59 protein-coding genes (2 of these 59 cut by a window edge) are annotated in these 57,671 nt (G+C 31.4%); 35 read left to right on the top strand and 24 right to left on the bottom strand.

Going from position 1 to position 57,671, the window contains the following annotated elements:
* Positions 1-173, bottom strand: partial view of a hypothetical protein gene (locus BMX42_RS08325; protein WP_245748277.1) — the 5' portion only. Its footprint begins 106 nt before the window's first position; only the first 173 of its 279 coding nucleotides appear in the window; the start codon lies at positions 171-173; its stop codon lies off the left edge, out of view.
* Between the two features lie 126 nt (positions 174-299).
* Between BMX42_RS08325 and smpB the strand changes: the two genes are divergently transcribed.
* Positions 300-758: an SsrA-binding protein SmpB gene (gene smpB / locus BMX42_RS08320; RefSeq protein ID WP_091312166.1), complete on the top strand. Its 459-nt coding sequence runs from the start codon at positions 300-302 to the stop codon at positions 756-758.
* Positions 759-918: 160 nt separating this feature from the next.
* Here the strand turns inward: smpB and BMX42_RS08315 are convergent, their stop codons facing one another.
* From BMX42_RS08315 to BMX42_RS08295, 5 genes are all read right to left on the bottom strand, one after another.
* On the bottom strand, positions 919-1,836 hold the full coding sequence (locus BMX42_RS08315) for a hypothetical protein (RefSeq protein ID WP_091312160.1): 918 nt from the start codon (positions 1,834-1,836) through the stop codon (positions 919-921).
* 130 nt (positions 1,837-1,966) lie between these two features.
* Positions 1,967-3,712 (bottom strand): M56 family metallopeptidase, encoded by a 1,746-nt coding sequence (locus tag BMX42_RS08310; protein ID WP_091312156.1) that lies wholly within the window; start codon positions 3,710-3,712, stop codon positions 1,967-1,969.
* A gap of 12 nt (positions 3,713-3,724) precedes the next feature.
* Positions 3,725-5,497 carry a M56 family metallopeptidase gene (locus BMX42_RS08305; RefSeq protein ID WP_091312153.1) on the bottom strand — a complete coding sequence of 591 codons (1,773 nt, stop codon included), beginning with the start codon at positions 5,495-5,497 and terminating at the stop codon, positions 3,725-3,727.
* A 2-nt stretch (positions 5,498-5,499) separates the two neighbouring features.
* Positions 5,500-5,859 (bottom strand): BlaI/MecI/CopY family transcriptional regulator, encoded by a 360-nt coding sequence (locus BMX42_RS08300; RefSeq protein ID WP_091312149.1) that lies wholly within the window; start codon positions 5,857-5,859, stop codon positions 5,500-5,502.
* Positions 5,860-5,924: 65 nt separating this feature from the next.
* Complete coding sequence (locus BMX42_RS08295; RefSeq protein ID WP_091312146.1) at positions 5,925-7,163, bottom strand: MDR family MFS transporter; 1,239 nt, start codon at positions 7,161-7,163, stop codon at positions 5,925-5,927.
* A gap of 69 nt (positions 7,164-7,232) precedes the next feature.
* Between BMX42_RS08295 and BMX42_RS08290 the strand changes: the two genes are divergently transcribed.
* Positions 7,233-7,886 carry a TatD family hydrolase gene (locus BMX42_RS08290; protein WP_091312142.1) on the top strand — a complete coding sequence of 218 codons (654 nt, stop codon included), beginning with the start codon at positions 7,233-7,235 and terminating at the stop codon, positions 7,884-7,886.
* A 3-nt stretch (positions 7,887-7,889) separates the two neighbouring features.
* Positions 7,890-8,606 (top strand): tRNA threonylcarbamoyladenosine dehydratase, encoded by a 717-nt coding sequence (locus tag BMX42_RS08285; protein WP_091312139.1) that lies wholly within the window; start codon positions 7,890-7,892, stop codon positions 8,604-8,606.
* Between the two features lie 51 nt (positions 8,607-8,657).
* On the opposite strand, the gene BMX42_RS08280 is transcribed toward BMX42_RS08285, so the two are convergent.
* The 3 genes from BMX42_RS08280 to BMX42_RS08270 form a co-directional block, all read right to left on the bottom strand.
* Positions 8,658-9,605 (bottom strand): phosphoribosylaminoimidazolesuccinocarboxamide synthase, encoded by a 948-nt coding sequence (locus tag BMX42_RS08280; protein ID WP_091312134.1) that lies wholly within the window; start codon positions 9,603-9,605, stop codon positions 8,658-8,660.
* Between the two features lie 110 nt (positions 9,606-9,715).
* Positions 9,716-10,225, bottom strand: coding sequence for a hypothetical protein (locus BMX42_RS08275; protein ID WP_091312130.1), 510 nt, complete (start codon positions 10,223-10,225; stop codon positions 9,716-9,718).
* Positions 10,226-10,276: 51 nt separating this feature from the next.
* Positions 10,277-11,227 carry a PhoH family protein gene (locus tag BMX42_RS08270; RefSeq protein WP_091312126.1) on the bottom strand — a complete coding sequence of 317 codons (951 nt, stop codon included), beginning with the start codon at positions 11,225-11,227 and terminating at the stop codon, positions 10,277-10,279.
* 108 nt (positions 11,228-11,335) lie between these two features.
* Here BMX42_RS08270 and BMX42_RS08265 point away from each other — a divergent pair, with 108 nt between their 5' ends.
* The 6 genes from BMX42_RS08265 to mnmE all read left to right on the top strand — a co-directional run bounded on the left by BMX42_RS08265 (position 11,336) and on the right by mnmE (position 18,232).
* A complete protein-coding gene (locus tag BMX42_RS08265; RefSeq protein WP_091312122.1) occupies positions 11,336-12,166 on the top strand; it encodes an SAM hydrolase/SAM-dependent halogenase family protein in 831 nt (276 codons plus the stop codon).
* 38 nt (positions 12,167-12,204) lie between these two features.
* Positions 12,205-12,501, top strand: coding sequence for a putative quinol monooxygenase (locus BMX42_RS08260; RefSeq protein WP_091312118.1), 297 nt, complete (start codon positions 12,205-12,207; stop codon positions 12,499-12,501).
* Between the two features lie 212 nt (positions 12,502-12,713).
* Positions 12,714-13,439 carry a gliding motility-associated ABC transporter permease subunit GldF gene (gldF, locus tag BMX42_RS08255; protein WP_091312115.1) on the top strand — a complete coding sequence of 242 codons (726 nt, stop codon included), beginning with the start codon at positions 12,714-12,716 and terminating at the stop codon, positions 13,437-13,439.
* A gap of 2 nt (positions 13,440-13,441) precedes the next feature.
* The gene (gene gldG / locus BMX42_RS08250; RefSeq protein ID WP_091312662.1) at positions 13,442-15,127 is read left to right on the top strand and encodes a gliding motility-associated ABC transporter substrate-binding protein GldG; all 1,686 of its coding nucleotides are present in this window, start codon (positions 13,442-13,444) and stop codon (positions 15,125-15,127) included.
* Positions 15,128-15,197: 70 nt separating this feature from the next.
* Positions 15,198-16,316 (top strand): DNA polymerase III subunit beta, encoded by a 1,119-nt coding sequence (dnaN, locus tag BMX42_RS08245; protein ID WP_091312659.1) that lies wholly within the window; start codon positions 15,198-15,200, stop codon positions 16,314-16,316.
* A 515-nt stretch (positions 16,317-16,831) separates the two neighbouring features.
* Positions 16,832-18,232 (top strand): tRNA uridine-5-carboxymethylaminomethyl(34) synthesis GTPase MnmE, encoded by a 1,401-nt coding sequence (gene mnmE / locus BMX42_RS08240; protein WP_091312110.1) that lies wholly within the window; start codon positions 16,832-16,834, stop codon positions 18,230-18,232.
* A 285-nt stretch (positions 18,233-18,517) separates the two neighbouring features.
* Here the strand turns inward: mnmE and BMX42_RS08235 are convergent, their stop codons facing one another.
* The gene (locus BMX42_RS08235; protein WP_091312106.1) at positions 18,518-19,021 is read right to left on the bottom strand and encodes a helix-turn-helix domain-containing protein; all 504 of its coding nucleotides are present in this window, start codon (positions 19,019-19,021) and stop codon (positions 18,518-18,520) included.
* Positions 19,022-19,213: 192 nt separating this feature from the next.
* Between BMX42_RS08235 and BMX42_RS08230 the strand changes: the two genes are divergently transcribed.
* The 4 genes from BMX42_RS08230 (at position 19,214) to BMX42_RS08215 (ending at position 23,251) form a co-directional block, all read left to right on the top strand.
* Entirely contained in the window at positions 19,214-19,429 is a 216-nt protein-coding gene (locus tag BMX42_RS08230) for a hypothetical protein (RefSeq protein WP_091312103.1), read from the top strand.
* A gap of 147 nt (positions 19,430-19,576) precedes the next feature.
* Positions 19,577-20,710 carry an AAA family ATPase gene (locus BMX42_RS08225; RefSeq protein WP_091312099.1) on the top strand — a complete coding sequence of 378 codons (1,134 nt, stop codon included), beginning with the start codon at positions 19,577-19,579 and terminating at the stop codon, positions 20,708-20,710.
* Position 20,711: 1 nt separating this feature from the next.
* Positions 20,712-21,614, top strand: a complete 903-nt coding sequence (locus BMX42_RS08220) for a hypothetical protein (RefSeq protein ID WP_091312095.1) — start codon at positions 20,712-20,714, stop codon at positions 21,612-21,614.
* 8 nt (positions 21,615-21,622) lie between these two features.
* On the top strand, positions 21,623-23,251 hold the full coding sequence (locus BMX42_RS08215; RefSeq protein ID WP_177169148.1) for a DUF262 domain-containing protein: 1,629 nt from the start codon (positions 21,623-21,625) through the stop codon (positions 23,249-23,251).
* 134 nt (positions 23,252-23,385) lie between these two features.
* On the opposite strand, the gene BMX42_RS08210 is transcribed toward BMX42_RS08215, so the two are convergent.
* Both BMX42_RS08210 and BMX42_RS08205 read right to left on the bottom strand, forming a co-directional pair.
* Complete coding sequence (locus BMX42_RS08210) at positions 23,386-23,844, bottom strand: RNA methyltransferase (RefSeq protein ID WP_091312088.1); 459 nt, start codon at positions 23,842-23,844, stop codon at positions 23,386-23,388.
* Between the two features lie 32 nt (positions 23,845-23,876).
* A complete protein-coding gene (locus tag BMX42_RS08205; protein WP_091312085.1) occupies positions 23,877-24,554 on the bottom strand; it encodes a Crp/Fnr family transcriptional regulator in 678 nt (225 codons plus the stop codon).
* A 108-nt stretch (positions 24,555-24,662) separates the two neighbouring features.
* On the opposite strand from BMX42_RS08205, the gene BMX42_RS08200 reads away from it, so the two are divergent.
* The 8 genes from BMX42_RS08200 to BMX42_RS08165 all read left to right on the top strand — a co-directional run bounded on the left by BMX42_RS08200 (position 24,663) and on the right by BMX42_RS08165 (position 33,657).
* Entirely contained in the window at positions 24,663-27,047 is a 2,385-nt protein-coding gene (locus BMX42_RS08200) for a heavy metal translocating P-type ATPase (RefSeq protein ID WP_091312079.1), read from the top strand.
* A 169-nt stretch (positions 27,048-27,216) separates the two neighbouring features.
* Positions 27,217-27,384, top strand: a complete 168-nt coding sequence (gene ccoS / locus BMX42_RS08195; protein WP_091312076.1) for a cbb3-type cytochrome oxidase assembly protein CcoS — start codon at positions 27,217-27,219, stop codon at positions 27,382-27,384.
* Positions 27,385-27,397: 13 nt separating this feature from the next.
* Complete coding sequence (gene ccoN, locus BMX42_RS08190; protein ID WP_091312073.1) at positions 27,398-29,575, top strand: cytochrome-c oxidase, cbb3-type subunit I; 2,178 nt, start codon at positions 27,398-27,400, stop codon at positions 29,573-29,575.
* Between the two features lie 4 nt (positions 29,576-29,579).
* On the top strand, positions 29,580-29,750 hold the full coding sequence (locus BMX42_RS08185; protein ID WP_091312069.1) for a CcoQ/FixQ family Cbb3-type cytochrome c oxidase assembly chaperone: 171 nt from the start codon (positions 29,580-29,582) through the stop codon (positions 29,748-29,750).
* A gap of 11 nt (positions 29,751-29,761) precedes the next feature.
* The gene (locus BMX42_RS08180) at positions 29,762-30,697 is read left to right on the top strand and encodes a cbb3-type cytochrome c oxidase N-terminal domain-containing protein (RefSeq protein WP_091312063.1); all 936 of its coding nucleotides are present in this window, start codon (positions 29,762-29,764) and stop codon (positions 30,695-30,697) included.
* A 73-nt stretch (positions 30,698-30,770) separates the two neighbouring features.
* A complete protein-coding gene (gene ccoG / locus BMX42_RS08175; RefSeq protein ID WP_091312059.1) occupies positions 30,771-32,192 on the top strand; it encodes a cytochrome c oxidase accessory protein CcoG in 1,422 nt (473 codons plus the stop codon).
* 11 nt (positions 32,193-32,203) lie between these two features.
* Entirely contained in the window at positions 32,204-32,650 is a 447-nt protein-coding gene (locus BMX42_RS08170; protein ID WP_091312056.1) for a FixH family protein, read from the top strand.
* A gap of 305 nt (positions 32,651-32,955) precedes the next feature.
* A complete protein-coding gene (locus tag BMX42_RS08165; RefSeq protein WP_091312053.1) occupies positions 32,956-33,657 on the top strand; it encodes a sulfite exporter TauE/SafE family protein in 702 nt (233 codons plus the stop codon).
* 142 nt (positions 33,658-33,799) lie between these two features.
* Here the strand turns inward: BMX42_RS08165 and hemN are convergent, their stop codons facing one another.
* Positions 33,800-35,164 carry an oxygen-independent coproporphyrinogen III oxidase gene (hemN, locus tag BMX42_RS08160; protein WP_091312049.1) on the bottom strand — a complete coding sequence of 455 codons (1,365 nt, stop codon included), beginning with the start codon at positions 35,162-35,164 and terminating at the stop codon, positions 33,800-33,802.
* 213 nt (positions 35,165-35,377) lie between these two features.
* Between hemN and BMX42_RS08155 the strand changes: the two genes are divergently transcribed.
* On the top strand, positions 35,378-36,295 hold the full coding sequence (locus BMX42_RS08155; protein ID WP_091312046.1) for a DUF4349 domain-containing protein: 918 nt from the start codon (positions 35,378-35,380) through the stop codon (positions 36,293-36,295).
* A 61-nt stretch (positions 36,296-36,356) separates the two neighbouring features.
* Here the strand turns inward: BMX42_RS08155 and BMX42_RS08150 are convergent, their stop codons facing one another.
* Positions 36,357-38,033 (bottom strand): amino acid permease, encoded by a 1,677-nt coding sequence (locus BMX42_RS08150; RefSeq protein ID WP_091312043.1) that lies wholly within the window; start codon positions 38,031-38,033, stop codon positions 36,357-36,359.
* Between the two features lie 181 nt (positions 38,034-38,214).
* Here BMX42_RS08150 and katG point away from each other — a divergent pair, with 181 nt between their 5' ends.
* The 6 genes from katG (at position 38,215) to BMX42_RS08120 (ending at position 44,251) form a co-directional block, all read left to right on the top strand.
* Positions 38,215-40,410: a catalase/peroxidase HPI gene (katG, locus tag BMX42_RS08145; protein WP_091312040.1), complete on the top strand. Its 2,196-nt coding sequence runs from the start codon at positions 38,215-38,217 to the stop codon at positions 40,408-40,410.
* Positions 40,411-40,598: 188 nt separating this feature from the next.
* The gene (locus BMX42_RS08140; RefSeq protein ID WP_091312036.1) at positions 40,599-41,234 is read left to right on the top strand and encodes a peroxiredoxin; all 636 of its coding nucleotides are present in this window, start codon (positions 40,599-40,601) and stop codon (positions 41,232-41,234) included.
* Between the two features lie 96 nt (positions 41,235-41,330).
* A complete protein-coding gene (locus BMX42_RS08135; RefSeq protein ID WP_091312033.1) occupies positions 41,331-41,639 on the top strand; it encodes a thioredoxin family protein in 309 nt (102 codons plus the stop codon).
* Between the two features lie 100 nt (positions 41,640-41,739).
* Complete coding sequence (locus BMX42_RS08130; RefSeq protein WP_091312030.1) at positions 41,740-41,997, top strand: DUF6952 family protein; 258 nt, start codon at positions 41,740-41,742, stop codon at positions 41,995-41,997.
* On the top strand, positions 41,987-42,388 hold the full coding sequence (locus BMX42_RS08125) for a hypothetical protein (protein ID WP_091312026.1): 402 nt from the start codon (positions 41,987-41,989) through the stop codon (positions 42,386-42,388). The genes BMX42_RS08130 and BMX42_RS08125 overlap by 11 nt, the downstream gene beginning before the upstream one ends.
* 141 nt (positions 42,389-42,529) lie before the next feature.
* Positions 42,530-44,251: an alpha/beta fold hydrolase gene (locus BMX42_RS08120; protein ID WP_091312023.1), complete on the top strand. Its 1,722-nt coding sequence runs from the start codon at positions 42,530-42,532 to the stop codon at positions 44,249-44,251.
* 77 nt (positions 44,252-44,328) lie between these two features.
* Here the strand turns inward: BMX42_RS08120 and arsB are convergent, their stop codons facing one another.
* From arsB to corA, 8 genes are read right to left on the bottom strand one after another with little or no spacing between them, the layout of a single operon-like run.
* A complete protein-coding gene (gene arsB, locus BMX42_RS08115; protein WP_091312020.1) occupies positions 44,329-45,357 on the bottom strand; it encodes an ACR3 family arsenite efflux transporter in 1,029 nt (342 codons plus the stop codon).
* A complete protein-coding gene (locus BMX42_RS08110; RefSeq protein WP_091312017.1) occupies positions 45,354-45,971 on the bottom strand; it encodes an arsenate-mycothiol transferase ArsC in 618 nt (205 codons plus the stop codon). The genes arsB and BMX42_RS08110 overlap by 4 nt, the downstream gene beginning before the upstream one ends.
* A 1-nt stretch (position 45,972) precedes the next feature.
* Entirely contained in the window at positions 45,973-46,590 is a 618-nt protein-coding gene (locus tag BMX42_RS08105) for a class I SAM-dependent methyltransferase (protein WP_091312014.1), read from the bottom strand.
* A gap of 10 nt (positions 46,591-46,600) precedes the next feature.
* Complete coding sequence (locus BMX42_RS08100) at positions 46,601-47,080, bottom strand: hypothetical protein (protein ID WP_091312011.1); 480 nt, start codon at positions 47,078-47,080, stop codon at positions 46,601-46,603.
* A gap of 19 nt (positions 47,081-47,099) precedes the next feature.
* Positions 47,100-47,576, bottom strand: coding sequence for a DUF6428 family protein (locus tag BMX42_RS08095; protein WP_091312008.1), 477 nt, complete (start codon positions 47,574-47,576; stop codon positions 47,100-47,102).
* A 15-nt stretch (positions 47,577-47,591) separates the two neighbouring features.
* The gene (locus BMX42_RS08090; protein WP_091312005.1) at positions 47,592-47,915 is read right to left on the bottom strand and encodes an ArsR/SmtB family transcription factor; all 324 of its coding nucleotides are present in this window, start codon (positions 47,913-47,915) and stop codon (positions 47,592-47,594) included.
* A gap of 54 nt (positions 47,916-47,969) precedes the next feature.
* Positions 47,970-48,503 carry a DUF1003 domain-containing protein gene (locus tag BMX42_RS08085; RefSeq protein WP_091312002.1) on the bottom strand — a complete coding sequence of 178 codons (534 nt, stop codon included), beginning with the start codon at positions 48,501-48,503 and terminating at the stop codon, positions 47,970-47,972.
* Between the two features lie 18 nt (positions 48,504-48,521).
* On the bottom strand, positions 48,522-49,586 hold the full coding sequence (gene corA / locus BMX42_RS08080; protein WP_091311999.1) for a magnesium/cobalt transporter CorA: 1,065 nt from the start codon (positions 49,584-49,586) through the stop codon (positions 48,522-48,524).
* A gap of 48 nt (positions 49,587-49,634) precedes the next feature.
* Here corA and hutI point away from each other — a divergent pair, with 48 nt between their 5' ends.
* Positions 49,635-50,876 carry an imidazolonepropionase gene (gene hutI, locus BMX42_RS08075; protein ID WP_091311994.1) on the top strand — a complete coding sequence of 414 codons (1,242 nt, stop codon included), beginning with the start codon at positions 49,635-49,637 and terminating at the stop codon, positions 50,874-50,876.
* A gap of 86 nt (positions 50,877-50,962) precedes the next feature.
* The gene (locus BMX42_RS08070) at positions 50,963-51,571 is read left to right on the top strand and encodes a hypothetical protein (protein ID WP_091311990.1); all 609 of its coding nucleotides are present in this window, start codon (positions 50,963-50,965) and stop codon (positions 51,569-51,571) included.
* 38 nt (positions 51,572-51,609) lie between these two features.
* On the opposite strand, the gene BMX42_RS08065 is transcribed toward BMX42_RS08070, so the two are convergent.
* Positions 51,610-53,280: an RluA family pseudouridine synthase gene (locus BMX42_RS08065; protein WP_091311986.1), complete on the bottom strand. Its 1,671-nt coding sequence runs from the start codon at positions 53,278-53,280 to the stop codon at positions 51,610-51,612.
* A gap of 143 nt (positions 53,281-53,423) precedes the next feature.
* Here BMX42_RS08065 and BMX42_RS08060 point away from each other — a divergent pair, with 143 nt between their 5' ends.
* Complete coding sequence (locus BMX42_RS08060) at positions 53,424-54,140, top strand: YebC/PmpR family DNA-binding transcriptional regulator (RefSeq protein WP_091311983.1); 717 nt, start codon at positions 53,424-53,426, stop codon at positions 54,138-54,140.
* 110 nt (positions 54,141-54,250) lie between these two features.
* The gene (gene rlmH / locus BMX42_RS08055) at positions 54,251-54,724 is read left to right on the top strand and encodes a 23S rRNA (pseudouridine(1915)-N(3))-methyltransferase RlmH (protein WP_091311979.1); all 474 of its coding nucleotides are present in this window, start codon (positions 54,251-54,253) and stop codon (positions 54,722-54,724) included.
* Positions 54,725-54,766: 42 nt separating this feature from the next.
* On the opposite strand, the gene folP is transcribed toward rlmH, so the two are convergent.
* A complete protein-coding gene (gene folP / locus BMX42_RS08050) occupies positions 54,767-55,588 on the bottom strand; it encodes a dihydropteroate synthase (protein WP_091311976.1) in 822 nt (273 codons plus the stop codon).
* A gap of 47 nt (positions 55,589-55,635) precedes the next feature.
* On the opposite strand from folP, the gene BMX42_RS08045 reads away from it, so the two are divergent.
* The 3 genes from BMX42_RS08045 to BMX42_RS08035 form a co-directional block, all read left to right on the top strand.
* The gene (locus BMX42_RS08045) at positions 55,636-56,178 is read left to right on the top strand and encodes a DUF1599 domain-containing protein (protein WP_091311972.1); all 543 of its coding nucleotides are present in this window, start codon (positions 55,636-55,638) and stop codon (positions 56,176-56,178) included.
* A 144-nt stretch (positions 56,179-56,322) separates the two neighbouring features.
* Complete coding sequence (locus BMX42_RS08040; RefSeq protein WP_091312655.1) at positions 56,323-57,387, top strand: MauE/DoxX family redox-associated membrane protein; 1,065 nt, start codon at positions 56,323-56,325, stop codon at positions 57,385-57,387.
* 24 nt (positions 57,388-57,411) lie between these two features.
* Positions 57,412-57,671 carry the 5' portion of a TlpA family protein disulfide reductase gene (locus BMX42_RS08035; RefSeq protein WP_091311969.1) on the top strand. It continues 250 nt past the right edge of the window, so 260 of the gene's 510 nt are visible here — the first part of the coding sequence; the start codon lies at positions 57,412-57,414; the stop codon falls past the right edge of the window.

Raw genomic sequence — 57,671 nt, 5'->3', positions numbered from 1 at the left:
GATTCATCTTCAAAAAAGATTTTGATTTTTAAATGTTCTAAATTTCCTAATGTTAAAGCGCGTTCTAAATCAGACTTGCGTTGTATCACATCATCTCTATCAGACATTACTTCTTTATGCGGAAATTTCAAAGAAGCAACCTCTTCTTTTTCAATTAGTTGAAAATCGCTCATAATACTAAAATTTTAAAGGGTTAGGTTAAGTTATATAAAGTTACACTTTTTTATATTTATGAACAAATGTAAATCGTAAAAAATTAAATATTTTCTTTCAAAAATAAACCTTAATTTTGCCCTACTATGCAAAAGATTATAAACATATTAAACAAACGTGCGCGCTTTGACTATGAAATTATAGACAAGTATGACGCTGGGATTGTATTGACTGGAACGGAAATTAAATCGATTCGTTTAGGAAAAGCTTCTATTGCGGAAAGTTTTTGCGAATTTAACGATCATACCGAACTATTTCTGATTAATGCAACTATTGAAGAATATGCTTTTGGTACGCATTACAACCATAAAGCCAAAAGCGAACGCAAATTGCTTTTAAACAAAAAAGAGCTTAAAAAACTAGATAAAGACTCAGATAATAAAGGTTTAACTATTGTGCCTTTACGTTTATATACGAATGAAAAAGGTTTTGCTAAAGTGGAAATCGCTTTATGTAGAGGTAAGAAAAATTACGACAAGCGTGAAACCATGAAAGAAAATGATACCAAACGTGATATTGCGAGAATTAAGAAAGAATTTAGGTAAAAAGGGATAAGGCAAAAGTTTAAAGACATAAGAAAAAATAAAAACCCTATAATTTCAAAATGAAATTATAGGGTTTTTATTTTAAATACTTCGACAAACTCAGCCTGAGACTGAAAAACTGGAACTGAAAACTTTTTACTTTTCTCTTTTGCCTTATGTCTTATCCCTTTTTACTCTTAGGAGCTTTATCTTTTTGTAAATCTGATTTTAGTTTTTCTAAATCGGTTCTTGTTTTTTCTAATTCTGATTTTAGCTTTTCTAAATCTGATTTAGCATCTTCATTAGTATTGTATTTTCTTTCAATTTTAATTTTTTCCTTTTGGTTTGGCGTTCCACTTCCGAAGTTTTCAGAGAAAATCATTGTGTTTCCTTTTCCGTCTGAATATTTCTTAGTTACTGTTCCGTTTTCATCGGTTTTCTCTTCTTCCAATTTCATATCCGGATTGTTTCCTAAAATATCGCCATCTTTAAATGTGAACGATTTAAAATTTCCACCTAAAGAATCCATTGGGAATCCTTTTTGTAATTCTTTAAATTTCTCTAAATCGATAGTGTTTCCGTCTAATAAACCTTTAAAAACATCTCCATCTAAATGCTGAAACATATCGTTATTCATCATTCCGTCGAAACTATTCATACCAAAACCATTTCCTAAACCTGCAAAACCGTTACCGAAAATATCATTTCTTCTGTCTCCAGACTGAATGTTAATTACTCCTTTTCCAGTTCCGTCAAATTGTTTAGTAATCGAAATTGGTGCAATTGGTTTATCTGAACCAACATTATAATTCCCCGAATTTCCGTCTTTGTCTTTATAAGCGATTTTAATAGCCGTAATTTCTTTCTTGTCGTTACGCTTCACACCAGTGAAAGAAACTTCAAAATCGAACTTCTTAGCATCCGTTTCGTCTTGCTTCAATTGTGCGTCTGTCATAGCATTATCAATTCGCAACTCGAAACTATTGTTTTTAGGTTGAGACAATTGCTGTAAGCGATTGTTTTGAGCAAAAGTAGTACTTGGCAAAAAAGTTATAGCGCTTGCCAATACTAATCCTTGAAATAACATTTTAGCGTTCATAATAATTAGGTTTTTAAATTTTGTTGCTCAAAAATATAATTTTTATAAAAAAGGAAAAACTAATTTTTTGTTAATTAACGGGTTTTAACAAAAAAGGATTGCCAAATTGACAATCCTTTTAACTTATAACTTACTCTTTATCTATTTTTTTAATTATTCTGATATCTTTTGGGCCTTTTGGTCCTTTCGGTCCCTTTGGACCCTTTTCGCCTTTTGAATCATTAAAACCTGATTCTTTCATTTCTCTTTTAATTTGTTTCTCAACTCTCTTTTCTATCTTTTTACCTTGAAGTTCCATTTTTTGTTCAAAAACCTTCATTTCTTGCTCAAATTTCTTCATATTTGGCTCAAAAGACTTCATTTTCTCTTCAAAAACTTTCATTTCCACTTCGAACTTTTTCCAATCTCCTTCTTTAGATTTCATGTTTTTTTCAAAAACATCCATATCTTTTTCAAATTTCGCCCAAGCTTTTTTATCATTTGGATTTGATGGTGATTCAGGTGCTTCTGGCATTTCTGGTGCTTCTGGTGCTTCAGGAAAATCGATATCTAAAACTGGAGCAACTGGCATTTCAATACCTTCTACATCTACCTGAACATCAATATCAATATCTTCAAGGTCTGAGACAGCTTCTAAATCATTATCTTCATTTAGCGTAATTTCGATATCTTCATCATCTTCATTTATTCCAATAGCAAAACTATAATTATCATTTTTACCTTTAGAAACATTGATGTAAATTGGTTCAATGGCTTCTTTTCCATCTACTTTATGATTGGCTTTTCTTCCTTTGTTATCATTTAAAGTAATATTTATAGCCGTGATTTCTTTATCCGAATTTCTTTTAATTCCTTTTATATTCAAATCGATTTTGTAATCATTTTTAAATTGTTTTGAATATTCTTTTAATTCACTGTCAGTTGATGAACTTTGAATTACATATTTTTGATCAGGTTGCTTATGTTGCACTTCATTATAAGAGTTTGAAATTCTCTCTTTAGCGATAACTTTTACCTGAAATAGCATAATAAATGCTACTAAAACTGGGATTACAATAGCGTATTTTAACGCGTTTTTCTTGTTGGATTGATTTGTGTTTAACATAACGATTCGTTTTTTGATTGATGATTGATTAAATGTATTGATGATTGTAATATGCTGTGGTTGTAATGTGATTTTCAGCATAGTTTTTTGATAATGTTTTTTATCTGAAACTTGTTGGATAGCATAACTATCGGCTAAAAATTCTAAATTTTGTACAATACTTTTTCGGTACAACCAAACTATCGGATTGAACCAAAAAAGGATGATAAAAAACTGTGCTAACAAAGTATCGAAACTGTGTTTTTGCAAGGAATGTGCTTCTTCATGTTTCATTATACTTTCTAATTCAACGGGATTGATGAGTTCCTCATTGAAAACAATATAATTAAAGAACGAAAAAGGGGTGTGAACTAAATTTGTATTGATATAAACCAGTTTGTCTTTCTTTTCCGAATTGGAAACCGTAATAATTTTAAATAATTTAAAAAAATCAAACATAGTTTTAATCAAGAATCCGAAACAGATAATTCCGTAAACCAAAAACAAGATTTCTTGATTGGTTAATAAAGGTTCTTGAGCCGCTTCTTGTGAAATTTGAACCATTTGTGGCACATTGTTTTCAATAGAATTACTGATAACTCGTTTTGCTTCATAATATTCAACTCTAATGATTGTTACAAATGGCAACAACACAGCAGTTAACAAACCTGAAAGTAAAAACCATCTAGAATGTTTGTAAAATGTTTCTCTAGAAAGCGCTATTTGATATACCAAATAGAACAACAGAAGTAAAGCATTAACTTTTAATATGTAAGCAAAAACGGTTTCCATACCTATTTTTTTTTATTTTGTTGTAAAGTAAACTGAATATCCTACTTGAACATCATCTTTAAATTCTTTTAATACGTTAACAGATTTCAAGTTTTTGTGTTCGTAATTATAAAACATGTCTTTATGAAATTGTTTATCGTCAATAAAGACTTTATTTTTAGATTCGTTTAAATTGATTGATGGATAAGTTGGGATTTTTAACATGTAACCATTAAATAATACACAACCATCACCGTTAGCTAGTAAGAAATATTTTTTTTCTGGATTTTGAGGAACTGGTTTTAATAATTCTTCTTTGTCTAAAAATGTTGTTTTACCATTTAAAACATAAACGCCATCTTTTCCTTTTTCTCCAAATTTTTCAATTGCAGATTCTCCTTCATAATGAATAATATCTCCATCAACATTCACTGATTTATGTACAATTTCTGAACGTCTCATTTCTTTTCCGTTCACAATAAATAAAGGATCTTTTTCTTCTTTCTTAATTTCTGAAATGGTTTCAATTTCTGACGATTTTGAAAATTTTGATATCGTTTTATCATCTTTGAAAGTAATTTCTGCTTTATCAAAAATTTCAATTTCACCTTTTACTTGTTCAATTACATTGTCAATAATTTTCCAATCTCCTTTAAAAATTACAGCTCCATCTTTTGCGTTTTTTCCGTATAATTTAATTGCATCATTTGGACCAATTTTATCAATTGTAACATTACTATTAAACTGAGCAATATTCTTTCCTTTTAAATCGTCTTTTGTGTAAACTTTACCATTAATAACATAAACTCTTTTTAAATTTTCTTTGGTATCGCTTTCGTAAGGTGAATTGTAAATGGATTCAAAATCTTCATTTTTTACAATTACATCTTTTTTAATTTCTTTCTTAATTGCTTTTGATTCTTTCTCTTGTGCTATAGTTTCGACTTGAAATAATAACATAAATGCGGTTACAAATGGAAGAATAATTCCAAATTTCCAAATGTTTTTTCTGTTGGATTGGTTTGTGTTTAACATAATGATTCGTTTTTTGATTGATGATTGATTGAATGTATTGATGATGGCAATATTTGATGATTGAGTTGTGATTTTCAACATCGTTTTTTGATAATACTCTTTATCTGAAACTTGTTGAATAGCGAAACTATCCGCTAAAAATTCTAAATTTTGAACGATACTTTTTCGGTACAACCAAACAATCGGGTTGAACCAAAAAAGGATGATAAAAAACTGCGCTAACAAAGTATCAAAACTATGTTTTTGCTTAGAATGCGCTTCTTCGTGTTTAATTATATTTTGCAATTCAACGGGATTGATGAGTTCCTCATTGAAAACAATATAATTAAAGAACGAAAAAGGCGTGTGAACTAAATTCGTATTGATATAAACCAATTTATCTTTCTTTTCCGAATTGGAAACTTTGATGATTTTAAATAATTTGAAAAAGTCAAATAGCGTTTTAATGAAAAATCCTAAACAGATGATTCCGTAAATCAAAAACAAGATTTCTTGATTGGTTAATGTAGGTTCTTGTGCAACTTCGTTTGAAATTTGAACCATCTGCGGCACATTGTTTTCAATAGAATTGCTTAATACTTGCTCTACTTCGTAATATTCAATTTTGGTAAAAGTTATAAAAGGCAATACTAAAGAAACCAACAATCCAGAAAGTAAAAACCATCTCGAATGTTTGTAGAATGTTTCTCTTGAAAGCGCTATTTGATACACCAAATAGAACAACAGAAGTAAAGCATTGACTTTTAATATGTAGGTGAAAATGGCTTCCATACCTATTTCTTTTTCTCGATGATATTTAAAATCTCACGAAGTTCGTCAGCCGAAATTTTCTCTTCTTCAGCAAAATACGAAACCAAATTTTTGTATGAATTACCAAAATAATTCTGAATAGCCGTTTTCATAAAGGTTTTTCTGTATTCTTCAATATCCACAATTGGATGATATTGATGCGTATTTCCATACACATTATAAGAAACATATCCTTTTTCTTCTAAATTTCTGATAATTGTAGAAAGCGTGTTGTAGTGAGGCTTGTCTTCCGTAAACTCCGCCAAAACATCTTTTACGAAAGCTCTTTTTAGCTTCCATAAAATATGCATTACTTCTTCTTCTTTGTTGGTTAACTTTTGCATAACTATTTTTTTGTTATACAAACTTATAACTATATTTCTAGTTACGCAACTATTTTTATAGTTATTTAACTAATTTTAACGTTTGCCTTTTCTTTTTTCACTAAATAATAAACGTAAACTCCAATTAAAGTTCCAACCAATCCGAGGATTCCCATAAATAACCAATTGCCTTGATACCCATATTTTTTATTATCGATAATGGTCATCCCGATTTTCGCACTTAAAATATGAGCCAAACTATAGGTCATCGTAAAAATAGCCATATATCTTCCCTGCTGATGTTTTGGCGCACGACTCAAAGCAAAGGCATTTGAAAATGGAAAATTAAACATTTCGGCGAATGTCATAAACAACATCATAATTATTAAAACACCAGCCCAAGTATTCACTAACATTAAAAACAAACTAATGGTCATTAAGAAACAACCTAAAATAATTACTTTCAGTTTGTCTTTTTTATTCTTTTCGATATAGTTTACAATTGGCATTTCTAAAAAGAAAACCAACACACCATTTAAAGTTAATAACAAACCAGTTTGTAGTTCGGTTAACCCGAATTGCTCTCGGTGATAAATTGGAATAGTGGTGAACAATTGGAAAAACATAATTCCAACAATTAAGGTTGAAGCTAAAAACAACCAATAAATTTTATCTTTAAAAACCGATTCTACTAAAACGTCACCAGGATGTTCTTTATCTAAATAAGTCGATTTTTTCTTCTCTTTTACTTTTAACCAAAATATTAATATCGCCAAAATACAAGTTACCCCATCTACCCAAAACAAACCTTTGTAACCAATACTCATAATAATTAATCCCCCCAAAGCTGGTCCGGCAGCAAAGCCTAAATTAATTGCTAATCGAACTAAAGTTAAAGCTCTAGTTCGATTTTCTGGTTTTGCATAAGCACCAATTGACACAAACATTGCCGGTCGAAACATGTCGGCAACTGTCATTAAAAGGAAGATTCCAATACATAAACCTTCAAATGAAGTAATATATCGTAACCCAAAAAACATCAGTCCACTAACTAGCAAACTAAATATCATAATTTTATAAAATCCAATAGTATCCGAAAGCTTTCCACCCAACCAAGAACCTAACATAGAACCAATACCAAAAAAGACCATTATGGTTCCAACTTGAGATAATGAAAAATGTAAATCTTCATGCAAGTATTTGGACAAAAATGGTAAAACCATTGTGCCTGCTCTATTGATAAAAGTAATAAGTGTGAGTATCCAAATTTCACGAGAAAAACCCTGAAAGTTAGAAATGTAGTTGCGAAATGCTTTCTGAATCATAATAAATTATCTGTCACAAATTTAGGCAAAATACTTATCAAAAAGCAGTATTTTTGCAAAAAGTATTCTATGAAATTTATCAATTTACATACCCATTTTTACACCAATTCTGATTTGATTTTAGAAATTGTAAATCAATATCCGAATGAATTTTCGGAGGAAATTCCGCTATATTCTATCGGAATTCACCCTTGGCATATTGATGACAACCGTTTGAGCGATGATTTGAAAATAGTTAAAGAAAAACTTTCACTAAAAGAATGTATTGCATTGGGGGAATGTGGATTAGATAAACGTATAGATAAAATCTATAGTACTCAAATTGACGTTTTTGAGGCGCAATTAGACCTTTTGCACCAAGTTTCAAAGCCTGTAATTTTACATTGTGTAGCTTCCTTTGACGAAGTGATTTCATGCAAAAAAAATAGCGGACTCACCTCCCCTTTTATCATTCATGGATTTTCAAAAAACGTTCAAATTGCGAAACAATTATTGAATCAGGATTTTCATTTATCTTTTGGAAAATACCTATTTCGAAATCCAGAATTAGGAGATGTGTTTAAACAAATTCCGAATGAAAAAATTTTCTTAGAAACAGATACAATTGTGGAAAGTTTAGAAGAAGTTTATACTTTTGCAGCAAAATGTAAAAACATTTCTGTGGAAGAAATGAAAGAAATAGTTTGGAACAATTACCAAACAGTTTTTAATAAAAAGAATTAAGTTATGGCAAAGTGGCAAGAAAGAGCAGAGTTATTATTCAAAGAAGAAGGTTTAAATAAGTTACAAAAATCAAACGTATTAGTTGTTGGTTTAGGTGGTGTTGGATCGTTTGCAGCAGAATTTTTAGTTCGTGCTGGTGTAGGAAAAATGACAATTGTTGATGGCGACACTGTAGATATTACAAATATTAACCGTCAATTACCTGCCTTACATAGCACAGTTGGTGAACCGAAAGTTAAGATTGTTGGCGATAGATTGCTAGATATTAATCCAGAATTAAGTCTTATTAGAGTAGAAGAATTTTTATCTCCAGAGCGCGCAACTGAAATTGTAACTCCAGAATTTGATTATGTTTTAGACTGCATTGATAGCTTAACACCTAAAATCAACCTTTTAGTAGCTGCTAAACGTAAAAAAATAAAAGTTATAAGCAATATGGGCGCTGGTGGAAAATTCGACGTAAATAAGGTCGTTGTAAGAGACATTAGTAAAACAGAAGTTTGCCCGTTAGCGAAAAACATTAGAAAAAGATTGAGAAAAGAAGGCATAAATAAAGGTGTAAAAGCCGTATATTCTGTGGAACACCCTGATGCGACGAGTATTAAGACTACAGATGGCTCTAACTACAAAAAATCATTTTATGGTACGAATAGTTGGATGCCGGCACTTTTTGGCTTACACGCCGCAGAAACGGTCGTAAAACACTTAATTAAGAAATAAAAAAAGGCAGGTTATTGAAACCTGCCTTTTTATTTATATAACTTTTGAAAATTACTTAGCTAAATACGCTTGAACGTTATTAAAAATACGTTCTTCAATATTTGAAATGTCTTCTTTTACGAATTTCTCTCCTAAAATATTTTCGAATAATTCGATATATCTTTCAGAAACTGAAGCAATATATTCTGGTGTCATTTCTGGAATTTGTTGCCCTTCTTTACCTTGAAAACCGTTTTCAATTAACCAACGACGTACGAATTCTTTAGACAATTGCTTTTGTTCTTCGTTATTGTTTTGTCTTTCTTGATAACCTTCTGCATAAAAATAACGAGAAGAATCTGGTGTATGAATTTCGTCAATTAAAACGATTTTACCGTCTTTTGTTTTTCCGAATTCGTATTTTGTATCCACTAAAATTAAACCTCTAGAAGCTGCAATTTCAGTTCCTCTTTGGTATAAATCTCTTGTATATTTTTCTAAAACTAAATAATCTTCTTCCGTAACAATTCCGTTTGCTAAAATCGCTTCACGAGAAATATCTTCATCATGAGAACCATTATCTGCTTTAGTTGTTGGTGTAATGATTGGCGTTGGAAATTTGTCGTTTTCTTTCAAACCTTCTGGCATAGTAACACCACAAATTGTTCTTTTTCCTAAAGCGTATTCACGAGCTGCATGACCAGATAAGTAACCACGAATTACCATTTCAACTTTAAAAGGCTCACATAAATGACCTACAGCTACGTTTGGATCTGGAGTTGCAATTAACCAATTCGGAACAATATCTTCCGTTAATTGCATGAATTTTGTCGCAATTTGGTTCAAAATTTGTCCTTTATACGGAATTCCTTCAGGCAAAACTACATCAAAAGCAGAAAGTCTGTCTGTAGCAATCATAACTAATAAATCGTCATTGATGTTGTAAACTTCTCTTACTTTTCCTCTGTAAACTGATTTTTGACCTGTAAAATTAAAATTTGTAGTGGTAATTGTGTTCATTTTGACGTGTTGTTGTTTGTTGTGGTGCAAAAGTAATTGAATTATTTTCTTTGTGAAAATTTTTAATCAAATAAAAAAGGAGACATTAAAGCCTCCTTTCATTTTATTTATTATTTGAATCTTATGTTGTAGGTTGCTCCTACTCCAATTGATCTGATATTAGTATTTTCAGTAAAGGTGTTTTGATAATATCCGTAAATATTCCAATCTTTATTATGATAACCTATTTGAGGATTAAAATACAAACCTCTCTTATCATCATCAACATTGGTTACAAAAGCCACACCTAAATCTGTCCCTACAAAAACACCTTCTTTTTGGAAATAAAATCGCGCATAACCTGCAACTGGAACTACTCCGAAGTCTTCAAAATCATCTTTTGCTACAAAATGATTATAACCCGTTACACCACCAAGTGCAAAATGATTATTAAACATGTACTGCGCTCTTACATCCACTCCAATATTGAAGGAAGCAAAATCTTTCACATCACTTGTTGGAACTCCGGCAGTTAATCCGGCTTTAAACCAAGAGTTTTTTGGCGTAATTTCAATCTTTTGATCTTGCCCATAGTTTATTCCAAAGCACATCGTGGCTAAAAATAAAACAACTTTTTTCATACTATTATAATTTAGAATTAAAATTAGAACGAAAAAAATAAAATTTTATTGTTAATCCGTATTCTCAATACTTTTATAAGCATTAATAACTGCTTTCACTAAACGGTGACGAACAATATCTTTATCATCTAAGTATAAAATCCCAATTCCATCTACGTCTTTTAACACTAAAATAGCTTCTTTTAGTCCAGAAATCGTTCTTCTTGGTAAATCGACTTGACCTGGATCACCATTGATGATAAACTTGGCATTTTTTCCCATACGCGTTAAAAACATTTTCATTTGCGAATGAGTCGTATTTTGTGCTTCATCTAAAATCACGAAAGCATTATCTAAAGTTCGACCACGCATAAAAGCCAATGGCGCAATTTGAACAATTCCTTTTAAAATATAATCTTCTAAAGTTTGTGGTGGAATCATATCGCGTAAAGCGTCATACAAAGGTTGCATGTACGGATCTAATTTTTCCTTCATATCACCAGGTAAAAAACCTAAATTTTCCCCTGCTTCTACTGCTGGTCTTGTTAAAATGATTCGTTTTACTTGCTTTTCCTTTAATGCTCTTACTGCTAAAGCCACAGCGGTGTAAGTTTTACCAGTTCCTGCAGGACCAACGGCAAAAACCATATCGTTTTTATTGACAGAATCGACTAATTTTTGCTGATTTGGCGTCATTGCTTTAATCAACTTTCCTCCTAAACCATGAACTAAAATTTGGTCGCCTTTAGGCATTTCGCCAGTTTGCTGTGCATCGCCTTCAATTACTCGCATAATCACATTGTCGTCAATGGTATTAAAACGGGTAAAATGTGTCATTAACCTTCGGAAACGCTTTTCAAATTCATCTAAAACCTCAGCTTCGCCAAATGCCTTCAAAACCGTACCTCTGGCAACAATTTTCAATTTTGGATAGTACTTTTTAATTGTCTCTAAATGACTGTCATGTGCACCCCAAAAATCTTTAGGTGCAATGTTTTCTAGTTCGATAATTCTTTCGTTCAAAGGCTATAAATTTAAATTGTTTTTATTCTGTAAAAAAAAGATTAGTTTTGTATCACTCAAATATAGCAAAAACAACTATTCCATTTCAAATAAGTTATAAACAATAAAATGTCAATAATTACTCTTACTACAGATTATGGCCTAAAAGACCATTTTGCGGGAATTTTAAAGGGTAAGATATTCTCAATTTTGCCTGAAACCAATATTGTAGATATTACTCACACCATTGACAAGTTTAACGTTTTGGAAGCCAGTTATTTACTTTCAGTTTCTTACTCTCATTTTCCAAAAGGAACCGTTCATGTGGTTTGCGTAGATGCTTCAAGAAACGCTGATACTGTGCATATTGCAATGCTATATGACGGACATTTTTTTATTGGTGCCGATAATGGCATTTTTGGCGGATTAACCAATAAATTAAATGCTGAAAAGATTGTTCAAATCAATATTCACGACAGATTAATCAACGGTTCTAGCGATTTAGATGTTTTTGCAACCGTGGCAACACATTTAGCCAAAGGAGGAGAAATGAATGTCATTGGTGCACCACTTTCTGAAATTAAGAAAATGAATGTTTTGGTTCCGATTGTAGATCAAAATGCGAAATCAATTCGTGGAAATGTGGTTTATATTGATGATTTCGGTAATTGTGTGACTAATATTTCTAAAAATTATATTGAAGAAATTGCAAAAGGAAGACATTATTCGGTTCGTTTTTCGGTGTATACCATTAAGAAAGTCAAAAATAATTATTCCGATTTTAAAAACAATTCTACAGCAGCTTTGAAATCGATGGAAGGAAATGAAATTGCGCTTTTTAATCAGGATAATTTCTTGGAAATTGCCATTTATAGAAGTAATCCAAGTCGTTCGGGTTCTGCCAACACTTTATTAGGATTGAAAATGCAAGATGTGGTGATTGTAGAATTTGCTGAGTAATTTGGGATTTACGATTTAGAAATTTATAAAATATATTTATGTTTGTACGAATAGTCAAATTAACGTTTCAGGAAGATAAAATTGACGCTTTTTTAGCGAATTTTGAAGAAATTAAGCATCAAATTAGAAATTTTGAAGGCAATGAATTTTTAGAATTGTATCAAGATAAACAAGATGCTCGAATTTTCTTTACTTACAGTTATTGGAAAGACGAAGATGCTCTAGAAAAATACAGAAAATCAGCACTTTTTAATGAAGTTTGGACGTATACAAAAACACTTTTTGATGGTAAACCAGAAGCTTGGAGCGTAAATAAATTGGCAACTTTAACATAAAAAGTTAGTGGCCACGAATTCACGAATTTTAAAATTCACAAATTGCGATGATTAGAATCGACTTTGTCGATAATTAATTCGAATAAAATTTTAAATTCAAAGTAACATTCGAAAATTCGTGGCAAAAAACATCAATACAAATAGGCATATTTAAATTAATGTTTCAAGTTTCAAGTTTATAAATTACATTTGTCAATTAAATTTTAAAATAAATGAAAGCATTATTGCTACGTGAAATAAAATCCTTTTTTGGTTCGCCAATTGGTTATTTAGTTATAGCCATTTTTCTGTTATTAAACGGATTATTTCTTTGGGTTTTTGATGGAGATTTTAATATTTTAAATTCTGGATACGCAGACATGAGTCCGTTTTTTAAATTAGCACCATGGATTCTTATTTTCTTAATTCCAGCAGTAACCATGAAAAGTTTCTCAGACGAAAAAAAACAAGGAACGTTAGAAATCCTATTCACCAAACCACTAAGTCTTTGGGAAATTGTAAACGGAAAATTTTTAGGCGCTTTTATTTTAATTCTAATTGCGATCATTCCTACACTTTTTTATGTGTTTATCGTTTCAAGTTATACAGCAGCACAAAACAATTTCGATTATGGTAGCACCATTGGTTCGTATTTCGGATTGCTATTCTTAATTGGTGCTTACACCTCAATTGGCGTGTTCACTTCTACGCTTTCAGACAATCAAATTGTGGCATTTATTGTTGCGGTTTTCTTATGCTTTTTCTTCTATTTTGGTTTTGACGGATTAGCTAACTTATTTGGAAGTTTCGGTTCAATTATCAAAACATTAGGAATGGATTTTCACTTTAAAAGTATGAGTCGTGGTGTGTTAGACACTCGAGATATCGTGTATTTCATAAGTATCACCATCTTGTTTTTAGCTGGAACAGTTTATCAACTTAAATCGCTTAAATGGTAATGATGAAGGAAGTTCAAAAAAATAGTTTAAAAAAATTAGGATTTTTAGCCATAGGTTTATTTCTATTAAACTTTGCGAGTTATTATATTTACAAGCGTTTCGATGTTACTCAAGACAAAAGATATACGCTTTCTGAAACCACTAAAAAAATCATTGATGGTGTCGATTCGCCTTTAATTATTGATGTCTTTTTAGAAGGAAACTTTCCAGCCGATTTCAAGAAATTACAAACGGAAACACGTCAATTATTAGAAGAATTTTCGGCTTATAATTCAAATATTACGTTTCAATTTGTGAATCCGATTGAAAAAGAAGAAGAGCGTGTGGAAGTCATGAAGAAATTCTTCGAAAAAGGCTTAACTCCAATAAACGTTACGGTTGAAGATAAAGGAAAACAAACACAAGAAGTTGTTTTTCCTTGGGCTTTAGCGAATTATGGAGATAAAGGTGCGAAAGTGCAATTATTGAAAAATTTAATGGGCGCTTCCACCGAGAAAAAAGTAGAAAGTTCAGTACAACATTTAGAATATGCTTTCGCGGAAGCCATCAATAAAATTTCAAAAGAAAAACAACGTAAAATTGCCGTAATTAAAGGAAATGGCGAATTAGACGATATTTATATTGCCGATTTCTTAAAAACCATTCGTGATAACTATTACATCGGACCAATTACTTTAGATTCTGTGGCTTCACAACCTGAAGCAACTCTAAAAGCTTTAAATGTTTACGATTTGGCCATTATTGCTAAACCTCGTGAGAAATTTACAGAGCCAGAAAAGCAAGTATTAGATCAATTCATTATGAAAGGTGGAAAAACACTTTGGTTAGTGGATGGTACAACGGCCGAAATGGATCAACTTTATAATGAAACGGGTACGACTTTAGTTGGAAATAACGATTTGAATTTGACAGATATGTTCTTCAAATACGGATTCAGAATTAATCCGCAAATGATTAAAGACGAATACGGAACGCCAATAAAATTAGCTTCTGGAAATGAAGGTAGCGAAAGTCAAATGGAAACGTATAACTGGAAAATGGCACCGTTTATTTATCCAGCTTCAAAACAACATCCAATCGTAAAAAATACAGATGGTGTTAAATTCGATTTCTGTTCGCCAATTGAATTATTAAAATCTGACGTTAAAAAGACCATTTTATTAGAAAGTTCTCCATATTCTAAAGTAATTGGAACACCAAATACGGTTTCATTAGAAATGATTGGAGAAGAAACATCGCAAAAAGATTATCCCGGTGGTGGCTTAATCCCTGTTGCTGTTTTGTTAGAAGGTTCTTTTACTTCTATGTATAACAATCGTGTGTTGCCATTTAAAGAAGATAAATTCTTAAATAAAAGTGTCCCAACTAAAATGATTGTGATTTCTGATGGTGACATAATTAAAAACCAATTAGATAAAGGTACACCTATTGAATTAGGTTACGATAAATACACAGGACAATATTTTGGAAACAAAGAATTTATCTTAAATAGTGTAAATTACCTTTTAGACGACAACGGACTTATTAACATTAGAAGTAAAGATGTAAGCTTACCGCTTTTAGATAAACAAAGTGTCCACGACAATTATAGTCAAACACAAATGCTAACCGTAGCGTTACCTATTGTATTATTGGGTATTTTTGGATTTTTATTCACATACCTAAGAAAGAAAAAATATAACCGCTAGTTGTTAATAAGTATATTTTTAGATTAAGCAGTAACCCATTATATTTGTAAAGCAAAAAAAATAGAAGATGATGAATTTTATAGTATCCAGTTCGTATTTATTAAAACAATTACAAGTTTTAGGAAGCGTTATTAATAGCAATAACACCTTACCTATTCTTGATAATTTTTTATTTGAATTAGATAACAATCAATTACACGTTTCGGCTTCTGACTTAGAAACTACTATGTCGGCAAGTTTAGAAATTGAATCAAATAGTACAGGAAGTGTTGCTATTCCAGCAAAACTTTTGTTAGATATTTTAAAAACCTTTCCAGAACAACCACTTACTTTTACAGTTGAAGAAAACAATACGGTAGAAATTAGTTCTAACTCTGGAAAATACGCAATTGCTTATGCAGCTGGCGAAGAATTCCCGAAAGCAGTAGCTTTAGAAGATCCTTCAACAACTATTATTCCTGCTGAAGTTTTAGCAACGGCAATTGGAAAAACAATTTTCGCGACAGGAAACGACGATTTACGTCCAGTAATGAGTGGTGTATTTTTCCAATTTTCTACTGAAGGTTTAATCTTTGTTGCTACTGATGCACATAAATTAGTAAAATATGCTCGTACAGATGTAAAAGCATCTCAAAGTGCTGAATTTATTATGCCTAAAAAACCTTTAAACATTTTAAAAGGAATTTTAGCGACTTCAGATGCAGAAGTAAAAGTAGAATATAACGATTCTAACGCTACGTATTCATTTGAAAATTATGTGTTAACTTGTCGTTTGATTGATGGGAAATATCCAAATTACGAAGCGGTTATTCCAAAAGAGAATCCAAATAAATTAATCTTAAGTCGTGTTACTTTTTTAAACTCGGTTCGTCGTGTGGCAATTTTTGCTAACAAAACTACGCACCAAATTCGTTTAAAAATCGCTGGTACGGAGTTGAACATTTCTGCTGAAGATATTGATTATTCAAACAAAGCAGATGAGCGTTTAACTTGCGATTACCACGGTGACGATTTACAAATTGGTTTCAACTCACGTTTTTTAACGGAAATGTTGAACAATTTAACAAGTGACGAAATTCAATTAGAAATGTCATTACCAAACAGAGCCGGAATCCTTACTCCTATTGACGGATTAGACGAAGGTGAAACTGTTACTATGTTGGTAATGCCAGTTATGTTGAATAACTAATTACGAGTATACATAATAGAATGAAGAAATACATTTTCTGATTTCGAAATTATATATAACTAACCTAAACTACTACTATGAACCACGATTGCTGAAAAGCGATTGTGGTTTTTTTTGATTGGTACGCAGATGACGCGGATTTGAATGGATTTTACTGATTTTTATTTTGTTTGTGGTTACTTTGCGAATAATCTGCACGCAGATGACGCGGATTGGAATCGATTGTACTGATTTCTTTATTTTGATTTAACAAGTTTGTGGTTACTTTGCGGTTAAAACGTAATTATGAAAACTGATTGTTGTTTTCTAGACCCGATAGTAACGGCATCTTTTTTAAATTGCTTCCAAAAAGCAATTTGAAAAAATATAGTGGATAGCGGGACAAGTGGTGTTTTGAAAACAAAATGTCTTCTTCTAAAAAAACTATTCACCAATCACCATTCACCATTCACTATTCACTATTCACTATTCACTATTCACTAAAATAACTATCTTTGCAATTCAAAACCTAAAATATGATTCCACACGAAACCATAGTTGCCTTAGCTACACCATCTGGTGCTGGAGCGATTGCTGTTATTAGATTATCAGGCGCCGATGCTATTACCATTGCTGCTGAAGTATTTGAATCGGTTTCGGGAAAAGACATTAGTAAGCAAAAAACACATACGATACATTTGGGTCATATTGTGGATGGCACGAAGGTTTATGACCAGGTTTTACTATCTATTTTTAAAGGTCCGAATTCGTATACGGGTGAAAATGTGGTGGAAATTTCATGTCATGGTTCGGTTTTTATTCAACAACAAATTATACAATTATTACTTCGTAAAGGCGCAAAAATGGCACAAGCGGGTGAATTTACCCTGAGAGCCTTTTTAAACGCCAAACTCGATCTTTCGCAAGCGGAAGCTGTTGCCGACTTAATCTCATCGGATAACGAAGCTAGTCACCAAATAGCGATGCAACAAATGCGTGGCGGATTCAGTAATGAAATTGCCAAGTTGCGTGAAGAATTATTAAACTTCGCTTCTTTAATTGAATTAGAATTAGATTTCGCAGAAGAAGACGTAGAATTTGCAGACAGAACCGCATTTTACGAATTATTAACCCGAATTGAATTTGTTTTAAAACGATTAATCGACAGTTTTGCGGTTGGAAATGTGATTAAAAACGGAATTCCAGTTGCGATTGTTGGTGAACCAAATGTCGGAAAATCGACTCTTTTGAACGCTTTACTAAACGAAGAACGCGCCATTGTTTCGGACATTGCTGGAACTACTCGTGATACGATTGAAGACGAATTAGTAATTGACGGAATTGGTTTCCGATTTATTGATACAGCCGGAATTAGAGAAACCAAAGATGTAGTAGAAAGCATTGGAATTCAGAAAACGTTTGAGAAGATTGAACAAGCGCAACTCGTTATTTACTTAATGGATAGTTTAAAGTTTCAGGTTTCAAGTTCGGAATTCGTAGTAGAAATAGAAAAAATTAAAAATAAATATCCGCTTAAAGAAATTTTAATTGTTGCCAATAAAATTGACCAGCTTAACGAGAATGAACTTCAAAAACTGCATCAAGAACTTGAAACTTTAAACTTGAAACAAATATATTTAAGTGCTAAACAAAAAATAGGCATCGATGAATTAAAAAATCAATTGCTATCTCTTGTCAACACAGGTGCTTTAAGAAATAACGAAACTATTGTCACCAACACACGTCACTACGATTCGCTATTAAAAGCTTTAGAGGAAATTCAGAAAGTGCGTTTTGGATTAGACAATAATATTTCTTCAGATTTTATGGCGATTGATATTCGTCAGGCGTTATTCCACTTCGGAGAAATTACAGGGCAAGTTTCTAACGATGAGTTACTTGGGAATATTTTTGCTAATTTCTGTATCGGGAAGTAAGTTTCTTTTAAACATATAAGTCATATAAGTTTTTTTTTTAAAACACATAGATACATAGTTTGGATTGTGGGTAAAGTCGCTCCGCTCAAAATAGAGCAATTAAGCTGTGCGTAGAGTTTGTCATGCTGAAATCGAAGATTCAACGAAGTTAAAGCATCTCACACAAACCACTTCCACAATCTTGTCATTCCGACCTTAGGAGGAATCTCATAATCTACTTCCGCAAAACAATACCTCCAAACTTGTCATGCTGAAAGCATCTCACACAAACCATTTCCGCAAACCTCAACCCAACAACTTCAATAGTATTTTTTCTTCCGCCTGCAACACTTCCTTTTGAATTTTATACTTAGTTACAACTTCCAAACCATTTTTCTCTAATTCAGATGTTGCTTTTGCTTCAATTACTTTTATGAGTCTAGTTTCTGGAGCTTCTTTTTCCAAATACCTCATCAGTTGCATAGCAGCAACATTAGATTGATACTTTTTCTCTGCAATTTCAAGCTTTTTCTTCAATATTATTTGATGGTATTTATTGTCTTTAAGCAATTGCTCCAAAACTTTTTTCTGTTGTTCGGTTTGAAATTTCAACATTTCCGCACTACCCGATTTCAAGCTTTCATCTTGCATAAATTTTAACATTGGGGCGAGTTGTAGTGTAGCAGAAGTTGGTAAATCTCGTTTACCTGTTTCATACATCGCTAATTGTCCTTTACTGATATTTAAAAACATCGCCAATTCCTCTTGTTTAATGCCTAATTGCTTACAAATTGATTTTCTTTTTTGCATACTATTAAATTTGTGATATCCATTTCAAATCAAAAATGCCGCCAAATTTCTTGTTATTTTATTTTTGAACGAAAAAAACAATAACAGTTTTTGTTATTTTATTTTAAAGAGAAGAAAAAAATAACGGGTTTTGTTATTTTATTTTTGGAGTGGAGAAAAAATAACGGAGTGAAATTAATTTTATAAATAACTATGGAATTAGATAATGCTGATTTTTGGAATAACCATGATCCAATGGTAAAAGAAAGAATCTATAAATTAATTAAAAATAAAGATTGTCAAGGTTTACAAAATGAATTTAATGTTGCTTATGACAATACAGATAGTCAAATAGCTAGAACTGGTAAAGGTAATTCCAATTTGATGGATTTTAAGAATGAAAATTTCAAAGAGCTAGGATGTTATTAAATAAACTGAATTAATTTTATTAAAACTATAACACAAAATTTTAATTGTTTAAATTTTAAGTTTATTACTTTTTATTTACATTTGTTTACTTCCTAAATCTTATTAGGCTAAGTTTATTTGAGTATTTCTCAATAACTAATTTAAAATATGTTAGACAAAATTGTATTTAAAGGTTATAAATCTTTTAAAGAAAGAACTGAATTAGAATTAAAACCAATAACAGTGATATTTGGTAAAAACAGTTCTGGAAAAAGTTCTATTGCAAAACTTCCTACGTTAATTGAAGGCTCATTTTCGTTAGAATTTGATGAACCTTTTATGTATATAAATAAAGGCATAGAATTAGGAGCTGAGTACCGAGATTTATTTTTCAGACGTGAAATCCAAGGAAACATTGATTTTGAATTAATAAGTGGAAAAGATGAACTTAAAATCACGGTTGTCAACACTCCAACAAAACCAATGATTTCAAAGTGGGAAATAAGCTCTGAAAAAATGAAGGATGTAGAATATGATTACAAAAGTTTACTAGAGGAAGAACATTATCAAAGTAATTTGAAAGGATTTTTAATAACTGGACACCCATCTGAAAAAATTTTTAGTCTAAAAACTGATTATCTAGGTCCTTTTAGAGTTAAACCTCAAAGAATTTTTTATATCAACGATTTAAAAAATCCAAATTCCATTGATGGTCTAGGAGAAAAAGCATATCATTTAATAGCTCAAGACGAAGAGTTAGAAGAAAAAGTGAGTAATTGGTTTAAAGAAAATTTTGATGGTTGGGAATTATTTGTAGACAGAAAACAACCTTATTATGAAATCAAAATAAGAAGAAATTCTGATTGGAGTGGTATTAATATAGTTGACGTGGGACAAGGAATGAGTCAAGCATTACCAATAATAGTAAAAGCATTATATAAAAACGAATGTGAACCAACTTTAAATATTTTAGAGCAACCTGAATTACACTTGCATCCTGCTGCACATGGAAATTTAGCTGAGCTGATATCTAACTCAATAATTGATTCAAAAAATAAATACTTAATTGAAACTCATTCTAAAAATTTTATTTTAAGATTGCGGACATTAATTGCTAAAGGTAATTTAGACTATAATAATTTAAACTTATATTTTGTAGATTACGATGAAGATAAAGATTGTTCAATACTTAAAAAAATTGAAGTTACTGAACAAGGCGAAGTTACTTCATGGCCAGACCATATTTTTAATGAAAGTTTTGATGAAGCAGTTGCTTTAAAATTAGCCCAAAAAAACAAATAAAGTGATTATAAAGATTAATAGCAATTTGTTCAATCAAGCAGAAAATGTAACAAAAATTGATTTAGTATTGAGTCATATTTTAAATAGACGTTATAACTTATTCTTTGATGACGAAGACATAATAGACACTTCTATTTGGAGTAATGAAGCTAGAACACAATATAAAGAATTACTTTACGAAGCATTTGTAGCAACTTTACAAGGAAGCCTAAAACACGATATTGAATTAAAAGAAAACGATAATGTGGCAGAAAATGAATTTTCAATTGATAATGGAATCATTTTTTTAAATAGTGAAGTGTTTATATTTTTAGAAAACGCTACTTATGATAGCTGTTTTATTAAAGGTTTGATTACCAAGTTTAAGACAAAAGGTAAAAAAATTCAAAGTTTTTTAGACCAGAAATGGATTAGAATTGAAAACTGTGGTGGAAAAGGCGGTATTATTAATCAAGTAAATCACATTCTTTCATCTTATAATAATGATAGTTTAGAAAATTTTCGTTATTTAAGAGGAATTGTAATTATGGATAGTGATAAAAAACACAAAGATGATAGTTATAATGATGAGAATGGAATTATACCATTTTGTGACGAGAATAATATATTATTACATATTTTAGAAAAAAGAGAAATAGAAAATTATCTGCCTCTTGAATTAATTGAAAAAATAGAAAATTTAAACCAAAATGAATTAGAGAGTTTTAAAAAGCTTACTTTTGATGAACGAGATTTTTATGATATGGAAAAATTATCTACAAGAGATTATAACACAAAACAAAACTTTCCATCATTATTTCTTGAAGAAGAACTTTTACAAGAAATGATTTTAAAAAATTGTGAACATCAAAATTTACCAAATGAACCACAATTAATTTTAAACAAAATAAATTCTCTTTTATAATGCTTAATATGGACTCAAATAACAAAATAAATGTAAAGCCTGAGATAGATAGATTAATTAACATCCTTGATTATGTAAAAAAAGGACGATTAGTTGTTCCAGAATTTCAACGAGATTACATTTGGGATAAAAAACAAAGAATTGATTTATTTGACAGCATTAAGAGAGGTTTTCCAATAGGTAGCTTACTTTTTTGGAATCCTGAATCAAACGAATATGACTATAACAATAAAATAGGTCCATATACATTAAAAAATTCTCCTAATAAATATTCATACATAATTGATGGCTATCAGAGAATAACTACTCTGTTTAGTGCATTAATAAACCCCGAAGATGAATCTGTTCAATTACAAAATAAAAACAATTTACAAGACTATATCGTATATTATGATTTAGAAAATCAGGAATTCTCTCAACCAACATCAAAAAAAATAGAGCCATATTATATTCCTTTATACTATCTTGTCGATACATTCATGTTTTTATCTTTCTCAGATAACATAAAACAATTTTATGACGATGAAACTAGTACAAGATATATTAACCGAGCAAAAAAATTAGCTACTATTTTATTAGATTATTCAATAGCTTTTGTAAATATTAATGGGGGGTCTATCCAAGATTCTGTAGAAATTTTTTCAAGAATAAATAGCAAAGGAAGTGATATGTCTCCAATGTGGATGCTTAGTGCATTAACATATAATGATGGTTTTAAATTCAGTGAAGAAATTGAAAATTTAAAATTAAAATTAGTTACCTATGGATTTGAAGATTTAAAAACTGAAATTATTTTACAATGTGTAGAAACTGCTACTGGTAAAATTTATTTTGATGTTAAAACTGAATCTTTAGCAAAGAGAAGTGATTTTAAAGAGTTGTGCTTTAAAACTTTTGAAAACATCCTAAAAGCTGTTGATTTCTTGTATTATGAACTAAACGTTTTAAATTACAAATTACTTCCATATAACTTACAATTAATTTTTATAACTGAATTTTTTAAAAATAAAGAACAACCAAGTTTAGAGGAAAAGGAAGCTTTAAAAAAATGGTTTTGGCAAACTTCATATTCTAATTATTTTTCAATCTATTCTCTAAGTAAGCAAAGAAAAGCTTTTGTTGTATTTCAAGAGTTTTCAAAAGGTAAAATATCAACACCTTTGTTCAAAGCAAATGATGAAAAATTTACTGTTTCTGAATTTCCAAAAACAATATATTATGGTAGTGTTCGGTCTAAAACACTTGCTTTATTTATGATAAAATCATTAATAGAGAAATCAAATTACAACATTGAAGACATTAAAGGTTTCGACGATTTCTATAGTCTTAAACCTCCTCTTAAAGATTCAGAATTTATGATTCCTAAATTAAGAGGAATTGATTATTCTCCATCAGAAAATAACTTATCCTCGTACAGAAAATACAGAGACTACTCTTTTATTTTACTCGATGACAGTGTACAAAATTTCGATTACTATGCAAATTTTATTGATACTAAAACTTTACAAAAAGCAGAAGATTTAGGAAGGTCCAGATATTATTTTATTAAAAGAGAGGAAAATGATTTTGTTAACTCATTAAATGAATTAGAATATGAATCTTCATTTTTTGACCTAGGTAAATATTCCATATTTTAAATCTAAATTTCATTTGGTTAGTCTTTTATTTCTTTGTTTTGTTGAACATTTACATTTTTCACTAAATAAAATACTAACTAAATGATTTTAAATATTTTAAAATATTTATTTTACTTTCAGCATTTTGTAAATAATCAAATCCTCGGCTTATTCAAACCTCTATCGTACAAAACAATACTTCCTGCAATGGAAACATTTAAACTTTTTTCCGATTTAAATTTGACTAAATGATGGCATTTTTCCATGGCGTTTTTGGTCATACCGTGGTCTTCTGCGCCTAATAAATACACACAACGTTGCGGATGATGAAAGGTTTCTAAATCTACAGCAGAATCGTCAAGCTCTACACCTACTAATCGCGCTCCTTTTGGTAAATTTTGGTAAAAAGCTTCAAAGGTATCGTAGTGAAAATATGGAATCATTTTAACGGCATTATGTGTGTCGCAAGCTTGTTTCGCATAGCGTTTTCCAATCGTAAAAATAAAACTGGCACCAAAATTTTGAGCCGTGCGCCAAAGCATTCCCAAATTTTCAGGTGTTTTCCCGTTTTGTATGCCTATTCCAAAGAATTCATTTATAAAATTGTCATTCATGTTATGTGGTAATGTAAATCGTAAATCCCAAATTAAATCATTCTTTGCAACTCTTTCTTATTGGTAATGGTAATTTTTTTACCTTGTAAAGTAATCCAACCTTCTTTATTAAATTCAGATAATAATCGAATACAACTTTCTGTTGCAGTACCTATCATTCCAGCAATTTCTTCACGAGACAATTGTAATTTTAAACTGCCGTCTTCATTACTTCCGAAGTCGGCTTCTAATTTCAATAAAGTTTCTGCTAAACGTTGTTTTACAGTTTTCTGAGCCAAATTCACCATTCCGTCATCGGCATCTTTTAAATCGCCACAAACGGATTTCATCATGTTTAATGAAAACTGATTGTTCTCATTAAAAAATTGCAAAATTTCTTGTTTCGGAATAAAGCAAACATGCATATCTTCAATGGCAACTGCACTCAAATTGGTAGATTCTTCGCTAATTAACGAACGTTGACCTAATAATTCACCTTTTTTAACCAATTTCACAATTTGGTCTTTTCCATTATCGCTTAACTTAGATAGTTTACAAACACCGTCTTTAATACAATAAATTCCGTTTAAAGAATCACCTTCATCAAAAATGGTCTCGCCTTTTTTAACAACGAATGAAGTTTTACAATCAGCCATTCGCAATAATTCATCCTTATTCAATGCTTTTAAAGCACTAAATTCTCTTACTATACATTGTTCGCATTTACTCATCTGGAAAATTAATTGAAGTCTGTACAAAAATACGAATTTGTATGACAATTATCATATTTTACTTATAAACAATATTTGACCTTTGTTTTAGGTAAAATGAGCATTATTATGGACAATAAAAATTGTTTCCATTGTGGTAAAGAATATACTACAAGAGAAGAAATACAATTTGACGCAAAATCATTCTGTTGTGTGGGTTGCAAAACAGTATATGAAATTTTTAGTCAAAATGATTTAATTTGTTATTATGATTTTCAATCGGCTCCAGGAGCAACTCCACAAGAAATTAAAGGAAAATATGATTTTTTAGATGATGAAAAAATTCAATCTAAACTATTAGAGTTTCAAGAAAACAACACGCATATTGTTTCCTTGTACATTCCACATATTCACTGCAGTTCATGCATTTGGATTTTAGAAAATTTACAAAAACTGCAGAAAGGAGTAAGCACTTCTCAAGTCAATTTCACACAGAAAAAAGTGAGAATTACGTATAATGCTGAAATAACTTCTCTAAAAGAAATTGTAAATTTACTATCTTCAATTGGTTATGAACCTTATATCAGCTTAGAAAATTACGAAACAGGCAAAAAAGAAATTGATAGAAGTTTAATTTACAAACTAGGAATTGCTTTTTTCTGTTTTGGAAACATCATGCTTTTATCGTTTCCAGAATATTTTGAAGTGGACGAATTTTGGATTAACAAATACAGAAATTTCTTTAGAACTTTAATCTTCTTTTTATCCTTACCATCTTTTTTATATTCGGCAAGTGGTTATTATATTTCAGCTTATAAAAGTATCAAATCGAAAATGCTAAACATTGATATTCCTATCGCTTTAGGAATTATTGTGATGTTTGTACGAAGTGTGATTGATATTACTTTCAATTATGGTCAGGGTTTTTTCGACAGTTTAACAGGATTGGTTTTCTTTATGTTATTGGGAAAATTATTTCAACAAAAAACCTACGATTTCTTGTCTTTTGAACGCGATTATAAATCGTATTTTCCAATTGCTGTTTCCTTAGTTAGTCCAGAAGGAAATGAAAAGCCTTGTCAGATTTACGATATTGAAAAAGGCGACCGATTAATGATTCGCAACCAAGAATTAATTCCAGTTGATGGAATTTTAATTTCTCCAAAAACGTCTTTAGATTATAGTTTTGTAACAGGTGAAGCCATTCCAATTGAGAAAAAATCAGGCGATAAAGTCTTCGCAGGTGGAAAACAAATGGGCGGAATTATTGAAATGGAAGTGTTGTTTTCAGTTTCGCAAAGTTATTTAACGCAATTATGGAGCAACGATGTTTTTCAAAAGAAAATAGATCAAAAACACAAATCGATTACAGATAATGTCAGTCAGTACTTCACTCCTGCTCTATTATTATTGGCATTTGGCTCACTTATATTTTGGTTGTTCATCAATGCTTATATCGCTTTTAATGTTTTCACAGCAGTGCTAATTGTAGCTTGTCCGTGTGCCTTAGCATTAACGGCCCCTTTTACTTTAGGAAACGTATTACGAATTATGGGAAAGAACAAATTGTATCTGAAAAACGCTCAAGTCATTGAACAAATGGCGAAAGTAGATACAATAGTTTTCGATAAAACTGGTACGATTACCTCATCTTTAAAATCAAATATTGAATATGTTGGCGAAACGTTATCACAAGTGGAATTTGCAAAAATTAAAAGCATTGTTCGAAATTCAAATCATCCGTTAAGTCGAAAATTATACGAATTTTTACCGCAATCACAAGTTGCTGAAATTTCAAATTACGAAGAAATTGTTGGTAAAGGAATGTTGGCTACGATTGAAAATACGTCATATAAAATTGGTTCGTTACAACTAATAAATAATTCTGAAATAATCGAAGAAGACAAAAACACAAAAGTGCATATTGAAATTGATAATGCATACAAAGGTTATTTCGTATTCAATCACCAATATAGAGAAGGTTTACACGATTTGTTTTTCGAATTAAATTCAAATAACTATCAAACGATTGTACTTTCAGGAGATAATGATGGTGAAAGAGAATTCTTGAAAACCATATTACCAGAATCTACAACATTAGTATTCAATCAGAAACCCGAGCAAAAACTAGAATTCATTGAAAAACTTCAAAAAGAAGGTAAAAATGTCATGATGGTTGGCGATGGTTTAAACGATGCTGGAGCTTTAGCACAAAGTAATATCGGAATCGCACTTTCGGAAAATGTAAATGTATTTTCTCCCGCTTGTGACGGAATTATGGATGCGTCTCAATTTCAAAAATTGTTTCATTACATCCAATATTCTAAAAATGCAATGAAAACCATTTATATGAGTTTTGTCTTGTCTTTACTATACAATGCAGTTGGGTTAACTTTTGCCTTATCAGGTGAACTTTCTCCTTTGTTTGCAGCGATAATTATGCCGATGAGCGCTATAACCATTGTGAGTTTTGTAACTATATTAAGTAAGTTTTATGGTAAAAAAATCAAGTAATTAGGGATAAATTATAAGGCATAAGCAATAAATGTTTGTGTAAAAGTGTGTTTAAAAACTTATGCCTTGTCCCTTTTAACTTCCAGTTTTAAAAATAAATCCAATACATGACAAATGTCATATTTATTGAATCAGCACTAATCTAACTTTGTTTAAAACTTATAGAGGTATGAGTATCATATATTTTCTTATAACCATTAGCATCTTAATTGCCATTGTGTTCCTAATTACTTTCATTTTAGCCGTCAGAAACGGACAATTTGATGATGATTATACACCTTCCGTACGTATGCTATTTGACGATGAATTAAAAAAAACTAAATCTAAAACTAAATAAATAATCAGTAATTATGGAAATGCAACAATTTCGTTATGATAATAAAATCGTTCGTAATTTTATTTATGCATCACTACTTTTCGGAGTAGTAGGAATGTCGGTAGGATTACTAGTAGCGTTCTTTTATCTTTTCCCAAATTTAACAGACGGAATTCCGTGGTTAAGTTATGGAAGATTAAGACCTTTACACACCAATGCAGTAATTTTCGCCTTTGTTGGAAATGCGGTTTTCGCTGGAGTCTATTACTCACTTCAACGTTTACTAAAAGCTAGAATGTATAGCGACTTTTTAAGTCAAATTAACTTTTGGGGTTGGCAACTTATCATTTTGGGCGCTGCTATTACATTACCAATGGGAATCACCACTTCAAAAGAATATGCCGAATTAGAATGGCCTTTTGATATAGCAATTGCTTTGGTTTGGGTCGCTTTTGGTATCAACATGATTGGAACCATTATAAAACGTAGAGAACGTCATATTTATGTAGCCATTTGGTTTTACATAGCCACTTTTGTTGCTGTAGCTTTATTACATATAGTAAATAGTATTGCAATTCCAGTTTCATTAACAAAAAGTTATTCTGTTTATGCTGGTGTTCAAGATGCTTTAGTGCAATGGTGGTACGGACATAATGCGGTTGCGTTTTTCTTAACTACACCTTTCTTAGGTTTGATGTATTATTACTTACCGAAAGCCGCGAACAGACCAGTTTATTCTTATCGATTATCAATTATTCACTTTTGGTCTTTAATTTTCTTATACATCTGGGCCGGACCTCATCATTTATTGTATTCAACTTTACCAGATTGGGCACAAAATTTAGGAGTTGTGTTTTCAATTATGCTTATCGCTCCATCTTGGGGTGGAATGATTAATGGTTTATTAACTTTAAGAGGCGCTTGGGATAAAGTAAGAACAGATGCAGTTTTAAAATTCTTCGTAGTTGGAGTTACAGGTTACGGAATGGCCACTTTTGAAGGTCCAATGTTATCACTTAAAAATGTAAATGCTATTGCGCATTTTACAGACTGGATTGTAGCTCACGTTCACGTTGGTGCTTTAGCTTGGAATGGTTTCATGACATTCGGTATGATTTATTGGATTATCCCAAGAATTACTAAAACGAAATTATATTCTGAAAAATTAGCCAATTTTCATTTCTGGATTGGAACACTAGGTATCATTTTATATGCTTTACCAATGTATGTAGCCGGTTTTGTGCAATCATTAATGTGGAAACAATTTAATGAAGACGGAACTTTAATGTATGGGCAATTTATGGATACAGTAGTTGAAATTATGCCTATGTATGCGATGCGTTCAGTCGGAGGAGTTTTATACTTAGCTGGAGTTTTAGTTGGAGTGTACAACATATTCAAAACGGTAAAACAAGGTTCAGCAGTTGAAGATGAAGAAGCAGAAGCAGCAGCTTTACCAGTTATCGCATCAAGCAGATTAAGAAACGAAAAAGTACACGCTTGGTTAGAACGTAAACCGGTTCAATTTACCATATTAACAGTTTTAGCAGTTTCTATTGGAGGTTTAATTCAAATTGTTCCGATGTTAATTGTGAAATCTAATATTGCAACCATTACAAGTGTAAAACCTTACACACCATTAGAATTAGAAGGAAGAGATTTATATATCCGTGAAGGTTGCAACAACTGTCACTCACAATTGGTTCGCCCATTTAGAAGTGAAGTAAAACGTTATGGAGAATCATCTAAATCTGGTGAATATGTGTATGATCATCCTCATTTATGGGGTTCAAAAAGAACGGGTCCAGATTTAATGAGAGTCGGTGGTAAATATCCTCATAGTTGGCACTTTAGTCACATGTGGAATCCGCAAGCGACAACGACAGGTTCTATTATGCCAGCTTACAAATGGATGTTTGATAATAAAAAAATGAAACATGATGACATTCAGAAAAAAATGAGTGTGATGAAAATTTTAGGAGTTCCCTATACAGATCATGACATCGCCAATGCTTTTACAAGTATTGAAAAACAAGCTACAGAAATTGAAAAAGGTTTAGAAACAGATCCGAATTTCTCTAAATCATATGCAGCAAGTAAAGAAAAAGCAAAACTTACAGGTGAAAAATTTGTCCAAATGAGAGACAGAGAAATCGTAGCCTTAATTGCTTACTTACAACGTTTAGGAACTGATATTAAAGTTAAAAAATAAAAAGATGTTAAAATTTGTCAAACACAATTTGGAAGGTATCAACGGAGTAGAAATATACCCGATAATATCTTTAGTAATTTTCTTTACCATTTTTGTTTCATATATGATTTATGCCTTATCATATAGTAAAGAACAAGTGAAAATTATGAGTGAATTACCTTTTAACGAAAATTAAAAATTAAGATGATGAGAAGATATATTCCAGTATACGTTAGGTTTCCATTTTTTTATGCAATGGTTTTTGCTTTAACTGAATATTTTATTGATTCTGGTGACAGACCAGCCTTTTTAAAATATCCAATTGTGCCAATAATACACCTGTTTTTAATATTCATGTTTATCACAGTTGAGATAATTATGAAAGCCTTAGACAGTATTTCTTATCATTTACTAACAGCTGAGGATAAAGAAATATTTGATATTGAAAGTGTAAAACCTTTTACACAATCAGCATTTTACAAAAAATGGATGTTTAAAATTTCGGCTTTAAAACCAATTGAAAACGAAAAAGACATTCAATTAGATCACGATTATGATGGTATTAAAGAATTAGACAACGGTTTACCACCATGGTTTACAGGATTGTTTTATGCCACAATTGTGTTTGCATTAGTTTATTTAGTTCGTTTTCATGTTATTGGAGATTATACTCAAGAACAAGAATATGTAATTGAGAATACTTTAGCTGAGAAAAAAGTAGAAGAATACAACAAAACAGCCCCAGATTTAATGAATATTGATAAAGTAACTCAACTTACCGAAACGTCTGATATAGCGGAAGGAAAAGCGATTTTCACAACAAATTGTGTTTTATGTCATAAAGCAGATGGTGGTGGTGCAATTGGTCCAAACTTAACAGATGCCAACTGGATTAATGGTGGTGGAATTAAAAATTTATTCAAAACTATTTCTGAAGGTGGCCGACCAGGAAAAGGAATGGTGGCTTGGAAAGAAAGCTTAAAACCAACTGAAATTCAAAAAGTGGCGAGTTATGTGATGTCCTTACAAGGTACAAAACCAGCAGCAGGAAAAGCGCCTGAAGGTGAAGTTTGGAAAGAAGGTGGTGCAGCGAAACCAACTACAGCAGATGTAGCAGTAACGGATACAATTGCAAAAAAATAAATAATAACAATTTGGGTGTGATAAAATATTACACCCAAATTTGTTCCAGCAGAAATGCAAAATACAAAAAGTGATGTCAAATATAGAAGATGATAGTTTCCGAGATTCCATCGGAACCATAAACGAAAAAGGAAAAAGAAAGTTCATTTTCCCAAAAAAACCTCAGGGTAAGTTTTATGAAAGAAGAAAATTACTAAGCTATGCTTTATTAATTCTTTTACTGTCAAGTCCGTTCATAAAAATTAACGGCAATCAGTTCTTATTATTTAATGTTTTAGACAGAAGATTCAATATTTTCGGAATGCCATTTTGGCCACAAGATTTCTATTTAGTTGTGGTTTTAATGATAACTGGAGTAGTTGGATTAACCTTATTTACAGTAGCCTTCGGTCGTATATTTTGTGGTTGGTTTTGTCCGCAAACTATTTTCATGGAAATGGTTTTTAGACGAATTGAGTATTGGATAGATGGCGATAGAGGTGCACAAATGAAACTCGACAACCAAGAATGGAATGCCGAAAAAATAAGAAAACGTGCTTTAAAATGGACGGTATTTTTAATCATTTCATTTATCATTGCGAATGTATTCTTGGCTTATTTAGTAGGAAGTGATACGCTTGAAGCGATGGTAATTGAGGGACCATTGAGTAATGTAAAAACCTTAATTGTTTTATCCATTTTTACAGGTATTTTCTATTTCGTATTTACCTGGTTTAGAGAACAAGTTTGTATTATCGCTTGTCCTTACGGAAGATTACAAGGCGTTTTGTTAGACAATAAATCGATTGTTGTGGCATACGATTATGTTCGTGGAGAAAACGAAAACGGAAGAGCCAAAATTAAAAAAAATGAAGACCGACAAGCTTTAAAATTAGGAGATTGTATCGATTGCCATCAATGTGTAAATGTGTGTCCAACCGGAATTGATATTCGTCACGGAACACAATTAGAATGTACCAATTGCACCGCTTGTATGGACGAATGCGATTTGATGATGGAAAAAGTGAACTTACCAAAAGGTTTAATTCGCTTTGCAAGTGAAGTGGAAATTACCAAAAAGGAAAAGTTCCAACTCACCACCAGAATGAAAGGTTATATTGCGGTTTTAGTCATATTAACCACAGTTATGATTTCAATGATTTTATTACGTACTGAAGTGGATACCAAAATCTTACGATTATCTGGTCAGTTGTATGAAGAAAAAGGAAAAAATATCAGTAATGTGTACACCTATCGAATTATTAATAAAACAAACGACAATTTAAAAAACATCACATTTAAGTTAATCAATCCGAAGGAAGGAACTCTAAAATTAGTTGGAAATCCTATTCTACATGTGGAAAAAGCAAGCGCAGCAACTGGAACTTTATTTGTTGAAATTCCTGGCGTTTTGTTAGAAACCGATAATACAAAAATAAATATAGAAGTGTGTCAAGGAAATAAAGTGATTCAAACCATATCTACTAATTTTCTTGGTCCGAGAACGTTTAATTAAAATCAAAAATCATGAAGATAAATTGGGGAACAGGAGTAATCATAGGCTTTGGAAGCTTTATGACTTTTATACTATTTTTTGTGTTTTTAGTACAATCTAACTCAAAATACGATAACGAATTAGTTGCGGACGACTACTACAAACAAGAAAGCAAAGTGCAAAGTGATATTGAAAGTCAAACGCTTTCAAACGCTTTGAAAACTAAATTAAAAATAGAAAAAACAGCTGAAGGATTACAAATTATTTTCCCTGCAGATATCGATTATAAAAAAATAACTGGAACTATTTCCCTTTACAGACCGTCTAATCAAAAGTTGGATTTTGAAACGAAAATTTCTTTATCAAATCCAATAATGCTCATACCTAATCATAAATTGGTTGGCGGTCTTTGGGAAATATCTATAAATTGGAAAGTTAATGAGGTTGCTTATTTAAATAAAGAAACAGTCTATTTTTGATTTGGGATTTGGTATTTACGAAATACGATTTTGTATTTACTAGATACGAATGGGAAATGGCCGAAGTGGCTTTTCTAAACATAGAAACCGATTATTTTTGATTATTTTTAAATAGTACAAACCTCAAATATTAGCCACGAATTCGCTAATTTTTATTATTGCACAATTCGAATGAATTCGAATTTTCATCAAAGATGAACAAATTATATCGAACAGAATTCAATTTTAATTCGTGAATTCGTGGCAAAATTTATTTTTTTTTTAATAACTATTCACTTTTCACTAATCACAATTCACTTAAAACAATGCTTTATTCTGCACTCATATTCGGATTTATTAGTAGTTTACACTGCGTAGGAATGTGCGGTCCAATTGCATTGATGATTCCTGTAGATAAAGATAATGTGGTTAAAAAATGGTTGCAAATTAGCACCTACCAAATCGGTAGAGTTACCGCTTATACTTCATTAGGGGTTATTTTTGGATTTTTGGGAGCTGGATTTTTCATAGCTGGATTCCAACAACAATTATCAATAATAGTTGGTGTTTTGATGATTTTAATTGCGATAATTCCTGAAAAAAAATTAGCACAATACAATTTCTCAAAACCAATTTATAAAATTGTTTCTGAAGTTAAAACCCAATTAGGACTTCAATTTAAAAAGAAAAGTTACAAATCGTTGTTTTTAATTGGTTTGTTCAATGGCTATTTACCATGCGGAATGGTGTATGTTGCACTATTCGGAGCCATGGCCATGAACAATGTTTTATTAGGAAGTTTATATATGACTTTATTCGGATTAGGAACGATTCCATTAATGATGGTTTTGGTGAATTTCTTAAAAACAACTCAATTTTCATATTACTCAAAATTTCAAAAAATAATTCCAATACTTATTGTTGGTATTGGAATTCTATTTGTTTTGAGAGGTTTCGGATTAGACATTCCTTATATTTCACCAAGTATTTTGCATTTACATATTCAATCTGAAGTGAATTGTCATTAAGTTTTTGCTCGCAAAGACGCAAAGGAATTCGCAAAGTTCGCAAAGTTTTACGATAATTTTTGTCAAGCTGAACTCCTTTCAGCTTCTCCCTAATACACTTAGACCTGACAGGTTTTTGAAACCTGTCAGGTCTATTTTGTAGTTAAACCGTCATAGAAAACAATTCCGTTTGTGGAGCCGCTCTTCGTAACCTTAAATCAAAAGCCATACAAATATTTCTAACATAGGCTTTTCCTAAATCAGTAACGGTTATTTTTTTATCATCAATAATAAGTAAACCATCGTGTTGCATTTCTTTCAATCTTTCTAAAACTTCATATATTTCTTTGAAAAATAACGCTTCATATTCCCAAGAAGTTTCAAAATGACACATTAAATTTAAAATATGTTGTCTGATAATTAAATCTTCATTTGTTAAATGATGTCCTCTAAAAACGGGTAATAAATTCGAATTAATTTTCACATAATAAGCATCTAAAGATTTCTCATTTTGGGCAAAACTATTCCAACTATCACTAATTGAAGAAACACCTAAACCAATCATCACATCTGTTTTTGAAGCCGTGTAGCCCATAAAATTACGGTGTAAATTTTTGTTTCTAAATGCCAAATACATTTCGTCTGTTGGTAAAGCAAAATGATCCATTCCAATTTCTTGATAACCGATTTCTAATAACATTTTCTTTCCTAATTCGTACAATTGTCTTTTTGTATCGCTTTGCGGAATGTCTTCGTCATTAAAACCTCGTTGGCCATTTCCTTTCAACCACGGCACATGTGCGTAGCTGTAAAACGAAATTCTGTCCGGTAATAATGATTTGGTTTTAAGAATCGTATCTTCTACATCTTCTAAAGTTTGAAATGGCAATCCGTAAATTAAATCGTGTCCAATAGACGTGTAGCCTATTTCTTTTGCTAATAAAGTAACTTTAGAAACATTATGAAACGATTGTATTCTGTGAATGGCTTCTTGTACTTTTGGACTATAATCTTGCACACCAAAACTCACTCTTCTAAAACCTAAATTATATAATGTTTGTAAATGTTCTTTTGTGGTATTGTTGGGATGTCCTTCAAAACTGAAAATATAGTTTTCTGCTTTATTTGCCGTTTCGAAAATTCCATTAATCAACAAAGTTAAATTCTCCGTTGAGAAAAAAGTTGGAGTTCCGCCACCCAAGTGGATTTCTTTAATATTCGGCTTTCTAGAAAACAAATCACAATACATTCGCCATTCTTTAATCACAGCCTGAATGTAGGGTAATTCTACTTCGTGACGCTTCGTAATTCGTTTGTTGCAACCACAAAATGTACACAAACTTTCGCAAAAAGGTAAGTGAATATATAAACTAATTCCATCAATTTGGTTACTTACTTTAAACGTTTCTTTTAAATCATGTATCCATTTTTGTTCTGTAAACTTTTCTTCATCCCAAAACGGAACCGTAGGATAACTAGTATATCTCGGACCAGGAACATTATATTTTTGAATTAATGATGTCATCATAATATTTAGAATTTACCTCAAAATTATATCGTTTAGAAGAATTAAATTATGATAAATGTCATACCAGAAACTATTTTGAAACACCACTATCCTACTCTATTAAATTTTTGGCACAGTTTTTAGTAGGTAAATTCATATCTCTTAATCTTAAAAATTTGTTAATGGAACACTATTACTTTTTACTTATTAATCAACCATTAAAAACAAATTTTTATGAACACAAATTTCAAAATTGGAGGCGTAATGATGCTTCTAACACTAGCAATCGCTTGTAACAAAAAATCGGAAGAGAGTATTAGTAAAATGGATTTAGAAGCTGTTTCTGTTGATAGTTCGGCAGTAGCTGACGACATGACCTCCTCAGCAGCGGTGGAAGACAAAAATTCCAAACGAAAATTTATTAGAACGGCTGATGCACGTTTTAAAGTCAAAGATGTGGCACAATCGACATACAAAATTGAGAATTTAACTAAAAATGTAGGCGGATTTGTGACACTTTCCGAATTGAGAAGTACGATTACAGAAAACGATGAAACGCAAGTGAGTCAAGATAGTTTATTGCAAACTACACGTTACGAAGTGAACAACACCATCTCCTTGCGAGTGCCAAACGTGAAATTAGACACACTATTGAGAAGTTTAGCAAAAGAAGTGCAGTTTTTAGATTATCGTGTGATTAAAGCTGACGACGTAAATTTACAATTATTAGCCAATCAATTATCTCAAAAAAGAAATGCTAACACTTCTAAAAGATTAGAAAACGCCATTGACAAAAAAGGAAACAAACTGAAAGAAATTAATGAAGCTGAAGCGAATTTAGCCTCGAAAAAAGAAAATTCTTATACTTCTTACATCAATAATTTATCGTTAAAAGATCAAGTTAATTTTTCAACAGTAACATTAGAATTATATCAAAACGAACAATTGAAATACGAATTGGTTGCCAATGAAAAAAACGTAAATGCGTACCGACCAAATTTAGGCTTACAAGTTTGGGAAAGCATTAAAACAGGTTGGTTCATTTTTGAAGGAATTGTGGCGTTTTTAGTCCAACTTTGGCCAATAGCTTTCTTCGGATTTTTAGCTTGGTTTGGATTCAAAAAATGGAAAACGATTAGAAAAATAGCTTAGTTTAAAGCATAAAAAAACCGTCTCGATAAAATCGGGACGGTTTTTTAAATTTTATATTTTCTTATTCCTCAGTTTCTGTATTCAATTTACTATTATTATAACTGAATGTAAAATAAATTACCAATCCAATTACCAACCAAACACCAAACCACATCCAGTTAGAAACAGCCATTCCTGTTAATAAATAACAACAAGAAATTAAACCTAGTAACGGAATTAACGATAAGTTTTTAGTGAATGAAACAAATGTCATTACAACACAAACGATTAAGAAAACCAACATTGGAATATTAGTCGCTAATTTTTCACCTGTAGAAAAATCAAGAACATTCGTGAAGAAATCTGGTACATATTTTAAAATTAAAGCTACCGCTACTAACATAATTACTGGGAAAATGAATTTTGAATTCACATACGGAATTCTGAATTTTCCTTTTGTTTCACGTTCAGCAATTTCAGCTTCACTTTGAGCAGAAAGCATTAAAACACCACCACAAACCAATACGAAAGCAAATAAAGTTCCGATACTTGTAAAATCTAATACGAAGTTTTCATCTGTAAAAAAGATTGGAATTCCAACCACTAAACCAGTTACAAGTGTCGCGTAACTTGGAGTTTTATATTTTGGGTGAATTCTAGAAAAACGCTTTGGCATTAAACCATCACGACTCATAGTCATCCAAATTCTTGGTTGTCCCATTTGGAAAACTAATAAAACGCTTGTCATCGCTACAACCGCAGCAATAGAAACCACAAATAACATCCATTTTACACCTTTTAAAGCGAAAATTTCAGCTAAAGGATCACTAACACCAAGCAATTCATAAGAAACCATTCCAGTAATAACTAAAGCCAATATGATAAAAACAACAGTACAAATTACTAAAGAATAAATCATTCCTTTTGGTAAGTCACGTTGTGGATTTTTACTTTCTTCTGCCAATGTAGAAACGGCATCAAAACCAATGTAAGCAAAGAAAACTGCAGAAACTCCGCCCATTACTCCGCTAAAACCATTTGGCATAAAAGGCGTCCAATTATCAATATCTACATAAAAAGCTCCAACTATAATTACTAAAGCAATAATTGCCAACTTAATGTAAACCATTGCATTACTAAAATTTTTAGATTCTTTTGTTCCTCTATATACTAAATAAGTAATTAAAACATTAATAACCACTGCTGGTAAATCGAAAATAACTCTCAAGTTTCCTAACATTGGTGCGTTTTGCCAAGCTGCTAAACCTTCATCACCTTTACTTGCTAAAAATGCTGCGTGAGCCGATTTATAATTTATTGTTAACCATTCTGGCAAATGTATTCCGAAAGTTTCTAGTAAATTGGTAAAATAACCACTCCATGAAAAAGCAATATAAATGTTACCAATTGAATATTCCATAATTAATGCCCAACCAATAATCCAGGCAAAAAGTTCCCCAAAAGATACATAAGCATACGTATAAGCACTTCCTGAAACCGGTACACGAGAAGCAAATTCCGCATAACACATAGCCGTAAATCCGCAAGCAATCGCACACATAATATATAAAAGTACTACGGCTGGACCTCCAGAAAAACAAGCATTTCCGATAGCACTAAAAGTACCACCACCGATAATGGCAGCTATTCCAAAAAATGTTAAATCTTTTACTGTCAATACTTTATTTAAGCCAGAGTGTTCTCCATCTCCACCTTGTTTTAATATTGTTGTAATGGATTTTTTTCTGAAAATATTCATTTTTTTAGTAATTTTGGTTAGGAAGGCAAATATATAATTAAAATTGAAATTCTTTCAGTTATTAAAATTAATTTATAATAAACTAAAACTATTATAAAATAAATTTATATAATTAGAATTTATTATTTAACTTAGTTTAAACTTTATTTTTGTAATAGAAATAATCAAAAAACAACATACTATGGAAAACATCACTAATTCAAACGGAGGAAAATGCCCTTTTTCAGGTGGCTCAGTAAATCAGTCAAATGAGAATGCTACAAAAAATCACGATTGGTGGCCAAAATCACTTAATCTAGATATCCTTCATCAACACGATTCTAAAACAAATCCTTTAGGTGAAACATTTAATTATGCCGAAGAATTCAAAAAACTAGATTTGCAAGCTGTAAAGAATGACTTAAAAGCTTTTATGACTGACAGTCAAGATTGGTGGCCTGCAGATTATGGTCATTATGGTGGATTGATGATTCGTATGGCTTGGCATTCCGCTGGAACATACAGAATTGCCGATGGTCGTGGTGGTGCTGGAACTGGAAACCTTCGTTTTGCACCTTTAAATAGTTGGCCTGATAATGGAAATTTAGATAAAGCCAGAAGACTTCTATGGCCTATCAAAAAGAAATATGGAAATAAAATTTCTTGGGCCGATTTAATGATTCTAGCAGGAACAATGGCTTATGAATCGATGGGATTAAAAGTATTCGGATTTGGTGGTGGACGTGAAGATATTTGGCATCCAGAAAAAGATGTATACTGGGGAGCTGAAAAAGAATGGCTAGCTAAAACAGGAAGTGAAGGAACAAGATATTCTGGTGAAAGAGATTTAGAAAATCCATTAGCAGCCGTAATGATGGGATTAATTTATGTAAACCCAGAAGGTGTTGACGGAAAATCTGATCCATTAAAAACTGCACAAGATGTTCGTATCACATTTGAAAGAATGGCTATGAACGATGAAGAAACTGTAGCTTTAACTGCTGGTGGACATACCGTTGGAAAAGCACACGGAAATGGTGATGCGTCTGTTTTAGGACCAGAACCTGAAGCTGGCGCATTGGAAAATCAAGGATTTGGTTGGTTAAACCCAAAAGGTAACGGAAATGGTCCTGATACTGTAACAAGTGGACTAGAGGGTGCTTGGACAACTCACCCAACTCGTTGGGATAATGAATATTTCAATTTGTTATTAAACTATGATTGGGAATTAAAGAAAAGTCCGGCTGGAGCTTCGCAATGGGAACCAATAAACATGAAAGAGGAAGACAAACCTGTGGATGCTTTCGATCCGTCTGTAAAAAGAAATCCGATTATGACCGATGCCGATATGGCTTTAAAAATGGACCCTGCTTATCGAGTAATTGCGGAGCGCTTTCATAACGATCAAGCTTATTTTTCAGAAGTTTTTGCAAGAGCTTGGTTTAAATTAACACATAGAGATTTAGGTCCAAAAGATAGATATTTAGGTGCTGATGTTCCTGCTGAAGATTTAATTTGGCAAGATCCAGTTCCGAAAGTAGATTATTCGTTATCTGATTCAGAAATTGAAGAATTAAAAGGAACATTATTAAATAGTGGTTTATCAAGAGCGGAATTAATCAACACAGCTTGGGATAGCGCAAGAACATTTAGAGGTTCCGACTTCAGAGGTGGTGCAAATGGAGCAAGAATTCGTTTACAACCGCAAAGAAGTTGGATAGCCAACGAACCAGAAAGACTTCAAAAAGTTTTAGCTAAACTTGACGAAATTCAAGCTGGTTTGAGTAAAAAAGTAAGTATTGCCGATTTAATTGTACTTGGCGGAAGTGCAGCTATCGAAAAAGCAGCTCAAGAAGGCGGATTTAATGTAAAAGTTCCTTTCCATGCTGGACGAGGCGATGCTTCGCAAGAAATGACAGACGTAGATTCATTTGAAGTTTTAGAACCAACAAACGATGCGTTCAGAAACTTTATGAAAGCTAAATATGTGGTACAACCTGAAGAATTAATGTTAGACAAAGCACAACTTCTTGGACTGAGTGCTGCAGAAATGACCGTTCTACTTGGTGGAATGCGTGTTCTTGGAACCAATTATGGCGGAACAAAACATGGTGTTTTCACCAATAATGAAGGTGTTTTAAGTAATGATTTCTTCATTAACTTGACAGACATGAGTTATAGTTGGAAACCTGCTGACGACAATCTATACAATATCGTAGATAAAAAATCAGGCGCAACAAAATGGACGGCAACTAGAGTCGATTTAGTTTTTGGTTCGAATTCTGTTCTAAGAGCTTACGCCGAAGTGTACGCACAAGATGATAACAAAGAAAAATTTGTAAAAGATTTTATCTCAGTTTGGACAAAAGTGATGAATTCAGGCCGATTTGATATCTAAAATAATTTTATAAACAAACTATTTTAAAGGCGATTTGGAAACAAATCGTCTTTTTTATGAATATGAAATCGCACCCATAAGCATATCCTATTATCTAATAAGAAATTACAATAAATTCCTCTTGAAATACTGATAATAATACCTAATTTTGCACCAGAAATAAAAACAATAAAATAAATAAAAAAATTATGGCATTAGTAGGAAAACAATTCCCAAACATTACCGTTGACGCAATCTCAGAAATGGGTGACAACTTAAGAATTAACGTTTTAGAAGAAGCTACAAAAAACAACAAAAAAGTACTTTTATTTTGGTATCCAAAAGACTTTACATTTGTTTGTCCAACTGAATTACACGCTTTCCAAGCGGCTTTACCAGAATTTGAAAAAAGAAACACAATTGTAATTGGTGCTTCTTGCGATACTAACGAAGTACACTTTGCTTGGTTAAACACTCCAAAAAATAATGGTGGAATTGAAGGAGTTACTTATCCTTTATTAGCTGATACTACTCGTAATTTATCTGCTGCTTTAGATATTTTAGATGCAGAATGGGTTTATAATGAAGAATTAAACGATGAAATATTAGAAGGTTCAAACGTAACTTTCCGTGCAACTTATTTAATTGACGAAACTGGTAAAATTTTCCACGAAAGTGTTAACGATATGCCATTAGGAAGAAACGTAAACGAATATTTACGTATGGTTGATGCTTACACACATATCCAAACTAAAGGTGAAGTTTGTCCTGCAAACTGGGAAGCTGGTAAAGAAGCAATGAACGCTGACAGATTAAGTACTGCTGCTTATTTAAGCCAAAACTAAAAATTAAAATACAATAGAGAAATTCCAAATTCCAGTCACACTGAGCGGAGTCGAAGTGTTGGGATTTGGAATTTTAATATTGAAAATTATAAAACTATGTTCTTAGAATTAGAAAAAGATAATTTAGCAGAAATAATTGCTTCAAACGAAGTAGTTTTAGTACAATTTTCAGCATCTTGGTGTGGAAATTGCCGAATTATGAAACCAAAATTCAAAAAAATGGCTTCAGAAAACGAAAACGTTCCTTTTTTAATGGTAGATGCTGAGCAATTTACAGAATCTAGAAAATTAGCTAACGTAGACAATTTACCAACATTCGCAGCATTTAAAAACGGAGTGTTAGTGAACCAAACTCAAACCAATAAAGCAGAAGTTTTAGCGGAATTAGTTGCTGAAGTGATATAAATATTTTGTTTCAAGTTTCAGGTTTGAAGTTATTATTAGTTTATGACTTAAAGAACCACAGAACTTGAAACCTGAAACTTGAAACCTGAAACAAACAAAAATGAAATTACCCGTAATAAAACACTTAACCCAATTTGTTGAAGAAAACGATGCGGATTACTTAGTTGAAACCATTGCAGTTTTAGAACATCTTTGCGAATTAGAATCTTTAAAAGATGAAGAATTGGATGTGATAGCCGAATTAATTTCAAATATGTATGGCGCCATTGAAGTAAACAAAATGGTCAAAGAAGGCAAAGACAAAAAAGCAGCCCTAAACGATTTTATGAAACGCGTGTTAGGCGCGATTGATAAATAACAGAAACTCTCAAGAAATTGGGAGTTTTTTTTTATATTTTGAAACCTACTTTGGAGTTTTAGCAGTTTCATTTGGAGTTTTAGAAGATTACTATGGAGTTTTAGCAACTTTGTTTGGACTTTTAGCAGTTTTATTTCCAGTTTTAGCAACTTTATTTGGAGTTTTAGAAGATTACTATGGACTTTTAGCAGATTCATTTCCAGTTTTAGCAACTTTATTTCCAGTTTTAGCAGTTTTATTTCCAGTTTTGATAGATTCATTTCCAGTTTTAGCAGATTCATTTCCAGTTTTAGCAACTGTATTTCCGCAACTAGCAACTGCATTTCCATTTTTAACAACCTTATTTCCGCTATTAGCAATTACATTTCCAGTTTTTGAAACTTCCTTTTGACTTTCAATCATTCTTGCAATAAACCCTCATTTTATTGATAAATATTTAATATTAAAACTTATTTGTTAGAAATTTAACAAAAAATATGTGAAAATTAAATATATTTATTTATATTGGTCTTTTAACTTACTATGCGTGCATATGAAAAAAATTACTTTATTAACTCTTATTTCAATATTTTCAATTAGTATGGGTTATGCTCAAAACATAATTTATAAACCCAGACCTTCCGAATTTGAATTTCAAGAAATTAGAAATGATTCTATCATTCCATTAAAAACAGTTGATTTAACTAATAAATTGACATTTGAAAGCAAACTTCCCTATCCTATCCTTTTCATACACGGATTAAATTCTAGTTCTGAAACTTGGAATGCCACTACTGCTTATTTCAGTTCTCAATATGGCTTTACTTTTGGTGGAAGATTTGATTTTTGCCTAAATGCCGATGGAAATCACGGAACAGCAAACCTAAATATCTTTCCAACTGCTGGAGCTGATATTGCAGCTTTTGAAACCACCATGATTGAAGGCGAATTTTATACTTTAAATTTTAATGTGAATACAGATGGTTCCATTGGAACTGCAGCTTTGAGCAATCAATCTGCTATTTACAAACAAGGAATTGCAGTAAAAAAAGCAATTGAAAGAATTATGCAATTAACTGGTAAAAACAAAGTGATTCTGGTCGGACACAGCATGGGCGGTTTGGCTTCACGACAATATTTACAAAATACTAATTATTGGCAAACGGATAATGCACATCATGTGGCGAAACTCTTAACTTTAGGAACTCCACATGGCGGAAGTAACGCCAGCGACACAGGTTTGGGTTGGTTTGCAGGAATCGATACGAAAAGCGAAGCGATTAGAGATTTGAAAATTTCTTATTATTATAGTGGTGATGCAGGTCGTTTTTTATCAGGTGGAATTGAAGTGAACAACTCAAGTAATATGAACGAACATCTTTTTGGTGCCGATTTTTATAATTACGATGTGAATTGCAGCGGAAATATTGGCGATAATATAATTGGGTTAAATATAAAACCTATTGATAATGTTATCGATTTCTCAAGTGTTATCGGAAGAATTACTGGAGGAACAACAGACGGAGTTGTAGCAGAGCCACAATCAATTATGGATACTTATTATACGAGTTTAACGTATCCTACAAAATTTTTCTACTTTAATTCCACTTTCGATTATATTGAAAATCATACGGAATTACCTGGATATTATTACGAAATTATGCAAGGTTTAGATGAACCAAATTTTAAGGAATTGGCTTACACTGTCAATACCAATAAAGTTTACAACGGTTTTACAACTCTTCAATCTATTCCTGCAAATGCCGATCAAGATTTTTATAAATTCACAATTTCTGGCGGCACAATGACAACAAGTGTTGACATTACTACTATTACAACAAGCGTAATGAATGCTTCAATTTTAGATAGTTCGGGCAATTTAATTGACACAACGGTTGCTAATTCAGGAAATACACTTTCATTTGTAAGAACTTTAACACCTGGCGATTATTTCTTAAAAATCGTAAGCACAACACCAACAAACACAAATTATCAAACACCATATAATTTTGTAATTAGCACTACATTAGGAATTGCTACAAACGAAATCAATAAAGTAAGTTTTTATCCAAATCCAGTCAAAGACATTTTATACTTAGATAATATTTCAGCTTCAAAAGCTACAATTTACTCGTTATTAGGTCAACAATTAGAAATAAAAAATATACAAGCAACTTCATCGAATATCGATATGTCGAAGTATGCAAAAGGAATTTATTTAATTACTTTAGAAAGCGAAAATCAATCGCAAACCATTAAAGTGATTAAAGAATAGTTGTGTTGTGTTTAGTAGTGAAAAATCCCGTATAGTAGCGGGATTTTTTTATTTTCTAATGTTAACTTTCAAATCGATTAAAAAAATTTTTTCTTCAACCAAAAAGCGACATTTACTAAAATTATTAATGCAGGAACTTCTACTAAAGGTCCAATTACTCCTGCAAATGCTTGACCACTATTGATTCCGAAAACACCTATAGAAACTGCAATGGCTAATTCAAAATTATTTCCTGAAGCAGTAAATGATAAGGCAACTGCATCTCTATAATTGGCACCAATTTTCTTCGATACAAAAAACATTAAGAAAAACATAATCGCAAAGAAAATCACTAATGGAATAGCAATTCGAACCACATCTAAAGGTAAATCTACAATCATTTCGCCTTTTAAACTGAACATGACTACAATTGTAAAAAGCAATGCAATTAACGTGATTGGAGATACAAAAGGAATGAATTTCTGATTGAAAAACTTATCTCCCAAATATTTTTTGATTGCGAATCTACTCACAATTGCCAAAGTAAAGGGAATACCTAAATAAATTCCAACGGTTTTTGCAATTTCTGTGATTGTTATGTTCAATTCTAAACCTTTAATTCCGAATAAAGGCAACATAATTTTCAAATAAAAATAAGCGTACAAACTAAAAAAGAATACTTGCAACAAACTATTAATTCCAATTAAACCAGCGGTTAATTCTCGGTTTCCTTCAGCTAATTCATTCCAAACAATTACCATGGCAATACAAGGTGCAATTCCAATAATAATTAATCCAGTCATATATTCTGGATAGTCTTGCAAGAAAAATGTCGCCAATAAAAACATTAAAAAAGGGCCAAAAATCCAAGTAATAAGAAATGATGCTGTTAGCAATTTTGGTTTTTCAAACATTTGTGGCACTTTTGAAAAATCAATTTTTGTCAAAGGCGGATACATCATCAAAATCAATCCAATAGCTAACGGAATATTAGTAGTTCCAGAAGAAAAAGAATTAATAAAATTGGAAGAATTTGGAATAAAGTATCCTATCGCTACGCCAATTAGCATGGCTAAAAATATCCAAAGTGTTAAAAAACGGTCTAAAAATCCTAATCTTTTTTTCATTTATATTTTTTTATTTGAGAAAAAACAAAATACATTTCTGAAGCAATTTCTAAACTTCTTTCTTCATATTTTTCATTCATAAATTCCGTTCCATCAAATTCTTTTGGATCACTATAACGAATAGGTAAACGCTTTTCAGCTCCAGCTATAAACGGACAACCTTCATCAGCTGATGAACATGTCATTATCGCTGCAAATCCCGATTTCGGATTAAATCCATCATCAAAAGTTTTCGAAAAACAAATTATAGGATGTTGATTTTCTGAAAATTTAACCGAATAAACTGGATTTTGAGATTCACTCAGTTTTAAAATTTCAAACCCTTGATTCATTAACGTTTCTGATACTTTCGGAAACATGGCAGTTGCTTCCGTTCCGCCAGAATAACAAAATACATTTTGAATTCCAAATTGAAACGCCATAGTTTGCGCCCAAATTTGACTCAAATGACTTCTTCTTGAATTATGTGTGCAAATGAAATTCAAACGGATTTCTTCTTGATTATCGACTTTATTCTGAACATAATCAATCAAAGGTTGCAACACTTCTTTTCGTTCTTCAGAAACTGAAATTTGCGAAATAGATTCTATGGTTTTTGATAAATTTGGAAACATATTATTTCTTTTTAAACGTACAAAAAATAAAGTTTTGAGTCGTATCAAATGGTGTTTGATGGTTTTCTGTAAAACAACTTAATTTATTGAAATTTCCACTAAAAATCGTCTCAAATTTAGCTTCCGAATATTGTGTAATTTCTAAACCACTGCATTTTAATGGACCATTTTCTGAGAAAGTTCCTAAAAACAAATATCCATTTTCCGAGATGGAATTCGAAACTAAATTTTTATAGGTTTCGATTTCTTTTTGTGTCGTTAAAAAATGAAAACTCGCTCTATCGTGCCAAACATCAAAAGCTGTTTCGGGTTGAAAATCTAAAACGTTAGAAACAATAAAAGTAACTTTTTCCGACTTTGCTCCTAACCTTTTTTTAATACGTTCAATCGCATTTTCAGAAATATCCAAAAGGAATAAATTTGTATAACCTAATTCTAATAAATTATCAATCAAATAACTATCGCCACCACCAATATCAATAATTTTAGCGCTTTTTGGAATTTCATTTTCGATAAAAAAATTAATCGAAGTTTTTGGTTTTTGTTGGTACCAACTGACTTCAGTTTCTTCTTTTGTAGCAAAAACGTTTTCCCAATGTGCTTTTTTGTCTAAATTCATAATGTTATTTTTACTTATTCACATTTGTATTATCTGAACAACAAGAAGTAGCTTCTTTTTCAACCACAGGAACATTTTGATTTTCTATATTCGAATTATAATTTTGAATTTCGAAATAGGTAAAAAATGCAATACTCGCTACCAATCCAACCCAAAAAGACCAAAATGGAAACGTTTTATGAAGTGGTTTTTTAGGTGTATCACAACCACAATCTGTTTCACAAGAAGCTGCTGATGCAAATTTCGGCAACACATATAATTTGTAATACGAAATTGTAAAGGCAACCGCACTAATTACCAACAACAATGGAAATAACGATTTCATCAAAGGTGAAGCCGTTAAACTCGCACTAGAAATTCCAAATATTGAGGCGATTGGACTCACACAAACTGCAGTACAAGCACCACTTTTACAAACGGCAAAAAACAAAGGAATAGCAGCACTGACACTTCCCGTAATTGTGGTCCAAATTGATTTTATTTTATTCATTTTCTTTATTTAAAATAGATTAACAACATCCTGAATCTGGTGTACAACAAGAATTTTCTTTTGGCTTCCACTCGCCTATTTTAACTTTCATTTTTTCTGGAGGAATACCACAATTGTCTTTCGCTAAACAATCCGTTAACTTCGATTTTAATTGAAAAATAGATCCGTCAAAGTCTAAAGCAAATTTTCCAATAGTGTCTTTCATTTGATATTCCACTTCAATTTCTAAATCTGGAATTTGCAATTTTTCTTCCGAAAGTTCAATAATGTGAACCAATTTTTCTGGATGCAAGCGGTGATCGTAATCATTCGCTTCCCAAAGCTGGAAATTCACCACTTCTTCGTTACGAACCACACCACCACAATCGATGAAATGTTTGGTAATTTTACCCACTTCCGTCACATGAAAATGATTCGGAACTAAATCGCCATTTGGCAATTGAAAAGCTATTGTAGTAAGCTTTTTAAGCTGATTTTTAATTTCTGATAGTTTCATAATTATAGTATTTAATTAACAACATTTATTTTTTAATTTTAGAGAAATCCCTCCAAAATAACTTTCAATTTTCGACATCGTTTCCGGATTGATGCAATAACAAATCGATTTTCCTTCAATGGTTCCTTGAATGATATTCGCGTTTTTTAATTCTTTTAAATGCTGAGAAATTGTGGGTTGCGCCAAAGGCAATTCGTTTACAATATCGCCACAAATACAAGAATCGACTTTCAATAAATACTGAATAATCGCCACACGTGCCGGATTCGCTAAAGCTTTTAACAAATTAGCGATTTCGTTTTGTTCCTCTGTAAAAGATTCTGATTTAGTAATTCCCATCTTAAGTCATATTTATATATTGCAATATTACGATAATAAATTCAAACAAAAAAATTATTTCATTTTTTGTTCAATATTTTTTAAGATTTCCAATTGTTTCGCCTGACTATCAAATAAGATTTTGATTTGTTCTTCCAATAATAAATCGATTTTTTGGTTTAAAGCTCTAATTTCTAATTCCGATTTTAGATTGATTAAGTAGTCGTTTTCACTACGTTTTCTATCTTTTTCTTCTTGACGATTTTGACTCATCATGATAATTGGTGCTTGTAAAGCTGCAATACATGATAAAATCAAATTCATTAAAATAAAAGGATACGGATCAAAAGCAAAATTTTTAAGAGCTAGTGTATTAAAAATAATCCAAACTATTAAAACGATAAAAAAAGAGATAATAAAAGCCCAACTTCCTCCGAAATTAGCCACTTTATCAGAAATCATTTGTCCTTTTGTTAATTTATCAGTTGGTGGATGCAATAAATTAGTAATAATTAACTGTTCTTCTTCAATCGCTTTCTTTACAATTTCTTGTAATTTTTTCAATTGAACATCTTCAGAATCTAACAAATATTTTGTTTCGTTTTTCATAGATATAAATTTAGGTAATTAAAACCATCTTCTCTTTTTAAAATAAATAATCATGGCAACAAACAATAAAAACATTCCTGCTAAAACATAAAAATAACCATATTCCCATTTTAATTCAGGCATATTTTCGAAATTCATTCCATACACTCCAACAATAAAAGTCAATGGCATAAAAAACACAGAAACCACGGTTAAGGTTTTCATCACTTCATTCATTTTATGACTCTGCATAGAAAAATAAAAAGCGGAAGCACTTTCTAAAGAACTCAAATCAGCATCTACTTGATCTAAAAGTTCTAAACATTTTTGATGTAATCTGGCAAAAAAAGTATAATTTTCTATAGTAATCACATTAAATATATCGTCATCTTTCATGCTTTTTATAGAATATAAAGAATCTCGAAGTGGCACAATAGAACGACGTAAAAAATTTAAATTATCTCTATGTAATTCAATATCTTCTAAAATTCTTGGATTGGGTTTTGTTTTGATTAAATCAATTACATTATCAATTTTATGTTCTTCACTTTCAATGGTAATGTAAAAATTTTCCATCACCGCATCTAACAATAAATACAGTAAATAATCTACTTTTCTATCCCTAACAATTCCAGAATGTTGGCGCATTCTTTCACGTATATGCTTAAAAAAATCGCTTCTTTTTTCCTGAAACGAAAATAGCAAACCATCACGTAAAATAAAACTAATTTGCTCTACATCAATTCCATTAGATTCTGGTAATAACGATTTAATATTGAAAAACAACGTATGATTGTATTCGTCAACTTTAGAACGTTTTAGAATATTTAAAATATCACCTAAAATGAAATCGTCAATAGAAAATTTTTCGCCAATTTCTTTAATCAATTCAATCTCAGCCAAACCATGTAAATTGATCCAATTATTTTTATTGGATTCCATATGTTTATCTAATTGAGACAGTTTTATGTCTTCATATTCAGATAATTCATCAGAATTATACACAAACAATTGCATTTCTGGCTTTGTATCTTCATGTTCGCCAGTGTATTCAATTAAAGTTGGCACTACTTTTCGTCCTTTTTTGTATAATAGTTTTCGCACTTTGTTTTAAATAAGTATTTTTACCTTTTACAAATATAACTAATTCTCATGCAAACCATAATTATAAACATCAAACAATTACTACAAGTTAGAGAAACTTCAATTACAAAAGTTTCTGGTGCAGAAATGGCGCATTTGCCAATGTTAGAAAATGCTTTTTTAGTTTTGGAAAATGATATCATTTCCGATTTCGGTTTGATGGAAAATTGTCCGAAATTAGAAAACGCTACTATAGTCGATGCAACTGGAAAAATTGTTTTGCCGAGTTTTTGCGACAGTCACACGCACATTGTGTACGCTGGAAACAGAAGTGGCGAATTTGTTGATCGAATTAATGGTTTATCTTATGAAGAAATTGCGAATCGTGGTGGTGGAATTTTAAATTCAGCTAAGAAATTAAACGAAACAACTGAAGAAGAGATTTACAACCAATCGAAAAAACGTTTAGAAGAAGTCATTTCACAAGGAACTGGAGCCGTTGAAATTAAATCGGGTTACGGTTTAACGGTTGAAGGTGAACTGAAAATGCTTCGTGTTATTAAGAAATTAAAGGAAAATTATCCAATTGCTATAAAATCGACTTTCCTTGGTGCGCACGCTTTTCCAACAGAATATAAAGAAAATCATCAAGCGTATATCAATTTGATTATCAATGAAATGTTGCCGAAAATAGCCGCTGAAAATTTAGCCGATTATATTGATGCTTTTTTAGAAACCGGTTATTTCAGCGTTTCAGAAACCATTCAAATTATGGAAGCTGGAAAAAAATATGGCTTAACACCAAAAATTCACGTGAATCAGTTTACAGCAATTGACGGAATTAAAGCTTGTGTGGAAAATGGCGCTTTAAGTGTTGATCATTTGGAAATTGTAACCGAAGAAGATATCGAAGCTTTAAGAGATTCGGCTTGTATGCCAGTCGCTTTACCAAGTTGTTCATATTTTATTTCGATTCCATACACACCAGCACGACAAATGTTAAATGCTGGTTTGCCTTTAGCTTTAGCTTCTGATTTTAATCCAGGAACAACTCCTTCAGGAAATATGCATTTTGTGGTCGCAACCGCTTGTATCAAAATGAAAATGACACCAGAAGAAGCAATAAATGCAGCAACTATAAATGGAGCTTACGCGATTGATTTAAGCGATTCGCACGGAAGTATTACAAAAGGCAAAAAAGCCAATTTGATTATCACCAAACCCTTACATAGTTTCTACGAAATTCCGTATTGCTTTGCTACAAATTTGATTGATAGTGTTTGGTTAGATGGGGAAAAAGTAACCTTTTAATTTTTACCCTCGAAGGGTTTTGAACCCTTCGAGGGTAAAAATATTTTATTATATTTGTATTATACACGCCATTAAAATTAATACAAATGCAAATAGTTACACCAATAATTGCCGGAAATTACTACCACATTTACAACAAAGGAAATAATGGAGAAAATATTTTCTTTGATAATGACAATTACTACCATTTCTTAAAACTTTACGCGAAATACATCAATCCGATTGCGGATACCTATGCTTGGTGTTTATTAAAAAATCATTTTCATATTGCTGTTAGAATCAAAACTACTGAAGAAATTTTAGAAAATGAATTATCATATACAACTGTCGAAAAGCCAAAAGTTATTGATGCTTCTAAACAATTTTCTCATTTCTTAAATGCTTACACGCAAGCCATAAACAAAAAACATAAAAGGACAGGAAAAATCTTTCAATCAAAGTTTAAAAGAAAACTAATTGATTCAGAAGAATATTTAAAAAACTTAATTTATTACATACACAATAATCCTGTACATCACGGTTTTTGTAAAAGCATGAATTTGTATCCTTGGAGTTCTTATGAATCAATCATTTCAACAAAAAACACCCAATTAAAAAGAAATGAAGTTGTAGATATGTTTGGAAATATTTCAAATTTTATTGAATTTCATAATTCAAATTTATCATTAAAAAAATTTGACTACGAGTTCCTTTAACCCTTCGAGGGTTTTGAACCCTCGAAGGGTTAAAGAAACTAAAATCCAGCTTCCACCATAATCTCCATAACTTCCTTTGTAATCGGATGTTCAAACTGAATATATTCAGCATGAAGATGCAACCTATCTGCTTTGGTTCCGTATAAATCGTCGCCAACAATTGGAGTGTGTAATCCTAAATTATGAGAAGCGTGAACACGCAATTGGTGTGTTCTTCCTGTAATGGGATAAAAATAAACTTTTGTTTTTCCGTTTTTGACTTCAATGGTTTTCCATTTGGTTTGCGCGGGTTTTCCGTGTTCGTAACAAACTAATTGTCGGGGTCTGTCGTCTAAATCTACTCGTAAAGGCAAATCGATATAACCATGAGATTTTTCCAATAAACCATCCAATAAAGCCACATAACGCTTCTTAATCGTTCGATTTATAAACTGACTTTGTAATTGTACAGCTGTCGCTTCATTTTTCGCGATAAGCATAATTCCGGAAGTCGACATGTCTAAACGATGAACAATTAGTGGACCAGTCGCATCTGGATATTTTTCCTTAATTCGAGCATAAACCGAATCGGAAATAGTTTTTCCTGGAACCGATAAAAATTCTGTAGGTTTATTTATCGCAAGCATAACTTCATCTTCGTAAACAATTTCAATATCTTTTCCTTCTGCGTGATTCATGATAAACGGATTTTCTTCCATTTCTAAATCATGTAACATATGTCCCATTAAAATAGGTTCACATTTACTTTTGCAAGACGGATAAAATTGTTTGTGTTGGCGCACTTCTGAATTTGGCGATTGTCCCCACCAAAATTCTGCCATACAAATCGGCTTCAAATTATGTTGAAAAGCGTAATGTAGTAACTTCGGAGCGGCACACTCACCTGCTCCAGCGGGTGGATTATTATTGAAAATTTCGCCTAAACTTTTCTTTTCTTTATATTGATTGAAAAACGAATATTCAGCGAATAATTTTTGTTGTAAAGCTGCAGATTTCGCTTTTCGTTCTTCTTTTAATTGATTGATTTCATCAGTAAAAACAGCTACTTTTTCTTCCAAAGTCAGTAAAGTCAATTTCCAATATTTTGTCATTTTTTTCAACAAAATACTTTCTTGCTTGCTATCTTCTGATAATTCAAAATTAAGATGTTGTAAATCTTCTTCGTTTAATGTTGGTGCGAGTTGATTTCTCTTTTCGTCACGAAGTATTTTCTGTTCTTTTATTCTCGTTTTTTGCAGTTGTAATTCGAATTCTGCTTGGATTTTAGATTGATTGAAATTTTCTAACGTAATGTGATAATTGGAATCTTTTTCCAAGTTTTCTATTTTACGATTGTAAGCATTTAGCAATTCTTCTTCTTTACGGAAAAAACTATTTTCGGTTAACATGTCAAAAACCGTCGGCACAAAGTAATTATGATGATTTTCATTCGCTAATTTCCCAGAAAATGCCCATAAATAACCTAATTCACCCTTTTCATTTTGACAAACCAAAACACCAAACATTTTTCCAATCACTAATCCATTTTGAGTTGTATCTAAACCAAAATTATGATCAAAATCGGTTTGTGTTTCTAAATGATTTTGCAAAGCTGAAGCCGCAATTTCACTTAATTGATGTGGCTGATAATAAAACGGAAACGTGAATTTTTCAGGTAAAGAAATTCCTGAAATATCGGTTTGAAAAGGTTGAAAAAATTGGTTTTGCATTGGGCAAAGATAAAGTAATTAAGATATTATTTTAAGAGTATAATTTGGAAAAATTCTTAATAATTAAAAAAAACTCTGAAACATTTTTTTTTACTGTTTGAGAGTTTTATTTTTGCACTTATATATAAAAACCAAAACGAGAAATGGGAAGAGCGTTTGAATTCAGAAAAGGAAGAAAAATGAAGCGTTGGTCGGCAATGGCTAAAGCGTTTACCAGAATTGGTAAAGATATTGTAATGGCGGTTAAAGAAGGTGGTCCAAATCCGGAAGCTAACTCGCGTCTAAGAGCAGTTATTCAAAACTCTAAGGCAGTAAATATGCCAAAAGAAAACGTAGAACGCGCCATTAAAAAAGCAACAGATAAAGACACAGCGAACTATAAAGAAATTTTATTTGAAGGTTACGCACCACACGGAATTGCGATTTTAATTGAAACCGCTTCAGATAATAACAACAGAACTGTTGCAAATATTAGAAGTTATTTCAATAAATGTAATGGAACAATGGGAACACAAGGTTCGGTTGAATTTATGTTTGATCATACTTGTAATTTCAGAATTCCTGCAGCTGGACAAGATATTGACGAATTAGAATTAGAAATGATTGATTTCGGTGTAGAAGAAATTTTCGCTGATGATGAAGACGGAATTTTAATGTATGCGCCTTTTGAAAGTTTCGGAGCCATCCAAAAAGAATTAGAATCTAGAGGTTTAGAAATTTTATCTTCTGGATTTGATAGAATTCCACAAGTAACTAAAGAATTAACACCAGAGCAAGTAGCTGATGTGGAAAAATTATTAGAAAAAATTGAAGAAGACGATGACGTAATGAACGTTTTCCATACAATGGTTGAGAATTAGTATTCAGTTTTCAGTCACAGTTTACAGTAAAAAAATGCAGAATTTGATTTAATTAAATTCTGCATTTTTTCTTCCAGCTTCAAGCTTCCAACTTCTAACTCCAAGCTAAAATGAACATCAAACTTATAGCCATTGGCAAAACCGACAATAAAAATTTGCAAGCTTTAATTGACGAATATACGAAGCGATTGGGATTTTATATTAAGTTCGATTTAGATATTATTCCGGATATAAAAAACGTAAAAAACTTATCGGAAAGTGAGCAAAAAACGAAAGAAGGTCAACTTATTTTATCCAAATTAACGCCAACCGACCAATTAATTTTATTGGACGAAAACGGAAAAGAATTCAACAGTGTTGGTTTCTCTGATTTTCTACAAAAAAAAATGAATTCTGGAATTAAAACGTTGGTTTTTGTAATTGGCGGACCTTATGGTTTTTCGGAAGAAGTGTACCAAAAAGCACAAGGAAAAGTGGCGTTATCTCAAATGACTTTCTCTCATCAAATGGTCCGATTATTTGTAATTGAGCAGATTTATCGTGGTTTTACGATTTTAAATAACGAACCGTATCATCATAATTAAAATTTGTGATTTTAGATTTACGACTTTCAGAAAATCCCAAATCTAAAATCGCAAATACAATTTCAAACATTCCACCGCTTCTTTCACATCATGAACACGTAAAATATTCGCACCTTTTTGCAAACAAAACGCATGTAAAAATGTCGTTCCGTTTAAAGCATTTTCTGGTTTAGTATCAAACGTTCTATAAATCATTGATTTTCTTGAAATTCCAGCTAAAACAGGTAATTCATGAAATTGAAGTAATTCTAAATTCTGTAGTAATTCGTAATTCTGTTCGATTGTTTTCGCAAATCCAAATCCCGGATCGATGATAATATCGTTTAAACCAAAACTTCTTGCTTTGGCAATTCGTTCCGAAAAATAAAAATTCATTTCCTTAAGCAAATCGTCATATTTAGCAAGGCTTTGCATCGTTTTTGGCGTACCTTTCATATGCATCATAATGTATGGAACTTGCAATTTCGCAACGGTTTCCAACATTTTTTCATCTAACAAACCAGCCGAAATATCATTAATTATTGCAGCGCCGTTTTCCACAGCTTGTTTTGCCACTTCACTTCTAAACGTATCAATCGACAATAAAATATCTGGAAATTTCTCCACTAATAACTTCACAATTGGTATCACTCGATTTAATTCTTCATCTTCCGAAACAAATTCTGCTCCAGGTTTACTCGAATAACCACCCAAATCTATAAATGCAGCGCCATCGTGTAGCATTTTCTCAACTTGACCTACAATTTCATTGGAATTCGTCAGTTTTCCACCATCAAAAAATGAATCTGGTGTAACATTAACAATTCCCATTACTTTAGGTGTTGATAAATCGATGAGCGTTCCTTTACAGTTTATTGTTGACATACAATTTTTTAGTTATATTTGAACTTTGATACAAATATAAAATAATAATGAGCAATACCTCACAAGAATACGACAAAGTAATTGCAGTTTGCAGAGATTTATTTACCAAAAAAGCTCACGATTACGGAACGGCTTGGCGCGTTTTACGTTTGCCATCGTTAACCGATCAAATATTTATTAAAGCACAACGCATCAGAAGTTTACAAGAAAATGATGTTCGAAAAGTAGATGAAGATGAAGCTTCAGAATTTATCGGAATTATCAATTATTGCGTGATGGCTTTAATTCAAATGGATAAAGGTATTGCCACTCAACCCGATTTATCTGCTGAAGAAGCTATCAAATTATACAATCATAAAATTGATATCACTAAAGAATTAATGGAAGATAAAAATCACGATTATGGTGAAGCTTGGCGCGATATGCGTGTGAGTTCTTTAACGGATTTAATTATTCAGAAGTTATTACGCGTAAAACAAATTGAAGATAATAAAGGAAAAACCTTAGTTTCGGAAGGTATTGATGCGAATTATCAAGACATGATTAACTATTCTGTTTTTGCATTGATACTTATGAATCGTTTTAATTAGTTTCAAGTTTAAGGTTTCAAGTTAAATAACATATTGTTAACAAAATCAATCCAAAAGCATAACTAAATTTGTTAACTTAAAATATAAATTTGTTTTAGGACAACCTGAAACTTGAAACCTGAAACAAAAACAACAAAAAAATACATGAACAAAAAAAATATCTCTTGGACTATTAGAATTGTGGTTGCCTTACTTTTTATAGTTTCGGCAGTTGCGAAGTTATATCCGTCGCCTTATTTTGCTATTTCCACATTTGAAGTCAAACAATTATATACATTAGGATTTTCAGATACCATTGCACCATATTTTTCAAGAATTTTAATCGGAATTGAGTTTGCACTTGGTTTTTTATTACTGAATAATAATTTCTTGAAACGCATTACGATTCCAGCAACGATTGGTTTATTAGTTGTTTTTATTGTTCATTTAAGTTATGTAACTTTTTTAAGTGGTGGAACTTCAGGAAATTGTGGTTGTTTTGGAGAATTAATCCCAATGACACCAATTGAAGCCATCATTAAAAATTTCATCGCAGTTGGTTTATTAGTTTATCTATTTCAAATTTCAAAAAAAGATGAAAAATCGAATTTTTGGATATTAACAACCGTAACTTTAGGGTGTATTTTAGCCTTATTTATGATGGCTCCGATGAAAGCTTCGACTACAACAAGTCCTGCATTAGACATCAATGAAAGTGTTTTAACTGATACAATTTCCCAAATAGAAGACACGGTTCAAGTTGCCGAAATTAAAGCTATCGATTCATCAAAAATTAAAGTTGAAAAAGTTGTTGAGGAAGTCAAAAAAGATGTTGGTCCAAAACAAGCCGTTTCAGGTTATTCGGAGTTTTATGCAGATATAGATAAAGGTCAAAAGATATTATGTTTCTTTGTTCCTGGTTGTGAACATTGTCGTGAAGCTGCAAAAGATTTAAATGCTTTACAAAAGAAACACAAAGATTTTCCACAAGTACAAATTGTATTTATGGATGAAGAAGCGGAAAAAATTCCGGATTTCTTAAAATATGCAGGCAAACAATTTCCATATAAAGTCATTGATGTTATTCCGTTTTGGACGAAATTAGGTTCTGGAAAAGATACACCTGGTGTTGTATATTTACACAACGGAAACGTAATTAAGTTTTTTGATGGAATCGCAGAAAAAGCCTTTAATAGTAAAGCATTAGAAAAAGTAATTTATAAAAAATAGAATAATAATTTAGAAAAAACAAATATGAAAAAAGTTGTAACAGCATTAGCAATAGTAAGTGTATTAGTCGTAGCGTTTTCATTCACTTCGTGTAATTCAGAAACTGAATTTTCAAAAGAAAGTTTAGAAACCAGATTAACTACAATCGACAATAAAGACATATCTTTTGAAGAAATTTTAAAAGAAAATCATGGAAAAGCGATAGTAATTGATGTTTGGGCATCTTGGTGTTCAGATTGTATCAAAAGCATGCCAGAAGTAAAAGAATTGAAAGCAAAATTTCC

The organism is Flavobacterium terrigena (assembly GCF_900108955.1).
GTDB lineage: Bacteria > Bacteroidota > Bacteroidia > Flavobacteriales > Flavobacteriaceae > Flavobacterium > Flavobacterium terrigena.
The sequence above is the reverse complement of the archived record's forward strand: the minus strand, read 5'-3'. Positions and strand labels throughout refer to the sequence as shown.

Bases quoted from the DNA above. Each gene is read 5' to 3' on its own strand.
- BMX42_RS08295 (WP_091312146.1), bottom strand. From the start codon at position 7,163: ATGATTCAGAAAGCATTTCGCAACTACATTTCTAACTTTCAGGGTTTT.
- BMX42_RS08155 (WP_091312046.1), top strand. From the start codon at position 35,378: ATGAACACAAATTTCAAAATTGGAGGCGTAATGATGCTTCTAACACTA.
- BMX42_RS08130 (WP_091312030.1), top strand. From the start codon at position 41,740: ATGAAATTACCCGTAATAAAACACTTAACCCAATTTGTTGAAGAAAAC.
- mnmE (WP_091312110.1), top strand. From the start codon at position 16,832: ATGATTCCACACGAAACCATAGTTGCCTTAGCTACACCATCTGGTGCT.
- BMX42_RS08090 (WP_091312005.1), bottom strand. From the start codon at position 47,915: ATGGGAATTACTAAATCAGAATCTTTTACAGAGGAACAAAACGAAATC.
- BMX42_RS08260 (WP_091312118.1), top strand. From the start codon at position 12,205: ATGTTTGTACGAATAGTCAAATTAACGTTTCAGGAAGATAAAATTGAC.
- BMX42_RS08265 (WP_091312122.1), top strand. From the start codon at position 11,336: ATGTCAATAATTACTCTTACTACAGATTATGGCCTAAAAGACCATTTT.
- smpB (WP_091312166.1), top strand. From the start codon at position 300: ATGCAAAAGATTATAAACATATTAAACAAACGTGCGCGCTTTGACTAT.
- BMX42_RS08135 (WP_091312033.1), top strand. From the start codon at position 41,331: ATGTTCTTAGAATTAGAAAAAGATAATTTAGCAGAAATAATTGCTTCA.
- BMX42_RS08230 (WP_091312103.1), top strand. From the start codon at position 19,214: ATGGAATTAGATAATGCTGATTTTTGGAATAACCATGATCCAATGGTA.
- hemN (WP_091312049.1), bottom strand. From the start codon at position 35,164: ATGATGACATCATTAATTCAAAAATATAATGTTCCTGGTCCGAGATAT.
- BMX42_RS08215 (WP_177169148.1), top strand. From the start codon at position 21,623: ATGGACTCAAATAACAAAATAAATGTAAAGCCTGAGATAGATAGATTA.
- BMX42_RS08180 (WP_091312063.1), top strand. From the start codon at position 29,762: ATGAGAAGATATATTCCAGTATACGTTAGGTTTCCATTTTTTTATGCA.
- BMX42_RS08095 (WP_091312008.1), bottom strand. From the start codon at position 47,576: ATGAAACTATCAGAAATTAAAAATCAGCTTAAAAAGCTTACTACAATA.
- ccoS (WP_091312076.1), top strand. From the start codon at position 27,217: ATGAGTATCATATATTTTCTTATAACCATTAGCATCTTAATTGCCATT.
- gldF (WP_091312115.1), top strand. From the start codon at position 12,714: ATGAAAGCATTATTGCTACGTGAAATAAAATCCTTTTTTGGTTCGCCA.
- BMX42_RS08045 (WP_091311972.1), top strand. From the start codon at position 55,636: ATGAGCAATACCTCACAAGAATACGACAAAGTAATTGCAGTTTGCAGA.
- BMX42_RS08285 (WP_091312139.1), top strand. From the start codon at position 7,890: ATGGCAAAGTGGCAAGAAAGAGCAGAGTTATTATTCAAAGAAGAAGGT.
- BMX42_RS08305 (WP_091312153.1), bottom strand. From the start codon at position 5,497: ATGGAAGCCATTTTCACCTACATATTAAAAGTCAATGCTTTACTTCTG.
- BMX42_RS08070 (WP_091311990.1), top strand. From the start codon at position 50,963: ATGCAAATAGTTACACCAATAATTGCCGGAAATTACTACCACATTTAC.
- BMX42_RS08210 (WP_091312088.1), bottom strand. From the start codon at position 23,844: ATGAATGACAATTTTATAAATGAATTCTTTGGAATAGGCATACAAAAC.
- BMX42_RS08060 (WP_091311983.1), top strand. From the start codon at position 53,424: ATGGGAAGAGCGTTTGAATTCAGAAAAGGAAGAAAAATGAAGCGTTGG.
- ccoG (WP_091312059.1), top strand. From the start codon at position 30,771: ATGTCAAATATAGAAGATGATAGTTTCCGAGATTCCATCGGAACCATA.
- rlmH (WP_091311979.1), top strand. From the start codon at position 54,251: ATGAACATCAAACTTATAGCCATTGGCAAAACCGACAATAAAAATTTG.
- BMX42_RS08315 (WP_091312160.1), bottom strand. From the start codon at position 1,836: ATGAACGCTAAAATGTTATTTCAAGGATTAGTATTGGCAAGCGCTATA.
- BMX42_RS08170 (WP_091312056.1), top strand. From the start codon at position 32,204: ATGAAGATAAATTGGGGAACAGGAGTAATCATAGGCTTTGGAAGCTTT.
- BMX42_RS08185 (WP_091312069.1), top strand. From the start codon at position 29,580: ATGTTAAAATTTGTCAAACACAATTTGGAAGGTATCAACGGAGTAGAA.
- dnaN (WP_091312659.1), top strand. From the start codon at position 15,198: ATGAATTTTATAGTATCCAGTTCGTATTTATTAAAACAATTACAAGTT.
- BMX42_RS08110 (WP_091312017.1), bottom strand. From the start codon at position 45,971: ATGTTTCCAAATTTATCAAAAACCATAGAATCTATTTCGCAAATTTCA.
- folP (WP_091311976.1), bottom strand. From the start codon at position 55,588: ATGTCAACAATAAACTGTAAAGGAACGCTCATCGATTTATCAACACCT.
- katG (WP_091312040.1), top strand. From the start codon at position 38,215: ATGGAAAACATCACTAATTCAAACGGAGGAAAATGCCCTTTTTCAGGT.
- BMX42_RS08065 (WP_091311986.1), bottom strand. From the start codon at position 53,280: ATGCAAAACCAATTTTTTCAACCTTTTCAAACCGATATTTCAGGAATT.
- hutI (WP_091311994.1), top strand. From the start codon at position 49,635: ATGCAAACCATAATTATAAACATCAAACAATTACTACAAGTTAGAGAA.
- BMX42_RS08105 (WP_091312014.1), bottom strand. From the start codon at position 46,590: ATGAATTTAGACAAAAAAGCACATTGGGAAAACGTTTTTGCTACAAAA.
- BMX42_RS08290 (WP_091312142.1), top strand. From the start codon at position 7,233: ATGAAATTTATCAATTTACATACCCATTTTTACACCAATTCTGATTTG.
- BMX42_RS08235 (WP_091312106.1), bottom strand. From the start codon at position 19,021: ATGCAAAAAAGAAAATCAATTTGTAAGCAATTAGGCATTAAACAAGAG.
- BMX42_RS08120 (WP_091312023.1), top strand. From the start codon at position 42,530: ATGAAAAAAATTACTTTATTAACTCTTATTTCAATATTTTCAATTAGT.
- BMX42_RS08280 (WP_091312134.1), bottom strand. From the start codon at position 9,605: ATGAACACAATTACCACTACAAATTTTAATTTTACAGGTCAAAAATCA.
- ccoN (WP_091312073.1), top strand. From the start codon at position 27,398: ATGGAAATGCAACAATTTCGTTATGATAATAAAATCGTTCGTAATTTT.
- BMX42_RS08040 (WP_091312655.1), top strand. From the start codon at position 56,323: ATGAACAAAAAAAATATCTCTTGGACTATTAGAATTGTGGTTGCCTTA.
- gldG (WP_091312662.1), top strand. From the start codon at position 13,442: ATGAAGGAAGTTCAAAAAAATAGTTTAAAAAAATTAGGATTTTTAGCC.
- BMX42_RS08200 (WP_091312079.1), top strand. From the start codon at position 24,663: ATGGACAATAAAAATTGTTTCCATTGTGGTAAAGAATATACTACAAGA.
- BMX42_RS08300 (WP_091312149.1), bottom strand. From the start codon at position 5,859: ATGCAAAAGTTAACCAACAAAGAAGAAGAAGTAATGCATATTTTATGG.
- BMX42_RS08310 (WP_091312156.1), bottom strand. From the start codon at position 3,712: ATGGAAACCGTTTTTGCTTACATATTAAAAGTTAATGCTTTACTTCTG.
- BMX42_RS08150 (WP_091312043.1), bottom strand. From the start codon at position 38,033: ATGAATATTTTCAGAAAAAAATCCATTACAACAATATTAAAACAAGGT.
- BMX42_RS08085 (WP_091312002.1), bottom strand. From the start codon at position 48,503: ATGAAAAACGAAACAAAATATTTGTTAGATTCTGAAGATGTTCAATTG.
- BMX42_RS08225 (WP_091312099.1), top strand. From the start codon at position 19,577: ATGTTAGACAAAATTGTATTTAAAGGTTATAAATCTTTTAAAGAAAGA.
- BMX42_RS08165 (WP_091312053.1), top strand. From the start codon at position 32,956: ATGCTTTATTCTGCACTCATATTCGGATTTATTAGTAGTTTACACTGC.
- BMX42_RS08140 (WP_091312036.1), top strand. From the start codon at position 40,599: ATGGCATTAGTAGGAAAACAATTCCCAAACATTACCGTTGACGCAATC.
- BMX42_RS08275 (WP_091312130.1), bottom strand. From the start codon at position 10,225: ATGAAAAAAGTTGTTTTATTTTTAGCCACGATGTGCTTTGGAATAAAC.
- arsB (WP_091312020.1), bottom strand. From the start codon at position 45,357: ATGAAAAAAAGATTAGGATTTTTAGACCGTTTTTTAACACTTTGGATA.
- BMX42_RS08205 (WP_091312085.1), bottom strand. From the start codon at position 24,554: ATGAGTAAATGCGAACAATGTATAGTAAGAGAATTTAGTGCTTTAAAA.
- BMX42_RS08100 (WP_091312011.1), bottom strand. From the start codon at position 47,080: ATGAATAAAATAAAATCAATTTGGACCACAATTACGGGAAGTGTCAGT.